A 52,612-nucleotide genomic window follows, 5' to 3' on the forward strand; every position below is an offset into this window, starting at 1 on the left:
CGGCCTGTTCAACATCGGCGGCGAAGGCCAGGCCTACATCGCCGGTCTCGGCGTCGGCCTTGTGGCGCTTGCCTTCGACAGCGTCCTGCCGTGGTGGCTGACCTTCCCGCTGGCGATCCTCGCCGCCGCCCTCGTCGGGGCGCTGTGGGCGCTGATCCCGGCTTATCTCCAGGCCAAGCGCGGCTCGCACATCGTCATCACCACCATCATGTTCAACTTCATCGCCGCCAGCGTCATGGTCTACATGCTGGTCAACGTGTTGAAGCCGGTCGGCTCGATGGCGCCGCAGACCCGCCAGTTCCTCGAAGGCGGGCAACTGCCCAAGCTCGGCTGGCTGCTGGCCGAGTTCGGCCTCAAGGTCCGGCCGTCGGCACCGCTCAACATCTCCTTCCTGCTGGCGCTGGTCATGGCCTTCCTGGTCTGGGTGCTGATCTGGCGCACCAAGCTCGGCTACGAGATCCGCACCATGGGCTTCAGCCCCAAGGCCGCGCGCTATGCCGGCATCTCGGAAGTGCGCATCATCATCGTCACCATGCTCATCTCCGGCGCGCTGGCCGGCATGATGGCGCTCAACCCGATCATGGGCGACCAGCACAACGTGCCGCTCGACTTCGTCAGCGGCGCCGGCTTCGTCGGCATCGCGGTGGCACTGATGGGCCGCTCGCACCCCGCGGGCATCGTGCCGGCGGCGATCCTGTTCGGCATGCTCTACCAGGGCGGCGCCGAACTCGCCTTCGAGATGCCCAACATTTCCCGCGACATGATCGTCATCATCCAGGGCCTGGTCATCCTGTTTGCCGGTGCGCTGGAAAACATGTTCCGCCCGACGATCCAGGGCATCTTCGCGAGCTTCAGCCCGCGATCCGTCGGCATATCGGCGACCAAAGGGGAGCGTGCCTGAGATGGAATTCATCGACACGCTCATCAACATCCTGAACTCGACGATCCGGGTCTCGGTGCCGCTGCTGCTCGCCTGCCTGGCCGGCCTCTATTCCGAACGCGCCGGCGTCTTCGACATCGGCCTCGAGGGCAAGATGCTGGCCGGCGCCTTCGCCGGTGCAGCAGCTGCCGCCGTCTTTGCCTCGGCATGGATCGGCCTGCTCGTCGCCATGCTGGTCTCCGTCGGCATGGCGCTGATCCACGGCTTTGCCTCGATCACCCACCGCGGCAACCAGATCGTGTCGGGCGTGGCGATCAATTTCATCGCCGCCGGCTCGACCATCATCCTCGGCCAGGCCTGGTTCCAGCAGGGCGGCCGCACGCCGTCGCTGCCGCCGGAAGGTCGCTTCGGCGCCATCACGCTGCCCGGCGCCGACGCGCTGCGCGACGTGCCTGTCATCGGCCAGCTCTATTCCGGCCTGCTGTCGGGCCACTCGCTGCTGACCTACGTCGCTTTCCTGGCCGTGCCGTTCACCTGGTGGGTGCTGTTCCGCACTCGCTTCGGCCTGCGCCTGCGTGCCGTCGGCGAAAATCCGGCGGCGGTCGACACCGCCGGCATCTCGGTGACCTGGCTGCGCTATCGCGCGGTCATCTGCACCGGCATCCTCACCGGCCTCGCCGGCTCCTACATGGCGCTCGCCCAGAACGCCGGCTTCGTCAAGGACATGACCGCCGGCCGCGGCTACATCGCGCTCGCAGCCCTGATCTTCGCCAAGTGGAAGCCGGTGCCGGCGATGTTCGCCTGCCTGCTGTTCGGCTTCCTCGATGCGCTGTCGATCCGCCTCCAGGGCACGCCGTTGCCCATCATCGGCAAGGTGCCGGTGCAACTGATGCAGGCGCTGCCCTACATCCTCACTGTCATCCTGCTCGCCGGCTTCATCGGCAAGGCCATCCCGCCGCGTGCCGGCGGCGTGCCCTATGTGAAGGAGCGGTGAAGGCCGAATGATCGAAACTCCAAGCCGCCCCTCATCCGCCTGCCGGCACCTTCTCCCCGTGAAGAACGGGGAGAAGGACGCTGCGACGTTGACGCCCCCCTCTCCCCGTCATTCACGGGGAGAGGGTAAGGGTGAGGGGCAGATTTCAGGATACCGCCATGTCTCATGATCTCTTCCAGGCGGCCCGCACCGCCATGGCCAAGGCCTACGCGCCTTATTCAAAATTCCCCGTCGGCGCGGCCCTGCGCACCGAGGACGGCCGCGTCTTTGCCGGCGCCAACATCGAGGTCGCGTCCTATCCCGAGGGCTGGTGCGCCGAGACCACGGCACTTGGCCACTACATCATGGCCGGCGGCGGCAAGATCACCGAGATCGCAGTTGTCGCCGAGCGCATGGCCCGCATCACGCCCTGCGGCGGCTGCCGCCAGCGCCTCGCCGAATTCACCAGCCCAGATACCAAATTGTATCTTTGCGACGATGCCGGCATCGTCGAAACGGTCACCATAGGCCAGATGTTGCCCTACGGGTTCCAGGGGGAAATCCTGAAATGAAGGAAGCCGTCGATCGCCTCGTCGAGCAGCTCGACGGTCTCGCGCCGGCAACGGCAATGGTGCTGGGTTCCGGCCTTGGCGGCCTCGTCGACGAGGTCGAAAACGCCGTCCGCATCCCTTATGCCGCCTTGCCCGGTTTTCCCAGGAGCGGCGTCACCGGCCATGCCGGCGAGCTGGTTGCCGGGCTGTTCGGTGGCCGGCCTGTCATCATGATGGCTGGCCGTGCGCACTACTATGAGCATGGCGACGCCTCGGTCATGCGCCCGGCGCTCGAGACGCTGGCCGGCATCGGCGTCACCAAGCTGGTGCTCACCAACGCCGCCGGCTCCGTCGATCCTGAAATGCTGCCCGGCTCGATCATGCTGATCGAGGACCACATCAATTTCGCCGGCGCCAATCCGCTGTTCGGAGAGCCCACCGACCGCCGCTTCGTCGGCCTGACCGAGGCCTATGACGGCCGCTTGCGCAAGGCCTTCGAATCCGCCGCCGATGCCGCCGCCATTGAGCTGCACAAGGGCGTCTACATGTGGTTCTCCGGCCCGTCCTTCGAGACCCCGGCCGAAATCCGCATGGCCCGCATGTTCGGCGCCCATGCGGTCGGCATGTCGACCGTGCCCGAGGCGATCATCGCCCGCTTCCTCGGCCTCAGGGTGCTGGCCTGCTCCGTCATCACCAACCTCGCCGCCGGCATGACCGGTGCCGAGCTGTCGCACCGCGAGACCAAGGACATGGCCCCCATCGGCGGCGCCCGTCTCGCCTCGGTGCTGCGCAAGGCCTTCGAGAAGGGCTCGTTCGATGAGTGAGGGCGCTCTTACCCTCCCCCTTGTGGGGAGGGTCGCCGAGCGCGCTTTGCAAGGCAAAGCGAGCGAGACGGGGTGGGGGTATGGCCGCCGCAGCCTCGTTGCTGTGAAAGCCTGCCTCTCGGCCCCCACCCCGCTCCGCTGCGCGGATCGACCCTCCCCACAAGGGGGAGGCCGCCGCAAGCGCGACGGCAAGGCGCTCGCACCTGCCGAGATCGCCGCCTTCGTCGCCGGCATCGCTTCGGGGACAGTCTCCGAAGGCCAGATCGCTGCCTTCGGCATGGCGGTCTTCTTCAACGGCATGAGCCGCGACGAGGCCGTGGCGCTGACCACGGCGATGCGCGATTCCGGTGACGTGCTCGACTGGTCCGACCTGCCCGGCCCCGTCACCGACAAGCATTCCACCGGCGGCGTCGGCGACAATGTCTCCTTGATGCTCGCCCCCATCGTCGCTGCCTGCGGCGCCTATGTGCCGATGATCTCCGGCCGTGGCCTCGGCCACACCGGCGGCACGCTCGACAAGATGGATTCGATCCCGGGTTATGTCAGCCAGCCCGACCTTGCGCTGTTCCGGCGCACGGTGCGCGAAGCCGGCTGCGCCATCATCGGCCAGACTTCTGATCTTGCCCCCGCCGACAAGCGTTTCTACGGTGTCCGCGACGTCACGGCGACGGTCGAATCGGTGCCGCTGATCACCGCCTCGATCCTGTCCAAGAAACTCGCCGCAGGCCTCGGCTCGCTGGTGCTCGACGTCAAGATCGGCAACGGCGCCTTCATGGAAAGCGCGCGTGACGCGTCTGCGCTGGCCACCAGCCTGGTCGAGGTCGCCAATGGCGCCGGCCTCAGGACCACGGCGCTCATCACCGGCATGAACGAGCCGCTGGCCTCCGCTGCCGGCAATGCCGTCGAGGTTCTCAACGCGGTCGATTTCCTCACCGGCCGCTTCCGCGACCCGCGTCTCGAAGAGGTCACGCTGGCGCTTGCCGCCGAGATGCTGGTCTCCGCCGGCCGTGCCGGCTCGCAACGCGACGGCCTCGCGCGGGCGCGCACCGCGCTCGACGACGGCACCGCCGCCGACATCTTCGGCCGCATGGTCTCGATCCTCGGCGGACCGTCCGACTTCGTGTCGAACCCGGTCAAGTATTTGCCAAAGGCAGAGGTGGAACTCGTGGTGAAGGCCCCGCACGGCGGCTTCGTATCAGCCATCGCCACCCGCGACATCGGCCTTGCCGTCGTCGCCCTCGGCGGCGGCCGCACCCGGCCCGAGGACAAGGTCGACCACGCGGTCGGCATCACCGCCCTGCTGCCGGTGGGCGCCGAGGTCGGCAAGGGGGAGCCGCTGGCGCTGGTCCACGCCCGCAACGCCGCCGATGCCGACGCAGCCGCAGCTTCGGTGCTTGCCGCCTACGCCATCGGCGAGGCGAAGCCTGCCCGTGCGAAGGTCGTGGTTCGGAAAATCGCGCCGCAGGATTGAGCGGCTTGCCGTGTCTGCACGTCAGCGGGAAGGCGAGCCTTGAAGGATGCGCTACTGCACCAGAAGCAGCGACCCGTCCTCGACCTGGTACTTCTTCAGCCGGGACAGGAAGCTCATGCCGATCAGCGTGCCTTCCAGCGCCTTGTCCTCGAGGACTACCACCGGCACGTCGTCGACGCTGATCCGCCCGATCTGCAGCCGGTCGATGCGCGCAATGGCGGCCTTGGCGATGCCGTTGGCGGTGTTGACCTCGCGGGTGAAGTCGCCGGCCGCGACCTTGACGCCGGCGCGGCGCGCCGTCGACAGGTTGATGGCAACCAGCGTCGCGCCGGTATCGACCATCGCGTCCACCTGCTTGCCGTTCAGCTTGAAGGTTGCGGTGAAATGGCCGCGCATGTCCTGGTCGATCACCACCCGGCGTCCGGCGGCCGAAGCGGTGGCGGCACTGACCTCGACCGGCCGTGGCGCATCCGCGCTGTTTTCGACAGCGGTCGAAAGCAACGATTGGCCGTGCTTCTCGTAAAGCGACGGCAGCGACGCCGATGCCGCGGCGAATACGCCGAAAATGATGATCTTGCGCAGCATGTGACGCCCTTTGTTCCGGGCGTCACGTTAGGCGGCGGATGGTGATCGCGGCTTTAACGGCCTCGGCCCAATGCCAAAGGCGGTAAACTGCCGGTTAAGCGCCTATTTCGTGCCGTACATGCGGTCGCCCGCGTCGCCCAGGCCGGGGATGATGTAGCCCTTGTCGTTGAGCTCGCGGTCGATCGAGGCGGTGAAGACGGGCACGTCGGGATGCGCCTTGGTAAAGCGCTCGATGCCCTCGGGCGAGGCCAGCAGGCACAGGAAGCGCAGATTGGTGGCGCCGCGACCCTTGAGCTTGTCGATGGCGGCAATCGCCGAATTGGCCGTCGCCAGCATCGGGTCGACGACGATCACCAGGCGATCGCCGAGATCGCTCGGCGCCTTGAAGAAATACTCCACCGCCTCCAACGTCTCGTGGTCGCGGTAGAGCCCGACATGGGCGACGCGCGCCGCCGGCACCAGGTCGAGCAGGCCTTCGAGCAGGCCGTTGCCGGCGCGCAGCACCGAGGCGAACACCAGCTTCTTGCCTTCCAGCGTCGGCGCTTCCATCGTCTCGATCGGCGTTTCGATCATCTTGGTGGTCAGTTCGAGGTCGCGCGTCACCTCATAGCCGAGCAGCAGCGAAATCTCGCGCAGCAGGCGGCGAAAGCCGGCGGTCGAGGTTTCCTTGTCGCGCATGATGGTCAGCTTGTGCTGGACAAGCGGATGGTCGACGACGGTAACGGTCATGGGTGTACGCTCCTGGAACTCGGGAAATTGACGCCATTCTATCGGCTGGCGCGCTGTCGACCAATGTCGCGCCAGCCTTGAACCACAGTTTTGTCGGTCGAAATTCAGCGTTTATGGCCGTCCAGCCGGGCCATCAGCGCCGATTTTGTCTTGCGGTCGACGAACGCCGCCTCGATCGCCGTGCGCGTCGTCGCCATCAGCGCCTTCTCGTCCATGCCGAAATGCTCGGCGGCGAGGTCGTATTCGCGCTTCAGGTTGGTCCAGAAATAGGGCGGATCGTCGGAGTTCAGCGTCACCTTGCAGCCGGCGTCGCGCAGCTTGCGGAACGGGTGCTCGCCAAAACTGTCGAAGACCTTCAGCGCGATGTTCGAGCCCGGGCAGATTTCGAGCACCACGCCCTCGTCGGCGATGCGCTTGACCAGGTCCGGGTTCTCGATGGCGCGCACGCCATGGCCGATGCGCGACGGGCGGATGTGGTCGAGCGCGGCCGCCACGCTTTCCCAGCCCAGCAGCTCACCGGCGTGGATGGTGATGCCCAGCCCTGCCTCGCGGGCGATCTCGAAGGCCCGCACATAGTCCTCGAAGTCGCCCATGCGCTCGTCGCCGGCCACACCGAAGCCGGTGACCAGCGGATGGTTGCACTTGGCCGCGAAGCGCGCCGCCGCCTCGATTGATTCGACGCCGACATGGCGCACGCCGGTGACGATCATGCGGCCTTCGATGCCGGTCTTGGCTTTTGCCCGTTCCATGCCTTCGCCGAGCGCATCGGTATAGGCCTTCGGCGACAGCCCGGCCTTGGTGGCGTGGTCGGGAGAGGTGAACACTTCCGAATAGATCGCGCCGTCGCGGGCGAGGCTCGTCAGATAGTGTTCCGACAGCCTGGCATAGTCCTCTTCGGTGCGGAAAAGGTCGGCGGCGAAGTCGTAGGCCGCAAGGAACGAGGTGAAGTCGTTCCAGACGAAGGCGCCGTTCTGGATGAAAGGTGAGACGTCCTTGCCGTATTTCTGCGCCTGGCGGATGACGAGTTCGGGTGCGGCCGCACCTTCTATGTGGCAGTGCAGCTCGGCTTTCAAAGGCATTCGTTGTTCCTTGTCTTGTCGGCGCGGGCGCGGCCTAAAACCGCGCCTCAAACAATAGCGCCGGCTGGTGTGATCGGCTATGGTCCCGCCGGATTTGATTGGACAACAAAATGTCAGAACAACGGACGACAGCCGTCGGCGGCATGGAAACTTCATACGGTTTCCGCAATGTCGGCGCGGGCGACAAGCAGGGCCTCGTCAACGAGGTCTTCCACAAGGTCGCCAACCGCTATGACGTGATGAACGACCTGATGTCGGGCGGGCTGCACCGGGTGTGGAAGGATGCCATGGTTGCCTGGCTCAATCCGCCGAAGCGCCCGGGCTGGAAGGTGCTCGACGTGGCCGGCGGCACCGGCGACGTTGCCTTCCGCATCATCGATGCCTCGCATGGCAATGCGCATGCCACCGTGCTCGACATCAATGGCTCGATGCTCGCCGTCGGCCGCGAGCGCGCCGAAAAGCGCGGCCTCGCCGGCAAGACCGATTTCGTCGAGGCCAACGCCGAAGAGCTGCCCTTCGCCGACGAGACCTTCGACGCCTACACGATCGCCTTCGGCATCCGCAACGTGCCGCGCATCGATGTCGCGCTGACGGAAGCCTGGCGCGTGCTGAAGCCGGGCGGCCGCCTGCTGGTCCTCGAATTCTCCGAAGTCGACATGCCGCTGCTCGACAAGGTCTATGAAGCCTGGTCGTTCAACGCCATTCCGCGCATCGGCCAGGCCGTCACCGGCGACGGCGAGCCCTACGCCTATCTCGTCGAGTCGATTCGCAAGTTTCCCAACCAGCAGAATTTTGCCGCGATGATCACCCGCGCCGGCTTCGATCGCGTCACCTTCCGCAATTACACCGGCGGCATCGCAGCGCTTCACTCGGGCTGGAAGCTTTGACGGACGCCGCGCGATGAGCAGTATCGGGGCGTCTTTCCGGCTCGCGCGCGCGGGCTGGGTTCTGGTGCGCGAAGGCGTGGTCGCGGCCTTGCCGGGCGACCAGCTGACCGGCCTGCCGAAATTCGGCTGGCGCGTCGCCAGGCTGCTGACCCGCCGGCGCGCGCTCAAGCGGGTGCGCAGCGATCGCCTCGCCAATGCCGTTGCCCGGCTTGGACCATCCTACGTCAAGCTCGGCCAGTTCCTGGCGACCCGCCCCGACGTCGTCGGCGACGACATCGCGCTCGACCTCGCTTTGCTTCAGGACAGCATGGCCACCTTCCCGATGTCGGAAGCCGTCGCCGCGATCGAGGACTCGCTCGGCCGCAAGGTCTCCGACCTCTATGTCAGCATCGACGCGCCGGTCGCCGCGGCTTCCATCGCCCAGGTCCACCCGGCCGAGGTCGCGACGCCCGACGGCCCGCGCAAGGTCGCGGTCAAGGTCATCCGCCCCGGCGTGCGCAAGCGCTTCTTCCAGGACCTCGAGAGCTACTTCCTCGCCGCCCGGCTGCAGGAGCGCTACGTCCCCTCGAGCCGTCGTCTGCGCCCGGTCGAGATCACCGAGACGATGGCCCAGACCACCAAGATCGAGATGGATTTCCGCCTCGAGGCCGCCGCCTATTCCGAGCTTGGCGAGAACACCCGCAACGATCCCGGCTTCCGCGTGCCAGCGGTCGACTGGGAGCGCACCGGCCGCGACGTGCTCACCATGGAGTGGATCGACGGCGTCAAGCTCAACGACATCGAAGGGCTTCGCGCCGCCGGCTACGACCTCAAGGCGATTGCCGCGACGCTCGTCCAGTCGTTCCTGCGCCACACTTTGCGCGACGGCTTCTTCCATGCCGACATGCACCCCGGCAACATGTTCGTCGACGCCAAGGGCGACATCGTTGCCGTCGATCTCGGCATTTCGGGCCGGCTCGGCAAGAAGGAACAGCGCTTCCTCGCCGAGATTCTCTACGGCTTCATCACCCGCAACTACATGCGTGTCGCCGAGGTGCATTTCGAGGCCGGTTACGTGCCGCGCCATCACAATGTCGCGGCCTTCGCCCAGGCGATCCGCGCCATCGGCGAGCCGATCCATGGCCAGCCGGCCGAAACGATCTCGATGGCCAAGCTTCTGACGCTGCTGTTCGAGGTCACCGAACTGTTCGACATGGAGACGCGGCCCGAGCTGGTGCTGCTGCAGAAGACTATGGTCGTGGTCGAGGGCGTCGCCCGCACGCTCGATCCGGCCTTCAACATGTGGAAGACCGCCGAGCCGGTCGTCGGTCACTGGATCGCCGGAAATCTCGGTCCGCAGGGGCTGCTGATCGACGCCCGCGACGGCCTCGGCGCGCTGATGTCGCTGGTCCGTCAGGCGCCCGATCTCGCCGCCCGCACCGAACGCCTGTCGCGCCAGATCGATGCCATGGCCGAAAACGGCCTGCGCTTCGACGAGGCGACCGCGCGCGCCATCGGCAAGGCCGAGGCGCGGCACACCCGCTCCGGCCGCATCGCGCTCTGGGTCATTGCGCTGACGCTGGTCTACATCGCCTGGGAATTGCTCTGAGCGGACCGGTGGTTTGACGCAAATGCTGTCAATGACTACATTGCTGTCAATGACAGCATGGAGGCGTACATGGCTACCCTCACCATCAGGAACGTGCCCGAAGATGTGAAGCAGGCCCTGCGCGTGAAGGCGGCGCAGAGCGGCAACTCGCTTGAGGAGGCGCTTCGCCAGATCCTGGCGGATGAGGTGGCAGCGCCACATGCGGCCGCATCCCGTATCAACGCCGAAGAGATCATGCGTCGCGCCGCAGAGCTAGAGTCCGACGAGCCGACCGACAGCCGTTACAAGTACTACTCGCAGAAGGAACTGAGCGATGCGATCAGTGGCGAGTATGAGGGCTTGTAATGGTCATTGACACGTCAGCTGTCGTGGCCATCGCTCGCCGCGAGCCCGAAGCTTTGGCATTCGCCAGCATGTTGGCGCAGACGCCGGGCAAGTTGATGGCAGTGCCCACTTATCTGGAATGCGTCTTCGTCCTTGCGGGCGTCGCGCCAACAAAAGGGCTGTCTTTTCTGCAAGGGCTGGTGTCCGACACGCTGATCACGCTGGTCCCATTCGGCGAGCAGGAACTGGAAGCTGCCATTGCGGCGCGGGTGAAGTTCAGCCGGGGTTCCGGGCACGCCGCGAAGCTCAATTTCGGCGACTGCTTCGCCTACGCGCTGGCAAAAACCCGAAACGTCCCGCTGCTGTTCAAGGGCGACGATTTCATCCATACCGACATCGAGCCGGCGCTGAAGCCGGCCTGAGGGCCAAGCATGTTCCTTTCCGGCAAGCGCATCCTGCTCATCATCGGCGGCGGCATCGCGGCCTACAAGTCGCTCGACCTGATCCGCCGCCTGCGCGAGCGTGGTGCCACGGTGCGGGCTGTCATGACCTCGGCCGCCCAGGAATTCGTAACCCCGCTGTCGGTCGGCGCGCTCACCGCAGATCATGTCTTCACCGACCTCTTCGACCGCCAGGACGAGCAGGATGTCGGTCACATCAGGCTGTCGCGCGAGGCCGACCTGATCGTCGTCGCTCCCGCCACCGCCGACCTCATGGCCAAGCTTGCCAACGGCCATGCCAACGACCTCGCCTCCGCCGTGCTGCTTGCCACCGACAAGAAGGTGCTCATGGCGCCGGCCATGAACCCGCGCATGTGGGCCAACCCGGCGACGCGCCGCAACCGCGCCACCCTGGAAAAGGACGGCATCCACTTCATCGGCCCGATGAAGGGCGAGATGGCAGAGAGCAACGAGGCCGGCGAAGGCCGCATGGCTGAGCCGCTGCAGATCGTCGGTGCGATCGAGGAATTGCTCGACGCCCGGCCGAAGCCGCTGTCGGGCCGCAAGATCATCGTCACCTCGGGCCCGACGCACGAGCCCATCGACCCGGTGCGCTACATCGCCAACCGCTCGTCGGGCAAGCAGGGCCATTCGCTTGCGGCGGCACTGGCAAGGCTCGGCGCCGACGTCCGCCTCGTCTCCGGCCCGGTCACGATTGCCGATCCCGCCGGGGTGAAGACCGTCCATGTCGAGAGCGCACGCGAGATGCGCGACGCGGTAGAACAGCTGCTTCCCGCCGATGCCGCCGTCTTCGTCGCCGCCGTCGCCGACTGGCGCACGGCCGCTTCCGCCGGCGAGAAAATCAAGAAGGTGGCGGGCGAGGGGCCGCCGGCTCTGCAGATGATCGAGAACCCCGACATCCTCGCCGGCGTCGGCCATCACGCCAGGCGCCCCTTTCTGGTCGTCGGTTTTGCTGCCGAAACACAGGACGTGCTCAAGAACGCCCAGGCCAAGCTCGCCAGGAAGGGCGCCGACTTCATCGTCGCCAACGATGTCAGCCACGAGGGCGGCGTCATGGGCGGCGACCGCAACCGCGTGAAGATCGTGAGCAAATCAGGCGTCGAGGAATGGCCTGACCTGCCCAAGGAAGAGGTCGCAGAGCGGCTTGCCCAGCTGATCGCCGAGAAGCTCCGGACGGTCACAGCCTGATCCCACATTCGCCGTCTCGCCGATGCGAACATAGTGTTCACTCCGCAGGGACTAGGCCGCCTCGCCCGCGCGTGCGAGGGGAGGGCCACCCACATTGGAGTTCCCTTCGACATGAAGCTTTTCTACATGCCCGGCGCCTGCTCGCTGGCCCCGCACATCGTCGCCAGCGAAGTCGGCATCGACCTCGAGCTCGTCAAGGTCGACGGCAAGACCAAGACCACCGAGGCCCAGCAGGACTTCCTCGCCACCAACCCCAACGGCTACGTGCCGGCGCTGGTCCTCGGCGACGGCGAGCTGATGACCGAATCCTCCGTCCTGGTGCAGTACCTCGCCGACCAGAAGCCCGAGAGCGGCCTGATGCCCAAGGCTGGCGACATGGCGCGTTACCGCGTCCAGCAGTGGCTGGCCTTCGTCGCCACCGAACTGCACAAGGTCTTCGGCGCCTTCTTCAAGCCCAACACGCCCGAGGCCACCAAGGAGATCAACCGCGACCTGCTCGCAAAGCGCCTCGCTTATGTCGACAGCAAGCTCGAAGGCCGCTCCTACCTGATGGGCGATGTCTTCACCGCCGCCGACGCCTATCTCTGGACCATCCTCGGCTGGGCAAAACATGTCGGCATCGACCTGTCCTCCTTCGCCAACATCCAGCGCTATCTCGGCACCGTGGCGGCCCGCCCGGCAGTGCAGAAGGCCCTGCGCGCCGAAGGCCTGGCCTGATCGCCGGCTAACTTACCGCTGCCTCGGCAGCCTTATATCTGACGACAAGACGGCCCTTCGGCACCCGCCCGAGGGCCGTTTTCTTTATGCAATTCCTATTTCTTTGCCCGGGCCGCTCTCTCGAACCTTAATGCGGTTCTGCCCCAGATTCCTCCCTGACATCGACAGTTCTGCCGACGACGCCCGCACCGCTGGCGTCGTCGTGTCGTGCATCGATCCAACGCCCGCCCCCCGGGACGATTTCAGGAAAGGACCACGGAGATGGACATCTTCGTACTCGCCATCGGCGCCGTCTTCTTCGCCATGTGCTTCGCCTACGTCAAAGCCTGCGACATCCTCTGAGCACCGGCCCGAAAATCGCAAACGATTTTCAGGAAGCACGATGCGCAAATTCAACAAATGAGAGCGTCCGATGTTGTTCGACTACATTCTCGCCGGCGGGGTTACCGTGTTCCTGCTCGCCTACCTGACCTACGCGCTCATCCGCCCCGAACGGTTCTGAAGACCGTCCCGCGCATGTTCGGAAAGCTATTCTCATGACCATCAATGGCTGGCTACAGATCCTCGTCTTTTGCGGGGTCATCGTTCTGCTCGTGAAGCCGCTCGGCGGCTACATGTACCGCGTATTCAGCGGCGAGCGCACCTTCCTCACCCCCGTCCTCGGCCCGGTCGAGCGCCTGCTCTACGGCCTCGCCGGCACCAGCGAGCGCGAGGACCAGCACTGGACCGCCTATGCCGCGGCCATGCTGGCCTTCAACATCGCCGGCTTCCTGCTGCTTTATGCGCTGCAGCGTTTCCAGGGCTCGCTGCCGTTCAACCCTGCCGGCATGTCCGCCGTGCCCGCCGAGCTGTCCTTCAACACCGCCGTCAGCTTCGTCGCCAACACCAACTGGCAGAATTATGGCGGCGAAAGCACCATGTCCTACCTGGTGCAGATGGCCGGCCTGACGGTGCAGAACTTCGTCTCCGCCGCCACTGGCATCGCCATCGGCATGGCGCTGATCCGCGGCTTCGCCCGCGCCTCGGGCAAGTCGATCGGCAATTTCTGGGTCGATCTCGTCAGGGCCACGCTCTACGTGCTCTTGCCGCTCTGCGTCGCACTCACGCTCGCTTATGTCTGGCTCGGCGTGCCGCAGACCATCGGCGCCTATGTCACCGCCACCACGGTCGAGGGTGCCGAGCAGACCATCGCGCTCGGGCCGGTCGCCTCGCAGCTCGCCATCAAGATGCTCGGCACCAATGGCGGCGGCTTCTTCAACGCCAACTCGGCGCATCCGTTCGAAAACCCCGACGCCATCTCCAACTTCCTCCAGATGGTCTCGATCTTCGCGCTGGGCGCTGCCTTCACCAACGTCTTCGGCCGCATGGTCGGCAACCAGCGTCAGGGCTGGGCGATCTTCGCCACCATGGGCATCCTGTTCGTCGCCGGCGTTGCCGTCACCTACTGGGCCGAGGCTGCCGGCAACCCGCTGGTTCATGCGCTCGGCATCGACGGCGGCAACATGGAAGGCAAGGAAGTCCGCTTCGGCATCGTCTTGTCGTCGCTCTTCGCCGTCGTCACCACCGCTGCCTCCTGTGGCGCCGTCAACGCCATGCACGGCTCGTTCACCGCACTTGGCGGCATGATCCCGCTCATCAACATGGAGCTCGGCGAAGTCATCGTCGGCGGCGTCGGCGCCGGCTTCTACGGCATCCTGATGTTCGTCGTCATCGCCATCTTCGTCGCCGGCCTGATGGTCGGCCGCACGCCCGAATATCTCGGCAAGAAGATCGAGGCCAAGGAGGTCAAGATGGCCGTGCTCGCCATCCTGTGCCTGCCGCTCGCCATGCTCGGCTTCACCGCCATCGCTGTGCTGATCCCGAGTGCGGTGGCATCCGTCGGCACGCCCGGCCCGCACGGCTTTTCGGAGATCCTCTATGCCTACACCTCGGGTGCCGCCAACAACGGCTCGGCCTTCGGCGGCCTCACCGGCAACACGCCCTGGTACAACATCACCATCGGCCTCGCCATGCTGATGGGCCGCTTCCTGGTCATCATCCCGGCGCTTGCCATCGCCGGCTCGCTGGTCACCAAGAAGACCGTCCCCGCCTCGGCCGGCACCTTCCCGACCGACAGTGCGCTGTTCGTCGGCCTGCTTGCCGGCGTCATCCTGATCGTCGGCGGCCTGACCTTCTTCCCGGCGCTCGCCGTCGGCCCGATCGTCGAGCACCTCGCCATGATCGTCGGCCAGACCTTCTGATGCGCAAACCGAAAGAACCGGAGTCTCTCGCATGAGTACCCACAAATCCGCGAGCCTGCTCGACGCTCGCATCCTTCTCCCGGCGATCGGCGATGCCTTCAGGAAGCTCGACCCGCGCAGCTTGGCCCGGAACCCCGTCATGTTCGTCGTCGCCGTCGTCACGGCGCTGACATCAGTGCTGTTCGTCAAGGACCTGATATCGGGGGCGGACGGCCTCGGCTTCTCGTTCCAGATCATCCTGTGGCTCTGGTTCACAGTACTGTTCGCCAACTTCGCCGAAGCCGTCGCCGAAGGTCGCGGCAAGGCCCAGGCCGACTCGCTGCGCAAGGCGCGCACCGAAACCCAGGCCAAGCTGCTCGACGGCGATGGACGCACCGCCTGGAAGCTGGTGCCCGGCACCAGCCTCAAGGTCGGCCAGGTCGTCCTCGTCGAGGCCGGCGACATCATCCCCTCCGATGGCGAGGTCATCGAGGGCGTCGCCTCGGTCAACGAGGCGGCCATCACCGGCGAATCAGCGCCCGTCATCCGCGAGTCCGGCGGCGACCGTTCGGCCGTCACCGGCGGCACCCAGGTGCTGTCCGACTGGATCCGCGTGCGCATCACCGCCGCTGCCGGCTCGACCTTCCTCGACCGCATGATCTCGCTGGTCGAGGGCGCCGAGCGCCAGAAGACGCCCAACGAGATCGCGCTCAACATCCTGCTCGCCGGCATGACGCTGATCTTCGTCCTTGCCGTCGCCACCATCCCGAGCTTCGCCACCTATGCAGGCGGCTACATCCCGGTCATCGTGCTGGTCGCGCTGTTCGTGACGCTGATCCCCACCACCATCGGCGCGCTGCTCTCGGCCATCGGCATAGCCGGCATGGACCGTCTCGTCCGCTTCAACGTGCTCGCCATGTCCGGCCGCGCCGTGGAAGCCGCCGGCGACGTCGACACTCTGCTGCTCGACAAGACCGGCACGATCACGCTCGGCAACCGCCAGGCGACCGAGTTCCGCCCGGTCAAGGGCGTGTCCGAGCAGGAACTGGCCGACGCTGCCCAGCTCGCTTCTCTCGCCGACGAGACGCCGGAAGGCCGCTCGATCGTCGTGCTTGCCAAGGAGCGCTACGGCATCCGCGCCCGCGACATGGGCTCGCTGCATGCCCACTTCGTGCCCTTCACCGCCCAGAGCCGGATGAGCGGCGTCGATTTCGACGGCTCCTCCATCCGCAAGGGCGCGGTCGATTCGGTGCTTGCCCATGTCCGGTCGATCGCCGCCTCCGCCTCGGGCACCCCAGCCGACAGCGAGGCCGTGCGCAGCATCCAGCAGATCTCCGACGAGATCGCCAAGCTCGGCGGCACCCCGCTGGCGGTTGTCCGCGACGCCCGCCTGCTCGGCGTCGTCTACCTCAAGGACATCGTTAAGGGCGGCATCAAGGAGCGCTTCACCGAGCTGCGCCGCATGGGCATCCGCACCGTCATGATCACCGGCGACAACCCGATGACGGCAGCCGCCATCGCGGCCGAAGCCGGCGTCGACGACTTCCTCGCCCAGGCGACGCCGGAGAACAAGCTGGCGCTGATCCGCGAGGAGCAGGCCAAGGGCAAGCTGGTGGCGATGTGCGGCGACGGCACCAACGACGCCCCCGCACTCGCCCAGGCCGATGTCGGCGTCGCCATGAACACCGGCACCGTCGCCGCCCGCGAGGCCGGCAACATGGTCGACCTCGACTCGGATCCCACCAAGCTCATCGAGATCGTCGAGATCGGCAAGCAATTGCTGATGACCCGCGGCGCGCTCACCACCTTCTCCATCGCCAACGACATCGCCAAGTATTTCGCCATCATCCCGGCGATGTTCCTCGCCTTCTACCCGCAGCTCGGCGCCCTCAACATCATGGGCCTTGCCACCCCGCAAAGCGCCATCCTGTCGGCCATCATCTTCAACGCGCTGATCATCGTGGCCCTCATCCCGCTGTCGCTGCGCGGCGTGAAGTATCGCGCTGTCGGTGCTGCCTCGCTGCTCCGCCGCAACATGCTGGTCTACGGCCTCGGCGGCATCGTCGTGCCCTTCATCGGCATCAAGGCCATCGACATGGCGATCACCGCCATCGGCCTCGCATAAGGACGACTTCCATGTTGAAGCAATTACGACCCGCACTCGTCATGATCGCAGCGCTCACCGTCATCACCGGCCTTGCCTATCCGCTTGGCATGACCGGCATCACCCAGGTGCTGTTCCCCAGGCAGGCCAATGGCAGCCTGGTCGAGAAGGACGGCAAGGTCATCGGCTCTGAGCTGATCGGCCAGGCCTTCACCGGCGACCGCTATTTCCACGGCCGCCCCTCGGCCGCCGGCGACGGCTACAACGCTGCAGCCTCCTCCGGCTCCAACCTCGGTCCGACCAGCGCCAAGCTGATCGACCGCATCAAGTCCGAGGCAGAATCCCTGAAGCAGACCGATCCCGGTGCACCGGTGCCGATGGAACTGGTCACCGCCTCTGGCAGCGGCCTCGACCCGCATCTGTCGCCCGAGGCCGCCTACTTCCAGGTCGCCCGCGTGGCCAAGGCGCGTGCCGCCGACGAGGCCTTTGTCCGCAAGCTCGTCGACAGCCACGTCGAGGCGCGCGAGCTCGGCTTCATGGGCGAGCCGGTGGTCAATGTGCTCAAGTTGAATTTGGCACTCGACGCTGCGATTGCACCCTGACAAGGTCGCGCCGGAGTTCTAACACCTGTCAGAACTCCGGCGCGCCGAGCGACACGAAGAACAGATGCCAGACGATCTCAGGGACAAGGAAGCCAGGCCTTCGCCGGACGCGCTGCTCGAAACCGCAGAGCGCGAGGGGCGTGGCCGCCTGAAGATCTTCCTCGGCGCAGCCCCCGGCGTCGGCAAGACCTACGAGATGCTGATGTCGGGCCGCGCCCGGCTCGCCGACGGCACCGACGTCGTCATCGGTGTGGTCGAGACCCATGGCCGCCGCGAGACCCAGGCGCTGGTCGAGGGTTTCGAGGTCGTCCCGCGCAAGGCGGTCGACTACAAGGGCCGCACGCTCGACGAGATGGACCTCGACGCCATCATCGCCCGCCGCCCCAAGCTGGTGCTGGTCGACGAACTGGCCCACACCAACGCCCCGGGCAGCCGCCACCCCAAGCGTTATCTCGACGTCCAGGAACTGCTGACCCAAGGCATCGACGTCTACACCACGCTCAACATCCAGCATGTCGAGAGCCTCAACGACATCGTTGCCCAGATCACGCGCATCACCGTGCGCGAGACGGTGCCGGACCTGATCATCGACCGCGCCGACGACGTCGAGATCATCGATCTCACGCCCGACGACCTGATCAAGCGCCTGCACGAAGGTAAGGTCTATGTGCCGACCACGGCGCGCCGCGCCATCGAGAACTACTTCTCGCCCGGCAACCTGACCGCACTTCGCGAGCTTGCCTTGCGCCGCACCGCCCAGCGTGTCGACGAGCAGCTGCTCACCCACATGCAGGCCCATGCCATCGAGGGGCCGTGGGCCGCCGGCGACCGGGTGCTGGTCGCCGTCGACGAGCATCCGCGCAGCGCCTCGCTGGTCCGCTTCGCCCGCCGCCAGGCCGATCGGCTGCGCTGCCCCTGGGCAGCACTCCATGTCGAGACCTCGCGCTCGGCCAATCTCGGCGACGCCGACAAGGACCGGCTCGCCGCCACCATGCGGCTGGCCGAACAGCTCGGCGGCGAGGCCGTCACCATTCCCGGCCAGGCGGTGGCCGAAGACATCGTTCGCCACGCCGGCACCCACAACTTCACCCACATCGTCGTCGGCAAGCCGTCCAAGTCGCGCTGGCGCGAGCTGTTCGAGGGCTCAGTCACCCACGACCTGATCCGCCAGGCCGGCAACATCTCGGTCCACGTCACCTCGGGCACCGAGCAGGATGCGGCACTGGCTTCGCAAGGCGTCAAGACCGCCGCCCAGCGTCGCCGCTTCGACCTGTGGCCCTATTTCACCGCCACGCTGCATGTCGTCGGCGCGCTCGCCGTCGGCTTCCTGCTCGACCAGTTCCTCGACGTCCGCTCCATCGCCCTCGTCTTCCTGATGGCGGTGCTGACGTCAGCGGTAACGCTCGGCCTGTGGCCGGCCCTGTTTGCCTCGCTGCTCAGTGCCGGCACCTACAATTTCTTCTTCCTGACGCCGCTCTACACGCTCGACATCTCCGATCCAGAGAGCGTCGTTGCGTTCCTGTTCTTCCTCGTCGTCGCGGTCATCGCCTCCAACCTCACCGGCCGCGTCCAGCGTCAGGCCGCCGCGGCGCGCGAGCGCGCCCGCATGACCGAGGACCTTTATCTGTTCGCCAAGAAGCTTGCCGGCACCGGCACGCTCGACGATGTGCTCTGGGCCACAGCCTTCCAGATCGCCTCGATGCTCAAGGTCCGTGTCGTGCTGCTCTTGCCTGAGGATGGCAGCATCGCCGTCAAGGCCGGCTATCCGCCCGACGACACGCTTGCCGACGCCGACATCGCCGCCGCCAAATGGGCCTGGGAGCACAACCGCGCCGCCGGCCGTGGCGCCGACACGCTGCCCGGCGCCCGGCGCCTCTATCTGCCGCTGCGCACCGGCCGCATGGCCGTCGGTGTCGTCGGTCTTGACAATGACCGCCAGGGACCGATCCTGACACCCGAGCAGCAGCGCCTCTTCGACGCGCTGGCCGACCAGGCGGCGGTCGCCATCGAACGCATCCAGCTCGTCGCCGACGTCGACCGTGCCAGGCTCGCCGTCGAGGCCGACCGGCTGCGCTCGGCGCTGCTCACCTCGATCTCTCACGACCTCAAGACGCCGCTCGCCGGCATCATGGGCGCGGCGGGCGCGTTGCGCGAATTCGGCGGTTCATTGCCGGAGGAGGGCAGAGTGGAGCTGGTCTCGACCGTGGTCGACGAGTCCGAGCGGCTCAACCGCTTCATCGCCAATCTGCTCGACATGACCAAGCTCGAATCGGGCGCGATGGAGCCCAACTACGCACTGCATTATGCCGGCGACTTCGTCGGCTCGGCCCTGCGTCGGGCCGCCAAGATCACTGCCCTTCATAGGACCGAAATCGACATGCCGGCCGACCTGCCGATGCTGAAGGTCGATCCCGTCCTGTTCGAGCAGGTGCTGTTCAACCTGCTCGACAACGCCGCCAAATACGCCCCCGAAGGCTCGCTGGTCCGCATCCGCGGCTGGCTCGACCACGGCTCGGTGGTGCTGCAGGTCATGGACGAAGGCCTTGGCATTCCGCAGGCCGATCTGGAACGGATCTTCGACACGTTCTATCGCGTGCGCAAGGGCGACCATGTCCGCGCCGGCACCGGCCTCGGCCTGTCGATCTGCCGTGGCTTCGTCGAGGCCATGGGCGGCACCATCGTCGCTTCCAACCGGACGGACCGGCCGGGCGCCGTGTTCACCATCACCATGCCGGTGCCGCCGGAGGCATCGAAACTTCAGGGATTGGCATGAGCACGTCAGCAGTGAAGATCCTCGTCGTCGACGACGAGCCGCCGATCCGCAAGCTCTTGCGCGTCGGCCTCGGCACCCAGGACTACACCGTCATCGAGGCACCGGCGGCGAAGCCGGCATTGGTCATTGCCAGGGCGGAAAAACCCGACCTGATCCTGCTCGACCTTGGCCTGCCCGACATGGGCGGCCACGACCTGCTCGCCGCCTGGCGGGAGGAAGGGCTTGCGGTGCCGGTCATCATCCTGTCCAGCCGCACCGACGAGGCCGGCATCGTCAAGGCTTTGGAGCTTGGCGCCGACGACTACGTGACCAAACCCTTCGGCATGAACGAGCTGATCGCCCGCATCCGCACCGCGCTCCGCCATCGCCTGCAGCAGCAGGGCGAAAAGCCGGTGTTCCAGACCGGCGAGCTGTCGGTCGACCTGGTCAAGCGCATCGTCAGGGTCGCCGGGCAGGAGGTGAAGCTGTCGCCCAAGGAATACGACATCCTGCGCGCCCTGGTGCAGCACGCCGGCAAGGTGCTCACCCACCGCTTCCTGCTCGAGCATGTCTGGGGCGGCTCGGCCGACGTGCAATATCTCCGCGTCTATGTCCGCCAGCTCCGCCAGAAGATCGAGAAGACCCCCGACGAGCCGCAATACATCACCACCGAAACCGGCGTCGGCTACCGCCTGCGAGAAGCCGATTAGAGCGGTCCCGCAGAGGCGCTGGCCGCCTCCGCGATTGCCTCAGAGCGAAGCGGAGCCCTGCACCTCGTCGGGCCGCAGCGTCAGCACGTCCACGCCCGAAGCCGTCACCGCGACCGTGTGCTCGAACTGCGCCGAAAGCGAGCCGTCCCGCGTCACCACGGTCCAGCCGTCGTCCTCGGTCCGCACGCTGCGCCGGCCGCGATTGAGCATCGGCTCGATGGTGAACACCATGCCTTCGCGCAGCATCAGCCCGGTGCCCGGCTTGCCATAGTGCAGGACCTCGGGCTCCTCGTGCATCTCGCGGCCGATGCCGTGGCCGCAAAAGTCGCGCACCACCGAATAGCCGTTGCGCTTGGCATGGCGCTCGATCGCCCAGCCGATGTCGCCCAGCGTGGCGCCCGGGCGAACCGCCCGGATGCCCTGCCACAGCGCTTCCTGCGTCGCCTCCACCAGCCTCCGGGCGGCAGGGTGCACCTCGCCGACGAGATAGGTCTTGCTGGAATCGGCGATGTAGCCGTTCTTCTCCAGCGTGATGTCGAGATTGACGATGTCGCCGTTCCTGAGCACGTCCGATGGCGAGGGAATGCCGTGACAGACCACCTCGTTGATCGACGAGTTCAGCACGAAGCCATAGCCGTACTGGCCCTTGCTCGCGGGCCGCGCCTGGAGCTCGTCGACGATGAAGCGCTCGACCATGTCGTTGATCTCGAGCGTCGACCTGCCTTCGAGCGGGGTTCTGTCGAGAAGCGTAAACACCGACGCCAGCAGCCTGCCGGACTCGGCCAGCAGCAGCAGTTCCTCGGGCTGCTTGGTCATGCCTGGATCGCTGCCAGCGACTGGGCCGAAACGCCCGCCGAACTCAGCTCGCGCTCCATGATCTCGTTGAAGCTCAGCGTCGGATTGGTCTCGCACAGCATGCCGACCTTGATCCAGAATGCCGCCTGCGCGTTGATCGAGCGGCACGATACCTTGCTCGCCCTGCGCAGTTGCTCGTGCAGTTCGTCGTCTATGTTCACAATGCCCATCGGGGTCTCCATATATGGTTCATATATAGAACGTATATGGAAAAGCCAACCCCGCAGGCTTTTTGCCCACGCAAACCCCAAAAACACAATCGCCCCCTCCGCTGGGCAAAGGGGGCGAAATGAACCAGAGCGGAAAAGGCCGCGGTCAGACGTCCAGGTTGGCGACGCTCAGCGCGTTCTCCTGGATGAAGTCGCGGCGCGGCTCGACCTCGTCGCCCATCAGGCGGGCAAACAGCGAGTCGGCGTCGGTGGCGTCCGTCACCTGCACCTTGAGCAGCGAGCGCACGTTCGGGTCCAGCGTGGTCTCCCACAGCTGTTCGGCGTTCATCTCGCCCAGGCCCTTGTAGCGCTGCATGGTCAGGCCCTTGCGGCCCGAAGCGAACACCGCGTGCAGCAGCGCCAGCGGCCCGGCGATCGATTCCGAGTTCTCCTTGCGTCGCAGCACCGGCGGCTGGCCGTAGATCTCGCCCAGGCGGGCGGCAAAGCGGTCGAGCGCGCGCGCGTCGGCCGAGTTGATCAGCGCCATGTCGAGATGCACATGTTCGGTCACGCCGCGCAGCGTGCGCTCGAAGACATAGCCGCCGGAACCGTCGTTCGAGGTCGAAACCTTGCCGCTCCAGCCGCGCTCGATGTCTTCCGAGATCAGGTCGAGTCGCTCGGCGATGGCTTCGGCCATGGCGTTGGCGCGGCCGAGATCGTTGAAGATGTCGGGGTTGAGCGCGCCGGCGATTGCCGCCTGCTCGACCACCGGGCGCGAGTAGCGCGTGTGCAGCCCGTCCATCAAAGTGCGCACGCCGAGCGCGTCGGCCACCGCCGCGCGCAGGTCCTGGCCGACGCGCACTTCGCCGCCGGCCAGCGTCAGCGACGCCTCGTCCAGCCCGACATCGACGAGATATTCCTCGAAGGCGCTTTCGTCCTTCAGGTACTGCGAGCTCTTGCCGCGCGTCACCTTGTAGAGCGGCGGCTGGGCGATGTAGAGGTGCCCGCGCTCGATCAGCTCCGGCATCTGCCGGAAGAAGAACGTCAAGAGCAGCGTGCGGATGTGGGCGCCGTCGACGTCGGCGTCGGTCATGATGATGATCTTGTGGTAGCGCAGCTTGTCGGCGTTGAACTCGTCCTTGCCGATCGAGGTGCCGAGCGCGGTGATCAGCGTCCCGATCATGTCAGACGACAGCATGCGGTCGAAGCGCGCGCGCTCGACGTTCAGGATCTTGCCGCGCAGCGGCAGGATCGCCTGGTTCTGGCGCGACCGGCCGCTCTTGGCCGAGCCGCCTGCCGAGTCGCCCTCGACGATGAAGATTTCGGATTTCGCCGGGTCGCGTTCCTGGCAGTCGGCCAGCTTGCCGGGCAGCGAGGTGATGTCGAGCACGCCCTTGCGGCGGGTAAGCTCACGCGCCTTGCGCGCCGCTTCGCGGGCGGCGGCGGCTTCCACCACCTTGGCGATCAGCGTCTTGGCCTCTGTCGGGTGTTCCTCGAACCAGGTGCCGAGCGCCTCGTTGACCAGGCTCTCCACCACCGGGCGGACTTCCGACGACACCAGCTTGTCCTTGGTCTGCGACGAGAACTTCGGATCGGGAACCTTGACCGAAAGCACCGCCGTCAGGCCCTCGCGGGTGTCGTCGGCGATGATCGAGACCTTTTCCTTCTTCGAGATGCCCGAGGTCTCGGCATAGCCGGTCACCTGGCGCGTCAAGGCTCCGCGGAAGCCGGCGAGATGGGTGCCGCCATCGCGCTGCGGGATGTTGTTGGTGAAGGCCAGCACGTTCTCGTGGTAGCTGTCGTTCCACCACATCGCCACCTCGACGGTGATGCCGTCGCGCTCCGCCCGGATGGCGATCGGAGCGCCGATCAACGGCTTCTTGGCCCGGTCGAGATACTTCACGAACTCGATCAGGCCGCCGTCATAGAGCAGTTCCTGGCTCTTGATGTCGGCATGGCGCTTGTCCGACAGCAGGATGCGCACGCCCGAATTCAGGAAGGCGAGCTCGCGCAGCCGGTGCTCCAGCGTGCCGTAGTCGAAGTTGGTCATGGTGAACGTTTCGGGCGAGGGCAGGAACGTCACCTCGGTGCCGGTTTCGTCGCCGGCATCGCCCGTCACCTTCAGCGGCGCAACGGCGTTGCCGTGATTGAAGGTCATCTCGTGGATCTGGCCCTTGCGGCGGATCTTGAGCTTCAGCCACACCGACAGCGCGTTGACGACGGACACGCCGACGCCGTGCAGGCCGCCCGAAACCTTGTAGGAATTCTGGTCGAACTTACCGCCGGCATGCAGCTGCGTCATGATGACCTCAGCCGCCGAAATGCCTTCGCCGGTATGAATATCGGTCGGAATGCCGCGGCCGTTGTCTGTGACCGTGACGGAGCCATCGGGATTGAGCGACACCGTCACCAGCGTCGCATGGCCGGCCAGCGCCTCGTCGATGGCGTTGTCGACGACCTCGTAGACCATGTGGTGCAGGCCCGAGCCGTCGTCAGTGTCGCCGATATACATGCCCGGGCGCTTGCGGACGGCGTCCAACCCCTTCAAAACCTTGATGGAATCTGCGCCGTACTCGGCCTCGGCGCCGGGAAGGTTCTCGGACTGGTCGCTCATGAAAAACTTTCGTCTGGCTGCCGCAGGAGGACGCGGCAAAATCGGCCCCGAATCGCACGTCGATTGATCCCCAGATATAGGGGTTAAGTGTGGTTTTTCCAAGTTTTACGGGCCTGTTCGGCGTGGATAACGGCGCTCGCCGCGGCATGGGCGGCATGCCCGTGAAGCGATCGTCTTGCGCCTCGAATTGCCGCCGGTTTGGAACTTCTCGCCGCCACGGCTGTTGATGTCGGCCGTATTGTGATCCTTACTGCCGGTCGTCCCTTGTTTTCGTAGGACGGCCTCGATTTTTTAACTGGGAATTGCGCTCGCTTATGCCCACAACCCTGCCGTCCGGAGCCGATCCCGCGGGTCTTCATCCCACCCTCGAGGGCGAGATGAACGGCCGCATCGCCGCAATGGATTGGGCGGCCACCCCGCTCGGCCCGATCAGCTCGTGGCCGTTGGTCATCCGCATGAGCGTCCGCATCATGCTGTCGTCGGCGGTGCCGATGTGCCTGATGATCGGGCGCCAAGGCATCATGATCTACAACGACGCCTACATTCCGATCGCCGCCGGCCGCCATCCCGCCTGTTTCGGCAGTTCCGTCTTCGACAGTTGGCCCGAGGTCGCCGACTTCAACCGCACCATCGTGACCAAGGTGCTCGAAGGCGATACCGTCACCTTCGAGGATCAGGAGTTCGTGTTCCGTCGCAACGGCCTGCCCGAGCGCGTCTGGCTCGACCTTGACTACAGTCCGCTGCTCGATGACGACGGCAGGGCGGTGGCGGCATTCGCCATCCTCGCCGAGACGACCAAGCGTGTCCGCGCCGAAAAGGCGCTTGCCCGCAGCGAGGAGCGCTTGTCGCTGGCGCTGGCCGCCTCGGGCATCGTCGGCGCCTGGGACATGGACGTCTCCAGCCGTTGGGTCACTGCCGATGCACGTTTCGCCCAGATGTTCGACCTCGACGCCGCCGATGCCGAGCGCGGCATTCCGCAGGCACGCTTCCTCGATCGGATCCACGAGGCCGACCGCGACCTGGTGCTGAACGCCCTCGAACAGGCGATTGCCGAACGCGGCGACCTGCGCGTCGAATATCGCCTGCCGGGTGCCGATGGCACGCTGCGCTGGATATTGGCCACCGGCCGGGTGGTCGGCGACGCCGAGGGCGGCGAGCGTCTGCCCGGCGTCGTCATCGACATCACCGAGCGCAAGGCATTCGAGGCGGCGCTCGCGGCCAGCGAGGCCGGCTTCCGCACGCTCGCCGACACCATGCCGCAGATGGTCTGGTCGACCCGCGCCGACGGCCACCACGACTACTACAACGCCCGCTGGTACGAGTTCACCGGCATGGCGGAAGGCACCACCGACGGTGCCGGCTGGAACGGCATGTTCCATCCCGACGACCAGCAGCGCGCCTGGGAGCTCTGGCATCGTTGCCTGGCCACGGGCGAGCCCTACCAGATCGAATACCGCCTGCGGCACCACAGCGGCGAGTACCGCTGGACGCTCGGCCGCGCCTTGCCGATCCGCAACAAGGCCGGCGACATCATCCGCTGGTTCGGCACCTGCACCGACATCCACGAGACCAAGCTGGTCGCCGAGGAGCGCGAGGTGGTGGCCCACGAGCTCAGCCACCGCATCAAGAACATCTTCTCGGTCCTCAACGGCATCATCGGCCTGTCGGCGCGCTCCTATCCCGATCTCAAGCCGCTGGCCGACGAACTGCGCCAGCGTATCGTCGCGATGGGCAAGGCGCATGATTTCGTCAGGCCGCACAGCGCCGCCTCGCGTCCGGCCGACAACAATTCGTCGCTGCAAGCGCTGGTCACGCTTCTGCTCGCACCGCATGTCGGTGGCGACAGTGGCCGCTTCGTCTTCGAGGGCGACGATGCCGTCATCGACGATGCGGCGGCCACGCCGCTGGCCCTTCTCATCCACGAACTCGCCACCAACGCGGCCAAATACGGCGCGCTCGCCAGCCCCGGCGGCAGGGTCGTGCTGAGTTCGGCAAGGTCCGGCGACGATTACCGCCTGGTCTGGAAGGAGACCGGCGGGCGGCCGCTCGAAGGCGAGCCGCAGGCCGAAGGCTTCGGCAGCCGCCTGGTCAAGCTCAGCGTCGAAGGCCAGCTCGGCGGCAGGCTGGAGCGCAGCTGGCAGGCTGAGGGCCTCGAAGTGTCGATCGTCGTGCCGAAGACGCAGCTCAGCCGGTCGTCGACCTTGCGGCGCTGATCCGGGCGACCCGCACAGCTGTCAGGATTTGTCGGCGTGCTCGTTGGAATTGTCGGCGAAGAGCTTCAGCCGCACCGGCGGCTCTGCCTCGACGCGATGGCGCCGCGCCGCCGCATAGGCGATGGCCTGCCGCAACTCCTCGTCCATGACGGGCTTCGGCATCACCCCGAGCGTCCCGGGAATGCCGTCGGCCAGTTGCGAGGGATTGGCGGTCATGTACAGCACCGTCACCCCGAACTGCTCGGCCAGGACATGTCCGAGATGCGAGCCCGTCGGCCCGTCGCGCAGGTTGAGGTCGACAAGCGCGATCTCGGCCATGTGCGCGAGTTCGAGCGCCGTCGCGGCGTCCATTGCGATGCCGACGGGGTGGTGCCCCAGTTCCTCGAGTACGCTTTCGATTTCGGTGGCGACGAAAATCTCGTCCTCGACCACCATCACCTTGCAGTTCGTCATGTGCCTACACGCCGGTTCCCTGTTGCCTTTCAACCTGGGTGCCAACGACCCTGGCTGCAATAGGTTGCAATCTGGTTGCAGGATTCTGGCGCAGCGGCGGTTTGTCGCCCGCCTGTCTGTCGGGCGACAAGGGGTCGATCAGCCCGCGCGCAGCGGCTTCAGCGCCTCGCTCCAGCGGTGCAGTTCGTCGAGCATGGAGTTGGCGCTGTCCTTGACCAGTTCGTTGGCCTTGAACTCGCCGTCCTCGTCGAGGTGCTGGGCAAAGGCCGGAATGGCGATGGCTTCCGGGATCGGCATGATCTTCAGCGTCGTCAGCAGCATCTTTTCAGCCTGCACGGCGCGCAGGCCGGCCGACACGCCGCCATAGCTCAGGAAGCCGGCCGGCTTGTAGTTCCACTCACGCGCCAGATAGTTCACGGCGTTCACCAGTGCCGGTGCGGCGAAGAAATTGTACTCCGGCGTCACGAACACGTAGGCGTCGCCGGCCTTGATCGCCTCGGACCATTTCTTGGTGTGCTCGTTCTCGTACTGGCCGAGGCGCGGATGCCTGGGTTCGTCGAAGATCGGCAGGCCGAAGGCCTCGATGTCGGTGATGACGGGTTCGAATTTGCCGTGCTCGCGCGCATAGGCATCGAGCCAGCGGGCGAAAACGGGTCCGACGCGGCCGGGGCGGGTGCTGGCCACGACGATGTTCAGCTGGTGTTTCAAGATTTCAGTCCTTGGGAAGGTATCAAATGGTGACCGGCGGGAAATAGGCGCCCAAACCCTCCGGTGGCAAGAAGGCACCTTTTGGTGACCTATGCATGACCCCGAAAAATCGGAACCGATTTTCGGAAAGGATCATGCATGGATACCAGGTGGACGGCGCCCTTGGCGCGTCCGAGCGGCCGCGCGGCGCTGTATGTCACATCTGGTTCATCACGCGGTTCGGTCGCATGGACGCATGCCTTCGCCGCGCCTACATTCCGGGGGCGATGCAGGAACATCTGATGGACACCAGGCCCGAACCCTTCGTCCCGCCGGCGCCGATACCGCGCACCCGGCCGCCGTCGACGCTGGAGATGATGCGCATCGTCTACCGCAACCCGCTCGAGCTGTGGGGCGAGCCGTCCTACAACGAGCCGTGGATTTCGGTTTCCGGTATCGGCGGCCCGCTGGTCATCGCCAACGATCCTGGCCTCATCCGCCACGTGCTGGTCGACAATGCGAAGAACTACAAGATGGCGACCGTCCGCCAGATGATCCTGCGCCCGATCCTGCGCGATGGGCTGCTGACCGCCGAGGGCGATGTCTGGAAGCGCTCGCGCAAGGCCATGGCGCCGGTCTTTACCCCGCGCCACATCTTCGGCTTCGCCCAGCCGATGCTGGCCCGCACCCTCGACTTCGTCAAACGCTACGACGATGCGTCGGCCCCGGTCGACGTCGCCCAGGACATGACCATGCTGACCTACGAGATCTTGGCCGAGACGCTGTTTTCCGGCGAGATCGCCGGCGAGGCCGGCAGCTTCGCCCATGAGATCGACCGGCTGTTCGAGACCATGGGCCGTGTCGACCCGCTCGACCTGCTGCGCGCGCCCGAATGGCTGCCGCGCATCACCCGCATCCGCGGCCGCAAGACCATGGCCTATTTCCGCAAGATCGTCACCGACACGGTTGCGATGCGCAGCGACAGGCTGGCTCGCGATCCGCAGGGCGTGCCCGAGGATTTCCTGACCCTGCTTCTGCGCGCGGAAGGCCCCGACGGGCTGTCGCGCCAGGAGATCGAGGACAACATCATCACCTTCATCGGCGCCGGCCACGAGACCACGGCCCGTGCGCTCGGCTGGACCATCTACTGCCTGGCGGAGGCGACATGGGAGCGCGACAAGGTTGAACAGGAGATCGACGCGGTGCTGGCCCGCGAGCCCGACCCGGTGAAGTGGCTCGACGCCATGCCGTTCACCCGCGCCGCCTTCGAGGAGGCGCTCAGGCTCTATCCGCCGGCGCCCTCGATCAACCGCGAGCCCATCGCCGACGACGACTACAAGGGCCTGAAGATCCCGCGCAAGGCGCAGGTGCTGGTCATGCCCTGGACGGTCCATCGCCACCGCAAGCTGTGGGACAAGCCCGAGGCTTTCATGCCCGAGCGCTTCCATCCCGAAAACAGGGACAGCATCGACCGCTACCAGTACCTGCCCTTCGGCGCCGGCCCGCGCGTCTGCATCGGCATGAGCTTCGCCATGCAGGAAGCCATCATCGCGCTCGCCATCCTGCTCTCCCGCTTCCGCTTCGACACCGTCGCCGAAACAAAACCCTGGCCGGTGCAGAAACTCACCACCCAGCCCCAGGGCGGCCTGCCGATGCGGGTAACGCGGCGCTGAAGCAGCTTTCCTTCTCCCCGCCCGCGGGGAGAAGGTGCCGGCAGGCGGATGAGGGGCAGCGCGACGGTAACGGAGATCGCTTCTTCTGACCCGACTTGCGCGACCCTCATCCTGAGCCTGTCGAAGGATGGGGAACTCGACGTCCCCTCCCCCTTGTGGGGAGGGATAAAGGGTGGGGGTATTACGGGGCACGGGGCTGCAAGTGGCACCCCCACCCCTAACTCCTCCCCACAAGGGGGAGGGGAATCCTCGCGCGCCACAGGGAGGTTGAGATGAACCACCGTGCCGTTCTCGTCCGCATCTCCGGCCGCGTCCAGGGCGTCAGCTATCGCGTCTGGACACAGCGCGAGGCAAGGCGTCTCGACCTGAATGGCTGGGTCCGCAACGAGCGCGACGGCTCCGTCACCGCCTTGATCTCAGGTACTGAAGAGGCGGTCGCCTCGATGCTCGAGGCATGCTGGCAGGGACCGCCCGGTGCCGAAGTTCGCAGCGTCGTTCAGGAGGTGGCTGATCCGACCGGCGTACCGGCAGGTTTCGACATCACCGGCTGACCGGCTGCCCTTTCCTCTCCCTCGGGCAGCGGGAGAGGTGGTTCGCGCAGCGAACCGGAGTGGGGGTGCTTGGCGCCCGTACTACGTAGCCGGCCTCACGGCTTCGCGAACGGCTCCACCGTGCCCTTGAGCTTGATGGTAATCGGCTCGCCGAAGCGATCCTTCGACTTGCCGGCCGGCACGCGGATCCAGCCTTCGCTCACGCAATACTCGCTGACGTCCTGGCGCTCCTTGCCGTTGAACATGATGCCGACGCCCGCTTGCAGCGCCTCGGCGTTGAAAAAGGGGCTGCGCGGGTCGTTGCTCAGGCGGTCGGGAAGGGACATTGCCATCTCCAGTAACTCGGGCGCCTTCGGGCGCGAACCTCGATTGCCCGCAACGCGGGCCTTGCGTGGCCTGTTAGTGGCATTGGCCGCCGAGGTAAAGACGTAGCCGCGTCGGCCAGAAGCCCGGAAACGATTTTCGGAGCGCGGCTGGAGGTCAATTCCGTCCCTGGAATGCGTTCTCGACATGCACCGGCCAGCGCCGCGGCAGCACCGCCACCATGTCGAACCGCACCGACAGCCTGCCATAGTCCGGCTGCCGCGAAAGCCACAGGTCGGCGGCCCCTTCGATGCGCCGCTCCGAGCCGTAGGCCACCGCCTCCATCGCCTCGATCAGCGTTTTCCTAGCCTTCACCTCGACGATCAGCACCAGGTCGCCGCGCCGCGCGATCAGGTCGATCTCGCCGAGCTTGGTCTTGTAGCGCCGGGCGACGATCCGGAACCCCTTGAGCATCAATGCCAGGGCCGCGAGCCATTCGCCGCGATGTCCACGGCCCAGTGCCTTCTGCCGTGCGAGCCGGTCAGTCACCGGCCCCTTCCTTGAGTTCCAGCAGCCGGCGGTAGAGCGCCGGCTTCTGTTGGCCGGTCATCCGTGCCGCTTCCGCCGCCGCCTTCGACGCCGGCATTTCTCTGGCCAGCGAAACCAGCAGCCTGTCGATGTCTTCCACGGTCTCGGCCCGCTCCTCCGGCGGCGCCACGCAGATGACGATCTCGCCCTTGGGCGTGTCGGCACTGGCATAATGTGCGGCGAGCTCGGCCAGCGTGCCGGTGCGGATTTCCTCGAAGGCCTTGGTCAGTTCGCGCCCGATCGCCGCCCTCCGGTCGCCCAGCACCTCGGCCATCGCTTCCAGCGTGTCGGCCAGCCGGCGTGGTGATTCGAACAGGATCAGCGTGCCGGGCACGGCCTTGACCTCGCCAAGCCGGGTCCGCTTCTGCCCGTCCTTCACAGGCAGGAAGCCGGCAAAGAAGAACGCATCGGACGGCAATCCCGAGGCGGTCAGCGCCGCCAGAACCGCCGATGCGCCGGGGATCGGCACCACGCGGATGCCGTGCGCCTGCGCCTGCTCGACCAGCCGGAAGCCGGGGTCGGAGACCAGCGGCGTGCCGGCATCCGACACCAGCGCCACGCTGCGGCCGTTCTCCAGCGCCTCGATCAGCCGCGGCCCGGCCTCCGAGGCATTGTGTTCGTGATAGGCGCTCGGCCGCTGGCGGATGCCGTAGCGGTCGAGCAGCACCCGGGTGACGCGCGTGTCCTCGCAAGCGACATGGTCGGCCGCAGCCAGCGTCTCCAGCGCGCGCAGCGTGATGTCGCCCAGATTGCCGATCGGCGTCGCCACCAGATACAGCGCCGGATCGAGCGGCCGCGCCGCGATCTCGGTCTGCCCGATCACAAAAACCCGCTTGGTGTCGCCTGTCTGCACTCAACCCCGCTCGCCGCCCGGTTCGCGATTGGGCGGCTTTCGCCCTGTTTGGCACGCCGCGCTCCGGCTTGCAAAACATGTGATCGATTCTGCCTTGGCTTTGCCACAGTGCGGGAAGCAAATCCGGCCGCGGATCGAACCACAGGGATTCGCGGACAACGGCCAAAGCACTCGCCATGCCCCATCGCTTCGACGCCTTCATCTCCCGCCTCGACGCCGCCACCAAGGCAGCTCCGCCGTCACGCCCTGTAGGCGACCAGAACCGCGCCCGCCGCGATCAGCGCGACGCCGAGCCAGTTCGCCGTGCTAAGTCGCTCGCCAAGGAAAATGACGCCAAACACCGCGACAAGAACGACGCTTAGCTTGTCGATCGGCGCCACCTGCGCCGCATTTCCCAGCTTCAGCGCCCGGAAATAGCACAGCCACGACGCCCCGGTCGCCAGGCCCGACAGGATCAGGAACGTGTAGGTCTTGCCCGAAATCGTGCCCAGCGCCTGCGCCTGGCCGGTGGCGGTGACGATGCCCGCCAGCACCAGCAGGATCACCACGGTGCGGATCAGCGTGGCGAAATCCGAGTTGACGTTCTCGATCCCGACCTTGGCGAAGATCGCCGTCAGCGCGGCGAAAACGGCGGAAAGTATCGCCCAGAATTGCCAGGTGGAAAATGCCGCAGTCATGTCTGGCTCCGTGAATGTGATCTGTTGGCTGCTGGAAAGTTGCTTGCGCCTCTTGTAGCAGTCGCCGGACTTTCGAAAGTCCCAAAAAAGCAGCAGGCAAGATGAAGAACGCCCGGATCCAGAATTATTCCATCTCCGACCTGCGCGACAGACCGGAATTCGCCGCCGACGTCGCCGACCGCATCTGGAACGCCTGGTGGCGCGACGAAGGGCATGAACTCGCCTTCATCGCGGGCCTGGTGGACGAGAACTTCGCCTCCACCGGCCTGCCGCAGGCGCTCGTAGCCCATGACGGCGACACCTTCCTCGGCACCGCCCACCTGATCGACAACGATCTCGAATCCCGCCCGCAATATTCGCCCTGGGTGGCGGCCGTCTGGGTCGACGAAGCCGCCAGGAAATCCGGCATCGGCGCAGCCCTCGTGCAGGCCGGCGCGGAAGCCGCGTTCAGGCAGGGTTTCGACACAGCCTACCTCTGCGCCAAGCCGGCGGTGTCTGCCTTCTACGAACAGATGGGCTGGCAGCGCATCGAGGACGACGTCGACGGCCTCGTCGTCTTTGCGATGAAGCGCAAGGCTTGACGGTCGTGTCGGCGCCGTCCGCCGGCATGACGCCGGCGTCTGTTTGCGCGGCCTGGAGAGCAACTTGAACCGTTTGGGCCGGCCGTTCGATCACGGCATGCAACGAGACCAAAAACACTTCGCATGAACACAGTTGCCATGCCGTGACGTCGAAACCGGCGCCGCGGTCAAATGCTACCGTGCCAGGTCGTGACGATAGCTGCTGCCGCGATCGTGCGCGCCGCAGGAGCTGTTGCCGAGGTTAGAGCAAAGAGCGGCAGCCTACCGCGCCAGATCCGCCACCACCGCGTCGAGCACGATCATGCCCTCGGGCGTGGCGCGCAGGCGCGAATTGCCGATCGGGGCCACCAGCCCTTCGCCCTGCAGGATCGACAGCCGCGCCGAAGACAGCGACTTGCCCGACAGCTGTTCGTAGCGGGCGAGGTCGATGCCCTCGACCAGCCTCAGGCCCATCAGCAGGAACTCGTCGGCCTCTTCCGAGCGGTTGAGCGTCTCGCCGCCGGTGACGCCGTGGCCGTGCTGCTCCACCAGTTCGGCCCAGCGCTCCGGCACCTTCTCTGCGATGGTGACGACACGCGTGCCGTGCTCCAGGAAGCGTCCATGCGCGCCGGGGCCGACGCCGACATATTCGCCGTAGCGCCAGTAGGTCAAATTGTGCCGGCTCTCGGCGCCGGGCCTGGCGTGGTTGGAAATCTCGTAGGCCGGCAGCCCGTTGGCCGCCGTCACGTCTTGCGTGATCGCATAGAGCTCGGCCGCATGCTCGCCGTCGGGAATTTCGAACTTGCCGGCATTGTAGAGCTGGAAGAAGCGCGTGCCCTCCTCGATGGTCAGCTGGTACAGCGACAAATGGTCGACGGCATAGCCGATCGCCTGCTTCAGCTCCGCCGCCCAGGCATCCGGCTTCTGGCCCGGCCGCGCGTAGATCAGGTCGAACGACAGCCGCGGAAAAATCTCGCGCGCAAGGCCGATGGCGTGCAGCGCCTCCTCGACATTGTGCAGCCGCCCGAGGAAGCGCAAATCGGCGTCGTTCAGCGCCTGCACGCCCAGCGACACCCGGTTGACGCCGGCGGCGCGATAGCCGCGAAAGCGTTCGGCCTCGACCGACGACGGGTTCGCCTCCAGCGTCACCTCGGCGTTGCCGGAAATCGTCCAGTTCTTGGCGATCGCCTCCAGCACTGCGCTCACCGTCTCGGGCTTCATCAGTGACGGCGTGCCGCCGCCGAGGAACACGCTCGTCACCTCGCGCGGCCCGGTTCGCGCCCGCATGGTCGCAAGCTCGGTGGCAAAGGCGCGCGCAAAGCGCTCCTGGTCCACCGGCTGATGGCGGACATGGCTGTTGAAGTCGCAATAAGGGCATTTGGCCGCGCAGAACGGCCAATGCACGTAGACGCCGAAGCCTGGCGAACGGTCGAGCATCATCGGGCGATCCTCGAAGCCTGATGCTGCCCCTCATCCGGCTGCCGCCACCTTCTCCCCGTGAACGGGGAGAAGGACGATGCGGCGACGTCGCGGTCAGCCCCCTTCTCCCCGCCCGCGGGGAGAAGGTCCCGGCAGGGGGATAAGGGGCAGCGCAAACGGTGGAAAGTCAAAGACATCTAATCAGGCCGACCCAAGCTTGGCGCGGGCAAATTTCTGGAAGGCGCGCGCCCGGTGCGACAGCGCATCTGCCTGGCCCGGCTTCCAGCCGTGCTTTTCCGCGGCGCTCATCTCGCCGAAGGTCTTGTCGAAGCCTTGCGGCAAGAACACCGGGTCGTAGCCGAAGCCGTCATTGCCACGCGGCGGCCACACCAGCGTGCCTTCGGCCTCGCCGCGGAAATATTCGGCGTGCCCGTCCGGCCAGGCCAGGCAGATCACGGCGACGAAGCGGCCGCTGCGCTGGTCTGCTGCCACGGCACCGCGCTCCTGCATGGCGTCCTCGGTGCGCTGCATCGCCATGGCGAAGTCGCGCGTGCCGTCTTCCTTTTCGGCCCAGTTGGCGGTGTAGACGCCGGGTGCGCCGTCGAGCGCGTCGACCACCAGGCCGGAATCGTCCGACAGTGCCGGCAGCTTGGTCGCCTCTGCCGCGGCCAGCGCCTTGATGTAGGCATTCTGCTCGAAGGTGGTGCCGGTCTCGTCGGGTTCGGGCAGGCCATATTCCCTGGCCGACTTCGCCTCGAAGCCGAACGGCGCCATCAGGTCGGCAAATTCGCGCAGCTTGCCGGCATTGTGGCTGGCGATCACGATCTTCTTGTCGGCGAGTTCACGCATCAGATACCCCATATCCTCGGCTCGGCAAACTCGAGCGAATTGCCCGAGGGGTCGCGGAAATAGATGGAGCGGCCACCTCCTGAGCTATTGCCGAAGGGCGGCCACTCGAAATCGGCCTCGATGGCAATGCCCGCGCCTTCGAGCCTTGTCTTCCAGTCTTCGATCTCTTCCGCCGTGCCGGCAAAGCAAAGATGCCCCTGGCCGGTCGTGCCATGCGGCGGCACCGGCAGCCTCGCACCAGGCTTGGGCGGCTGCCGCGTCGCATCGGCGTTGAACAGCAGCAGCACGCCCTGGCCGCAGCGGAAGAACACATGCCGCCCGTCCACCTTGGCGATCCGCGTCAGCCCCATCACCTCGCCGTAGAATGTTTCCGCCGCATCGAGGTCGGAAACGTAGAGGGCGGATTCGAGGATGGCGGAGGGCTGCATCTAGGCACCCCCCTCTGAGCATGCCGAGGGGCCGGCCATCTCCCCCTCGAGGGGGAGATGGCCGGCAGGCCGGAGGGGGGCAACGTCGAGCGCGAACATATCCTTGCGGCGGCTTACGCCACCGCCATCTGCTGCAGGCTGACCAGGCGCGAGATGCCTTTGCGGGCGAGGCCCATCAGCTGCTGGAACTCTTCCTCCGAGAACGGCACGCCCTCGGCGGTGCCCTGGATCTCGACGATGCCGCCCTTGCCGGTCATCACGAAATTGGCGTCGGTGCCGGCAGCGGAGTCCTCGAGATAGTCGAGGTCGAGCACCGGCTGGCCGTCATGGATGCCGCAGGAGATCGCCGCGATGTGATCCTTCAGCACCTTCTCGACGCTGACCATCTGGCGCGCTTCCATCCAGCGCAGGCAGTCGTGCAGCGCAATCCAGGCGCCGGTGATCGAGGCCGTGCGGGTGCCGCCGTCAGCCTGGATCACGTCGCAGTCGACGGTGATCTGGCGTTCGCCCAGCGCCTGCATGTCGACCACGGCGCGCAACGAGCGGCCGATCAGCCGCTGGATTTCCTGTGTGCGGCCGCCCTGCTTGCCTGCGGAAGCCTCGCGGCGCATGCGCTCGCCGGTCGAGCGCGGCAGCATGCCGTATTCGGCCGTCACCCAGCCCTTGCCGGAGTTGCGCATCCAGCCCGGCACCTTCTCTTCCAGGCTCGCCGTGCACAGCACATGGGTGTCGCCGAACTTGACCAGGCACGAACCTTCGGCGTGCTTGGAGACGTTACGCTCGAAGGAAACGGCGCGCATTTCGTCGAATTGGCGTTTGGAGGGGCGCATTCGGGTACTTTCTATGGCGAAATCGGAATTGTTGCCGGCTTGTAGCCCCATGCCGGTTGGAGCGCAAAGGAAAACAGGGGGCAGGCCCATGACCCGGGGGCCGACGGTTGTGTTCGCGCCGCCGCTGTCTATATCATTTGAGGCGGAGACCACGAACAGACATGACCAAAGCGGTTACCGACCCCAGCCTGCAATCCCTCGACATGCGCTCGCGTGACATCTTCCGGCGTATCGTCGATTCTTACCTGCGCGACGGCGAGCCGGTGGGCTCGCGCAACCTGTCGCGCATGCTGCCATCGTCGCTGTCGCCGGCCACCGTGCGCAACGTCATGAGCGACCTCGAACAGCTCGGGCTGGTCTACGCACCCCACATTTCCGCCGGCCGCCTGCCGACGCAGAAGGGCCTGCGCTTCTTCGTCGACGCCTTCATGGAGCTCGGCGACCTTTCCGACGACGAGCGCCGCGTCATCGAGGCCCAGGTCAAGGCGTCGGGCGAGGGCGCCACGCTCGAGCACATGCTGACCGAGGCGAGCCAGATGCTGTCGGGCATGTCGCGCGGCGCCGGCCTCGTGCTCGCCGCCAAGAACGAGGTCGCGCTCAAGCACATCGAGTTCATCCAGCTCGAACCGACCAAGGCGCTGGCCGTGCTGGTGTCGCAGAACGGCGATGTCGAGAACCGCGTCGTCGAGCTGCCGATGGGCGTCACCGTTTCGCAGCTCCACGAAGCCTCCAACTTCCTCAACGCCCATATCCGCGGCCGCACTCTGGCCGAGGCCCGGCTCGAAATCGCCCGCATCAAGGACGAGACCAAGGCCGCCCTCGATACGCTGTCCCAGGACCTCGTCGAAAAGGGTCTCGCCGTCTGGGCCGGCGCCGACAGCGGCCTGCCGGCGCGCCTCATCGTCCGTGGCCGCGCCAACCTGCTCGAAAACGTCACCGCCCAGGCCGACATCGAGCTGCTCAAGCACCTGTTCGAGGACATGGAAACCCAGGACGGGTTGATCCAGCTGCTCGACCTCGCCGAGGAAGGCTCGGGCGTGCGCATCTTCATCGGCTCGGAGAACCGGTTGTTCTCGCTGTCGGGCTCGTCGCTGGTCGTCGCCCCCTATCGCGACAAGGATGCCCGCGTCGTCGGCGCGCTTGGCGTCATCGGCCCGACCCGGCTCAACTATGCCCGCATCGTGCCGATGGTCGACTATACGGCGCAGCTTATTTCGCGCATGCTGCGGTAGCCGCGCAGCTCCAGGAGGCCCACATGGCGCTCGAACAGATCAAGGCCCAGATAGCCGTCCTGTTTCAGGAGATGGTCAACCAACCCGAGGACGCGCATGAGCTGCAGGAGCAGATCCGCGAAAAGCTCGCCGAGCTGCGCGCCCAGGGCCTGCCGCTGCCCAGGGACCTGGTCGAGCTCGAAAAGCGCCTTGACGAGGACTTCACCGACCCGGACGCCTGAGCGGCAGCGCCCTTATCCCCCCTTCGCAACCTTTTCCTCTTCGCCCCAGGTCACCTGCCTGTAGTCGAAGCCATATTCCAGCGTCGGCTTGACGATGCGGAAGTAGGGCGACAGGTCGAAGTCGCGCGGCGTGTACAGCGAGTGGTGGCGGATGTGCATGATCTCCTGGCGCATGTAGCTCGACTGCGCCGAGGCGCGGCCGGGCGCACGGGTGATTTCCGGCAGGATCGGATAGCGGATCTCGCCATAGGCCTGGGCGATCATCGTCGAGCAGATGGCGCGCGTCGGGTCGCCCGAGCCGAAGGCCAGCATGCGGCGGCGCCAGCGCACCGGCACCGGCGGCCTGGGGATGAAATAGCGCAGCATGTCGGTGATGTTCTTGAGGTCGTATTTCAGCCCCAGGCGCTGGATCATGAACCTGACGACATGGTCGCGGTCCTCCGGCGACAGCCCGTTGGCGCGGCAGATGCGGGTGTTGTAGGTGCGATACTTCGACAGCGGCACGGCCACGCAGCCTTCGCCGAGATTGACCTCGATCAGCCGCGGTCGCTCCGAGCCGTCGGCGGGCTCGGGCAAGGCGTCGCCGACATAGAGTGCCGAATGCGACCAGGTCGACTGGGTCAGGTACTTGATGACGGCCGAAATCCGCTGGTTGCCCTCGATCAGCAGGATGTCGCCGGGCTCCAGCGTCCGGCGCAGCGTCTCCGGGTCGGACGGCGTGTAGGGTTCGTAGCCGGAGGATTCGACCTGCAGCCGGGATGCGAGCCAGCGGCCGATGCGGTCGAGCAATGTATCGGTCTTTTGCGTCATGACGCACAGGACGTAACATGAGGCGCCCCGGGGTGGCCAGCCGCCGCCTCAGTCCGCTTCGCTCTCCGCCATGCCGTCGTTCAGGTCCTCGCGGGCCTTCCTGGCGAGCTTGCGCGCGGCCCGTCTGGGCTTGTCCTCGAACAGCTTGGCGGCGTCGGCAAGGCAGAGCTTGCGCAACGCCTTCTCGGCCCGCCTGAGCAGCCGCACCAGCTGTTTCGGCTCAGGGCCGCCGAAGGGCGCTTGGCGTGCCTCGATCAGCGCGCGCATGACGAATACGTCGTGCAGTTCGCCCAGGCTCTCGCCCAGTTCTTCGGCCCGTTCGCGCCGCGGCTTGACCGGCGCCGGCCAGAGCTTGCGCAGCAGCGACAGATGCGCGGCATGCGTCTTCACCGCCTTGCGCAGGTCGTGGAAATCGTTGGGCTCGCCGCGTTCGCGCGCTTGCTGCAGCGCCTTGCGTGCAAATCGCAGCGTTGCCAGCGCCCCGTCGGCAAGCACGTCGGCCGCTTCCTCCGCATGGTCGGGAAGAACGAGCATGTTGATCGCCGCCATGCCGGCCCGGCATTCGGCGACGGCATGGTCGAGCACCGCGCCGAGCCCGGCTTCGCCATGGACGCCTTCGCTGCGGTGGCGCGCCAGCATGGCGCGAATGCCGGCAAGGCCGGCGGCATCGGCATGCTCGGGAAAATCGGCGATCAGCCTGTCGATGGTCTCGATCAGCGCCGTCGCCTGGCGCGCGCCGGCGATCGACAGCGCGATGTTCCGGTAACGGTCGTTTTCGGCGCGGCAGAAGGCGTCGTCGCCGGGCCGCACGAGGCGCAGCAGCGCGCGCAACGCCTTGATGCGCTTGCGGGCGCTGTGCAGCGATCTTTCCGGGTTGTCGCGGGCGGCGTTCAGATGCGCGACGATCTTGTCGATCTCCCCGCCGGCAATCCGGCGAACCTCTGCGGTCAGCGCCAGCCGGGGATCGATGCGAAAGCTCATGCAACGGCTTCCGGAACGTCGCTCAGGGCCAGGGACGCGTTGTAGTAACGCGCGTCGCCGGTTACCTCCTGGCCGAGCCAGGCCGGCAGTTCGGATGCCGGCACGTCCTCCGGCGTTTCCAGTTCCGCAATCACCAGTCCGCTCAGCTCCCCGCCGAATACGTCGATCTCGTAGAGACGCCCGCGATGGCTAACATGGTGGCGTGTCTTCTCGATGACACGGCCGATGGCGAACTCCGCCATCTCCTCGGCCTCGGCCAGCGGCACCTGGTACTCGAACTCGTCGCGCTCGCGGCCGCGCGAGCCGAACTTCAGCGTCAGCGTCGCCATTTCGCCGTTGGCGATGCGCAGCCGCACCGAGCGGCCGGTGTTCGCCGCGAGGTAGAACTGCCGGATCCGGATCCTGTCTTCGACAAGGCTCCGCCACTCCGGTCCCTTCACCAGGAATTTGCGTTCGATTTCCTTTGCCATGGCGCCAATAAAGCGCGGCACGGCACGCCGCGCAACAATTCACTTGACTTTAATCAATCGATTGATTAAATAACTGGCATGAGCAAGACACAGACCCCGCAGACGACCACCGCAGCCGACGCCACCCGCATGGCGCTGGTGATGGCGGCGCTTCAACTGTTCGGCCGCCAGGGCTTCGACGGTACCTCGACCCGCGAGATCGCCGCCGCCGCCAATGCCAACATAGGCTCCATCGCCTATCACTTCGGCGGCAAGGAGGGGCTCCGCCTCGCCGCCGCCGACTACATCGTCGAGACGATCCAGGCCATTGCCGCCCAGGCCTTCGGCAGCGCCGCACCGGCATTGCCGACAGGCGCCGAGCAGGCCGAGGCGCTGCTCGACGCCACCGTCGAGCGCATGGTCGGCTTCATCGTCGCGCGTCCCGAGGCTGGCGAGATCGTCCAGTTCGTGCTGCGCGAGCTATCGACCCCCACCGACGCGCTCGACCGCATCTACAGCGGCGTCTTCGAGCCGGTTCACCGCAGGCTGTGCCACCTCTGGGCGACCGCCACCGGCGAGGATGCCGACAGCGAAAAGACGCGCATCAGCGTGTTCATGATGATCGGCCAGGTCGTCTATTTCCGCATCGCCCGTGCCGCCGTCATGCGGCGCATGGACTGGACCGACATCGGCCCCGCCGAAGCCGCCAAGGTCATCGGCATAGCCAAGGAAAACGTCGCGGCCATCATCGCCGCGCGAAAGGCAGGAAAGCCATGAGCATCCTTTGTTCGATACCTTTCGCAGCATCGCTGTTTTCGGCCTGCGCCGCTCCCGCGCCGCTCGCTGTCGGCTATGTCGAGGGCGACTATGTCCTGCTCGCCCCCATCGAGGTGGCGCAGGTCGAGACGGTGGCCGTCCGCCGCGGCGACCGCGTCCAGGCCGGCAGGCCGATCGCTACGCTAGAAAGCGGCGACGCCAGGATCGCGGTCACCCAGGCCGAGGCGGCACTTGCCCAGGCAAGGGCCGAACTCGCCGACCTCAAGGTCGGCAAGCGCCCGGAAGAGATCGCCGCACTCGAGGCGACCGTGCGCTCCGCCAGGTCCCAGGCCGAGGAAGCGAGCCGCGTCCGGGCACGCACCGAGGATCTTTTGAAGCGCGGCATCGCCACCCAGGCCCAGATGGACGAGGCGAGGACCCAGGTCGAGGTCTCCGAGGCCGCCATAGGCCTCGCCGAAGCCAACCTGAAGGTCGCCGGGCTGCCCGCCCGCGAAGACGCGATCAGGGCGGCGGAGAAGAAGGTCGAGCAGGCCGAATCGACCCTCGGCCAGGCCCGCTGGCGGCTGTCCAAGCGCGCGCTCACCGCGCCCGCCGACGGTCGCGTCGACGACGTCATCCGCAATGCCGGCGACACCGCCGGCCCGTCGTCCCCGGTGGTCTCGGTGCTGCCCGACGGTGCGGTCAAGCTGACGCTGTTCATCCCCGAGACCGCCTTCTCCTCGGTCCGGGTCGGCACCCGCTTGGCGGTGCGCTGCGACGGCTGCGCCGAAGGGCTGACGGCCAAAATCAGCTACGTCTCGCCCGATCCCGAATTCACCCCGCCGGTCATCTACTCGCTCGAGAACCGGCAGAAGCTCGTCTACCTCGTCGAGGCCCGGCCCGAAGACGCCAATTCGGCGCTACAGCCGGGACAGATCGTCGATGTGGCGCTGGAAGAGAGCGAATAGCGAATAGCGAATAGGGAGTAGCGAATAGCGAATAGCGAATAGGGCAGTATCCGCGCGCTACTCACTACTCACTACTCACTACTCACTATTCGCTATTCGCTATTCGCTATTCCCTATTCGCTCTTTATACCCGAGGCAGCCGCAATGAACGCCATCGAAGTCACCAATCTCGTCAAGCGCTTCGGCGACAAGACCGTCGTCGACCACGTCACCATGACCGTCGCCGAGGGCGAGATCGTCGGTTTCCTCGGGCCCAACGGCTCGGGCAAGACCACCACCATCCGCATCATGTGCGGACTGCTCACCCCCGACGAGGGCGAGGGCCAGGTGCTCGGCCACGACCTGCGCACCGACGGTCTCAAGATCAAGCGCGAAGTCGGCTACATGACGCAGAAGTTCTCCTTCTACGAGGACCTGACGATCGGCGAGAACCTCGAATTCGTCGCCCGCCTCTACAAGCTCCGGCCGGTCGAGGAACATGTCGCCAGGACCCTCGACGAGCTCGGCCTGACCAGCCGCCGCGACCAGCTCGCCGGCACCCTGTCGGGCGGCTGGAAGCAGCGCCTGGCGCTTGCCGCCTGCATCATGCACAAGCCCAAGCTGCTGCTGCTCGACGAGCCCACCGCCGGCGTCGATCCCAAGGCGCGGCGCGAGTTCTGGGACGAGATCCACCGGCTGGCGCGCGGCGGGCTCACCGTGCTCGTCTCGACCCACTACATGGACGAGGCCGAGCGCTGCCACCGCATCAGCTACATCTCCTATGGCAAGATGCTGGCCTCGGGCACCGTCGCGGAGGTGGTGCGCAATGCCGGGCTGACCACCTTCGTCGTTTCGGGCCCGCGCCTCGACCAGATCGCCGAGGCACTCGAGGGCCGCCCCGGCGTCGAGCAGGTCGCGCCGTTCGGCGCCACGCTCCACGTCGTCGGCTCCGACCGCAACAAGCTCGAAGCGGCACTTGCCGACATCCGCGGCCGCAAGGACGTCACCGTCGAACCGGGCGAGACCAGCCTGGAAGACGTGTTCATCCAGTTCATGGCCGGCTCCAGGGACAACATGTCATGAAAAACGTCACCAACGGGCTGTTCTCCTTCGCCCGGCTCGGCGCCTTGCTGACCAAGGAGTTCATCCAGATGCGGCGCGACCGCATCACCTTCGCCATGATGCTGGGCGTACCGCTGATGCAGCTCGTGCTGTTCGGCTTTGCCATCAACAGCGATCCCAAGAGCCTGCCGGCGGCGCTCGTCGCCACCAGCAACGACCCGTACACCCGCGCCATGGTCTCCGCGCTGCAGAACACCAACTACTACCGCTTCGACCACATCGCCGAGACCGCCGCCGAGGCCGAGCAGCTGATGGCCAGCGGCGAGGTCGCCTTCGTCGTCACCATCCCCGCCGATTTCGGCCGCCGGGTGGCGGCCGGCGAAGCGCCCCAGATCCTGATCGAGGCCGACGCCACCGACCCGTCGGCGTCCAGCGGGGCGGTGTCGACGCTCGGCACCGTCGCCAGCAAGGCGCTGCTGCGCGCCCAGGGCATGGAAGCGGCATCCGCCGAGCAGGCGAAGGGCCAGCTCGAGGTCGTCGTCCACCGCCGCTACAATCCCGAGGGCATCTCGCAATACAACATCGTGCCTGGCCTGCTCGGCGTCATCCTGCAGATGACCATGGTGATGATGACCTCGATGGCGCTGACCCGCGAGACCGAGCGCGGCACCATGGAAAACCTGCTTGCCATGCCGGCGAGCCCGGCCGAGATCATGCTCGGCAAGGTGCTGCCCTATCTCGTCGTCGGCGCCGTCCAGGTAACCGTCGTGCTGGTCGCCTCCAAGCTCCTGTTTGCCATCCCCTTCATCGGCTCGCTGTTGCTGCTGCTGTCGGCGATCCTGGTCTTCGTGCTGGCGCTGGTGCTGCTCGGCTACACCATCTCGACCATCGCCCGCACCCAGATGCAGGCGATGCAGCTGACCTTCTTCTTCTTCCTGCCGTCGATCCTGCTGTCGGGCTTCATGTTCCCCTATCGCGGCATGCCCGGCTGGGCTCAGGCGCTGGGCGAAGTCCTGCCGTTGACGCATTTCCTGCGCATCATCCGCGCCGTCATGCTGAAGGGCGCCGAGTTCCCCGCCATTGCCGTCGAGGTCGGCGTGCTCGGCCTGTTCGTCGCGCTCTTCGCCGGCCTGGCGCTGTTCCGCTTCCGCCGCACGCTGGACTGATGCCGCCGGGCGTTGCCCTGCTTGCTCCGGGGCCCGGGCGGAGGGGGCAGGTGCATGCGGGTCTGGCTTCGCGGCTCGATCTGGCCCGGTGAAAATACCTCCTGGCGGGCCATCCCGGCGCTTGAGAAGCACGTCTGGCAATGGCAAATCTCTGCCGACAGGGGGGACTACGGAATGTACCAGCTCTACACACGCGCCGGCAGCGGCGGCTTCGTCGTCGAGGCGGCGCTCGAACTGGCCGGCGTGCCATTCGAATGCATCAATGTCGTCAAGGGCACGGACCCCGACGACAGGTTCCGCACCATCAGCCCGCTTGGCCAGGTGCCGGTGCTGGTGCTGCCCGATGGCGGCGCGATGACCGAGTCGGCGGCGATGTGCCAGCTGGTCGCCGAGCGCCATCCCCAGGCCGGGCTTGCGCCGGCATCGGATGCGTCCGGCCGGGCCGACTTCCTGCGCTGGCTCACCTTCCAGTCGTCGGTGATGTATCCGGCGCTGCTGCGCTACTACTACGCGCAGCGCTACACGGCCGACCCGCAGGGCATCGAGGCGGTGAAGGTCGCCGCCGTCGCCGAAAGCGATCGCGGCTTCGGCATCATCGACGCCGCGTTGCGGGGGCGCAGCTGGCTTGCCGGCGACCGCATGTCGATCGCCGATGTCTATCTGCTGATGCTGGCATATTGGCACCCTCAGGCCGGCAAGGTCGCTGCGACGTGGCCGGAGATCGAGCGCATCTGCGCGATGCTGCGCGACGTGCCTGTCATCAAGGACCTGAACGTCCGCCACGAATTGTGGTGAGGCCGGGCGGGGCGCTCGACCTCTGTGCATGGAACTGTGGGGCGTGAAGCAGCCGGGCTTGCGCCGCCGGCGGGCGTAGCCGCGCCTAGAGGCGGGTCGAGACGATCGCCCGGCGTTCGCCGCGCAATGTGGTGGTGCGGTGATCGCTGGTTGGCCGGGCGATGCGGCTTTCGTGGCGTCCGATGACGGTCATGTCAGTGGAACGTCACGCGCGACTGGAGCGTGTTGCTGCGGCGGGCGCAGGCAGGTCCCGGGCCGCGCATGTAGTGGCGCTCGGGGCGGTAGGTCGGGGCGATGAATTCGCGAAGCGCCGATGCGGCGTGAGTGATTTGGTTCCAGATAGCCATTGTTCTTATCCCTGTCCCTTCGGGGCTCGTCCCGAACGTGGAAGCGACCATAGCCGGCGGGTGTGAATCTTCGGTGAACGCGATGTTAATCTTCGTGTGAAAATGCGCCCGATCGGGGCCGAATTGCGTTCTTTTCTAGGCATTTAGGCCGGATCGGGCGGCATTGGTTAAGATGTGTCTTTTGCGCCACGGATGTATCCGCAATTTGCCGTGCGGCTATCCACAGGTTTCAGTCCGCCGTTACATCGAAGCACGGTGTTGGGCAGGCCTGGCACTGGATTTCGGCCTCAGGCGAGGAAGGCTTTCTCGAAGGCGCGCTTGCCCGGGGGCGTGAATTCGACCACCCGGCTGCCGGCCGGCCGGCGTGCCCATTTCTCGGCGATGATCTTGTCGAGGATGGCGGTGCCCAGCGATCCCGCCAGATGCGCGCGGCGCACGCTCCAGTCGAGGCAGGCGCGGCACATCGGCCGGCGCGCAGCGCCGAGCCCGGACGTGTCGATGCCTCTGGCGGCAAAGAAGCCCGCGCCCGCCGGGCCGAGCCGAACCGTGTCGTCGTTCTGGACGATGATCTCTTCGGCCACGAAACGGTCGAACATCGCCACCGCATGATCGCCGGCAAGGTGATCGTAGCAGACGCGGGCTTCGCGCATCGACTTGTCGCGCGGGCCCGGCCGGGCCCGCTGGGGGCCGGAGTGGGCGGCCACGCCGCCGATCGCCTCGATCATCGCCGCGACCTCGGTCCCGGCCAGCGCGTAGTAGCGATGCCGGCCCTGGCTCGCCACGGTCAGCAGCCTGCCGTCCATCAGCTTGGCGAGGTGCGAGCTTGCCGTGGGCAGGCTGACGCCGGCCTCGAGCGCCAGTTCGCTGGCCGTCAGCGCACCGCCATCCATCAGCGCGGTCAGCATGTTGGCGCGTGCGGGATCGCCGACGAGGCTGGCGATACGGGCGATGTCTGGGCCTTCTTTCATGGCAGGCTACCTCCATGGTTCGATGGTAATCGAAGCGTTCTCGTCAGGCAATGCGTATTCTGCGTCCATGGAAAGGAGCAATGCCATGACGCCGAACACCCGATCCGCCACCGCGCCAGGACGCTTGCCGCTCGCTGCATTCGGCCGGGTGCTGGCCTTCCTTGCCCGCGGCTATGACCGGCACCTGCAACGGCTCGACCTTTCCGAACTGACCGACGCCCAGCTCGACGACATCGGCCTCAGCCGCCGCGACGTGACGCGTGAAGTCGCAAGACCCTTCTGGCGCTAGCACGCCGGTTCGGCCGCACGCTTCGATGCAGGTCGAACCATTCCCGCCGCTCATGGAGACGACAATGACCATCACCTGCTTCATCCGCTACCGGATCGACCCTTCGGCAAGGCGGCATTCGAGCAATATGCCCGCAACTGGGATCAGGCGATCCCGCGCTGCGGCGCCGACCTGGTCGGCTGTTTCGCGCCGCATGAAGGCTCGGCGACGACCGAATGTGGCGTCTACGACATCGAAAGCCTGGCCGCCTGCGAGGCCTACCGGGCGCGGCTGACGGCAGACCCGCTCGGCCGCGAGAACTGTTCTCGAAGCGGGAACGGCTCATCCTGAAGGAGGACCGCATCTTCCTGAAGCTGGCATCGGGGCCGCATGCTTGTGGCGGTCGCTAGCGGCTGGCAGCACCGGACGAAAAGGGCCTTTGCCGATGCCATTCGCGCGGCATCCGTCGTGGACGGCGATGTCCGCCCGCTGTCGCAATCGGAGGCGCTGACGCTGATGTGGTGCCCAGGACTTCATCGCGTCGGGTCCGCGCGCGCCACAGCCCGGAGCGCCCTACACCTATGTGACGACCAAAACCTTCCTGTCGGAGTTCGGCTTCGAGACGCTGCAGGACCTGCCCGACTTCGCGGCGCTGGTGGAAATCTGACCGGGGACGCGTGCGGTCGCCCCTGAATACGAAGATACGTTTTGGGAGGCCGGTTGAAGAATCTCTCTACGTCAGATGCCTTGCCCAGCGCCACGCATGATGCCGGGAGTATTGTTGTGAGCAAGGCTCTTTCCAAGCGTAGCGAGAAGGTCGGTCTGCGAAATCACACCAACGACATGGTAGGCCCGGTCGACCACGATCACCGCATGGGCAACGCCATCGGTGAGGCGCGGAAGTAATCCTACGGCCGGCTCGTCGGGGCCTGCCGTAACCGCTTCCGAGATTGGAAGCAGTTCCGACGTCTGCCCGTTTGCCAGTTCGCGCAGACCGACCGTTCCCAGCAGGCGCTTCTCGCTGTCGATGACAGGGAGCGTGCGAATGTCGTGTTCCAACAGGAGTGCTTTCGCCTGCATCGGGCTGGCGTCCTCGGAAACCGACACGACATCGCTGGACATGATGTCGGCGCAGGTCAGTTCTCCGTGCACACGAAGCAAGGCTCGCTGCTCGACGTGCCGCAGAAGGGTGTCTATGTCTGCACGGCTAACATCGAGAGTCTCGTTCAGATCCGAAATGGCTGCCTCGATGTCTGTTTCGTTGAATCCGACACGGATGGCCGCAGGAGGGTCCGATGTCTTGTGAGTATTGACGGTCGCTATGGTCTGTCGATGCGGATATTGGCGACCGGCCAATCGATGAAAGATCGTGCCGAGCACAACCAGGAGCACCGAGTTGATTGCGACCGGCACCAAAGGAAAAAGGAAACCGGCGCGTGAAACGGCCACGCCGCCTATGACAGCGGTCAACGCGGCGGCGCCTCCAGGCGGATGCAGTGAGCGTGTTAGCGACATTGCCAGTATCGCGAGCGATACTGCCAGACCGATTGCGATCATTGGGTCCTTGATGAAGTAGACTACCGTCACCCCGACAAGGGCTGAGATCGTGTTGCCGCCGACAATCGACCAGGGTTGCGCCAGCGGGCTTGCCGGGACCGCAAATAGCAATACCGCTGACGCGCCGACCGGTGCCACGATCAGCGGGAGTTGGGGATGGTCGCCGAAAACCAGGCCGCAGACGAACCCCGTAACGCATATGCCGACCAGAGCACCGATACAGCCGAGAACTCGGTCTTTCAGCGTTGCGCCGGCAAGGATCGGAGAAAATACCTTGAAGGTAAGCTTTTTGCCCAAAAAATCGATCTCTTCGCTGTCGTGGGATCCGGTTCAGCGCCTGGTTTGCAACTCGCGCTTGGCTGCTTGATGCCTTTATGTGCAATATTTTACACCGAGGCAATATTCTTTCATAAGGATAATCGCATCGAGACGGCTTTTCGAGAAGCCCGACTGAGGTTGGTAACGGGATAGGGCTGACTATGGATCGTCTGGTTGAAGTGCTGGCAACCATCACAGCGATCGCCTTCAGCTGGCCCGATTTTACCCGGATGTTGGAAGTCAAGATCGAACAGACTCCTTCGACCCTCATGTCTGTTTGTGTGGCAGCGGCGGTCCATCTTGGAGTTATCGGGTATGCCTTCAAGCATATAGGCGCTGGACTTGGCCTCGCAGCTTGGACCGCAGGCATGGTGACTGCGTTGTCATTCCGCGTACATCGGGTTCCCATCGCCGCAAGGCTTCTTCTGGCTTGCTTGGCCTTTGCAGTGGTTCAAGCCAGTGCTGAAATTCCGCCCATCTAGGAGCCCATTGGCGGTGGAATGGGCAGCGATCTGGTAGGTGAATTGTTGGCACTGAGAGGCCGGAAATCTGGATCTGATTTGCTTCACCTCACTGAAAGCTAGGTAGTTCAGGCAAGCGTTTGGCCGAGAGGCAAAAATATGAGTTTTCGCGCTGGCGCTTTTTTCAACGCGGTTCCCGCCTCGAAGCCAAAGTCGTCAGTATGGTGACCAGATCCGGGGACATGGAACTGATTTCGTCGAGGTGCACCTGGGAAAGAGCACGCAGTCGCAACTCGCTTTCTTCAGTTAGAGTTAGCAGTACACGACGTCCGTCCTCCGGGTCATGATTGCGATGTACCAGTCCCGCATCCTCGAGGCGTTTTGCGAGTTCGGCTGCGCTGTGATGGCGCACCAGCAGGCGTGACGCCAGATCACCGACGGAGAGCCCGCGGTCTTCGCCAAATCCTTTGATCGTTAACAGTGCCTGGTGCTGCTGGGCAGTTAGTCCCGCTTCTGAGGCAGCCGTTTCACTGAACCCTAGAAATTTCCTGATGGCATAACGAAACTCCGCAAGCCGACGATAGTCGACCGGCGAGGCATGTCCTTGAGCGCCTGCTGCACTTTTTTTCACCACGGCCATTTTCAATCCTGCTATTATATCGTAATGCGATATAAATTCCTCAAGCTGCCCCGATACCATGCCTATATCGACACAGACCAGTAAGCCAGTCGACGCCATGCTGGGGGGCCGCCATTCATCCCAGCCGCGCGTTGCAGATTTTACTGCTGATGCCCGCGTGCTGATGCTCATGGCAATCGCAGCGTTGGTGGGCGCTGTGGCCGTCGGGGCCGCCTGGGTCCTTCTTCGACTTATCGCGCTCTGCACCAACCTTGCCTATTTTGGGCGGGTTTCCTTCGAAGACGTGGTCATTGCGAATTCACCCTTGGGCTGGTGGATGGTCCCAGTGCCTGTGATCGGCTGTCTCATCATCGGGTTGATGGCACGTTTCGGTTCGGAGAAAATCCGGGGTCACGGCATCCCGGAAGCCATAGAAGCGATCCTCATCGGCAAAAGCCGCATAAGCGCCAAAGTGGCGATCCTGAAGCCTCTGTCCTCAGCGGTCTCGATCGGAACGGGTGGTCCCTTTGGTGCCGAGGGTCCGATTATCATGACCGGGGGTGCCATCGGGTCGCTGATTGCGCAAACAGTCCATCTCAGTTCTGTCGAACGTAAGGCGCTGCTTGTCGCAGGCGCTGCCGCTGGCATGACCTCAATCTTCGGCACCCCATTGGCGGCGGTGCTGCTGGCGGTTGAGCTGCTGCTTTTTGAGTGGAAGCCCCGTAGTTTCCTGCCTGTGGTCATCGCTGTCGCTGTAGCCGCATCGGCTCGCACCTTGTTGCTGGATCCAGCGCCGCTGTTTGCGTATGCCGGACAAATGGGGCCATCGCTCGGCAATTTTTTGTCCTGGGCAGCAGTGGGAGTGATCTCGGGTCTGGCGTCTGGCTTGTTGACTGCGATGGTCTACGGTTCAGAGGATCTGTTTCAGAAGCTGCCGATCCATTGGATGTGGTGGCCCATGATAGGGGGCCTCGTAGTAGGCCTCGGAGGTTTGATGGAGCCAGCGGCTCTTGGCGTTGGTTATGACAACATCCGCCATTTCCTGACGGGCGATCTCAACTTCAACGCCTCTCTGATGTTGCTTGTGGTCAAGGCTGTCATCTGGGCCGTCGCGCTTGGTTCCGGCACATCCGGCGGCGTACTCGCGCCCCTTTTGATCTTCGGCGGCGCCATTGGCGCCTTGCTCACTCCGGTTTTGCCAAGCGCAGACACTGGCTTCTGGTCGCTTCTGGGCATGGCAGCGATGATGGGCGGAACCATGCGTTCACCGCTGACGGCCACCCTCTTTGCAATTGAACTTACCGGGGACCAGCATGCATTGCTGCCGCTGCTCGTTGCCTGCACGATCGCCTATGCCACGACCGTGCTTCTCCTCAAACGTTCGATACTGACCGAAAAGATCGCCCGCCGCGGCCTCCACATCACCCGCGAGTACCAGGCCGATCCCTTCGAGCAGTCCTGGGTTCGGGACGTAATGGTCAAGGAACCGGATGCCATAGACACGTCGTGGACGATCGGTCGAACCATCGACCATTTCATGAGTTTGGAGCATCGCCATAAGAGCTATCCGGTCGTTGACGCCAGCAAGATTGTGGTTGGCATGGTGTCACGCGGGGACGTGCTCGAGTGGATGAGTGACTCCGATGGCCCAGATCGCGAGAGCACGCTCGCACAGGCTATTGCGCCCGATCTCTTGTTGGGACGGCCGGATGAGCTTGTCAGTCACCTCGCGGATCGGATGACTGCATCTGGAATAGGACGCGTCCCCATTGTTGATGCCGAAGGACGACTGGTCGGGCTTGTAGCCCGCAAGGATCTCCTCTCCGCAAGGGCGAGGCGCACTGCGGAAGAGCGTGACCACGCGAGGCTTCTGGGCCCGAAAGCCCAGCCTTAGCGAAATCTGGGAAGGTGGTCGCCGCACCTACCGGGCGCGATCGTCACCATCGAACTCGCGACCATGCAGGGATTGGCATTCGCGGCGGTTCAAATCCTGGCAATCGTTACCGAGGGATCGCTTCCGGATTGGCAGCCGGCCTTTCCCGCATGAGATCGCGCGACGTGGATTGGTTCCTGACCACTGTCCGCCGAAGTTACCGTCGAGGCCATGACAGACAACTTCTCATGACGCGAACGATCAAGGTCGCGACGGTTGTGTTGGTTAACAACACAGCTCGCATAGTGTGGGCATTGATGACCGGCGGTGCGCATCACAGGGTTTCCGCACCGATGAAAAATTCTAAGTCATTGTCTTTGTATTGAAAAATGCCAATGAGAAGAGAATAAAAAATATTTTCAAAAAAATTGCATAAAGGGTACAGCTGACGTTAGCCTTAGTCAGCAAGGAGACCTCGCGAATGAGCAGCCAGAACCCGATTTTCATTCCCGGCCCGACAAACATCCCGGATGTGTTGCGCAAGGCCGTGGACATGCCGANCAGCAAGGAGACCTCGCGAATGAGCAGCCAGAACCCGATTTTCATTCCCGGCCCGACAAACATCCCGGATGTGTTGCGCAAGGCCGTGGACATGCCGACCATCGATCACCGCAGCCCGMTTTTCGGAAAGATCCTTCAYCCYGCCCTGGACGGKGTGAAGAAGGTGCTGAAGACGACGCAGGCAGAGGTTTTCGCATTCCCGTCGACGGGAACGGGCGGCTGGGAAACGGCTATTTCAAATACCCTTTCGGCCGGGGACAAGGTTCTCGCCACGCGCAACGGCATGTTCAGCCATCGCTGGATCGACATGTGCCAGCGTCACGGCCTCGATGTCGCGGTCGTTACCCAGAACTGGGGCGAAGGCATTCCGGCGAACATCTTCGAGGAAATGCTCGTGGCYGACAAGGCGCACGAGATCAARGCGGTCCTGGCCACGCACAACGAAACGGCCACGGGCGTTCGTTCGGAYATCGCTGCAGTTCGCCGTGCCCTTGATGCGGCCGGCCACCCAGCCCTGCTTTTCGTCGACGGCGTCAGCTCGATCGGTTGCATGGATTTCCGGATGGACGAATGGCGGGTAGACGTCGCCGTTGCCGGCAGCCAGAAGGGGTTCATGCTGCCGCCGGGCCTCGCGATCGTTGCCTGTTCGCCGCGCGCACTTGCWGCCGCCGAAACCGCAGGCTTGCACCGGACRTTCTTCGACTTGCGCGACATGGCCAAGGGCTATGCCAACAGCGGCTACCCCTACACGCCGCCRGTCGGACTGYTGAAYGGACTGAAGCTCTCGACCGAGATGCTCCTGGAAGAGGGAATRGARAACGTGTTCGCGCGACACCACCGCATCGCCAGTGGCGTGCGGGCGGCCGTGGCGGCCT

55 protein-coding genes and 2 pseudogenes (1 of these 57 only partly in view) are annotated in these 52,612 nt (G+C 65.5%); 34 read left to right on the forward strand and 23 right to left on the reverse strand.

Going from position 1 to position 52,612, the window contains the following annotated elements; translation table 11 throughout:
* From ASC75_RS23745 to deoA, 5 genes are all read left to right on the forward strand, one after another.
* Positions 1–901, forward strand: partial view of an ABC transporter permease gene (locus tag ASC75_RS23745; RefSeq protein ID WP_055981517.1) — the 3' portion only. The gene continues 242 nt to the left of window position 1, outside the view; only the last 901 of its 1,143 coding nucleotides appear in the window; its start codon lies off the left edge, out of view; the stop codon is at positions 899–901.
* 1 nt (position 902) lies between these two features.
* Positions 903–1,874, forward strand: a complete 972-nt coding sequence (locus ASC75_RS23750; RefSeq protein ID WP_055981521.1) for an ABC transporter permease — start codon at positions 903–905, stop codon at positions 1,872–1,874.
* Positions 1,875–2,032: 158 nt separating this feature from the next.
* The gene (gene cdd / locus ASC75_RS23755; RefSeq protein ID WP_055981524.1) at positions 2,033–2,425 is read left to right on the forward strand and encodes a cytidine deaminase; all 393 of its coding nucleotides are present in this window, start codon (positions 2,033–2,035) and stop codon (positions 2,423–2,425) included.
* Complete coding sequence (locus ASC75_RS23760) at positions 2,422–3,228, forward strand: purine-nucleoside phosphorylase (protein WP_055981527.1); 807 nt, start codon at positions 2,422–2,424, stop codon at positions 3,226–3,228. The genes cdd and ASC75_RS23760 overlap by 4 nt, the downstream gene beginning before the upstream one ends.
* 103 nt (positions 3,229–3,331) lie before the next feature.
* Positions 3,332–4,699, forward strand: coding sequence for a thymidine phosphorylase (gene deoA, locus ASC75_RS23765; protein ID WP_055981530.1), 1,368 nt, complete (start codon positions 3,332–3,334; stop codon positions 4,697–4,699).
* 51 nt (positions 4,700–4,750) lie between these two features.
* Here deoA and ASC75_RS23770 read toward each other — a convergent pair whose 3' ends face one another.
* From ASC75_RS23770 to ASC75_RS23780, 3 genes are all read right to left on the reverse strand, one after another.
* Positions 4,751–5,284, reverse strand: coding sequence for a TIGR02281 family clan AA aspartic protease (locus ASC75_RS23770; protein ID WP_055981533.1), 534 nt, complete (start codon positions 5,282–5,284; stop codon positions 4,751–4,753).
* 102 nt (positions 5,285–5,386) lie between these two features.
* A complete protein-coding gene (upp, locus tag ASC75_RS23775) occupies positions 5,387–6,013 on the reverse strand; it encodes a uracil phosphoribosyltransferase (protein WP_055981536.1) in 627 nt (208 codons plus the stop codon).
* Positions 6,014–6,117: 104 nt separating this feature from the next.
* Entirely contained in the window at positions 6,118–7,092 is a 975-nt protein-coding gene (locus ASC75_RS23780; RefSeq protein ID WP_055981539.1) for an adenosine deaminase, read from the reverse strand.
* Positions 7,093–7,202: 110 nt separating this feature from the next.
* On the opposite strand from ASC75_RS23780, the gene ubiE reads away from it, so the two are divergent.
* From ubiE to ASC75_RS23840, 12 genes are all read left to right on the forward strand, one after another.
* The gene (ubiE, locus tag ASC75_RS23785; protein WP_055981730.1) at positions 7,203–7,979 is read left to right on the forward strand and encodes a bifunctional demethylmenaquinone methyltransferase/2-methoxy-6-polyprenyl-1,4-benzoquinol methylase UbiE; all 777 of its coding nucleotides are present in this window, start codon (positions 7,203–7,205) and stop codon (positions 7,977–7,979) included.
* 13 nt (positions 7,980–7,992) lie between these two features.
* A complete protein-coding gene (gene ubiB, locus ASC75_RS23790; protein WP_055981541.1) occupies positions 7,993–9,567 on the forward strand; it encodes a 2-polyprenylphenol 6-hydroxylase in 1,575 nt (524 codons plus the stop codon).
* 69 nt (positions 9,568–9,636) lie between these two features.
* Positions 9,637–9,912 (forward strand): hypothetical protein, encoded by a 276-nt coding sequence (locus tag ASC75_RS23795; protein WP_156381377.1) that lies wholly within the window; start codon positions 9,637–9,639, stop codon positions 9,910–9,912.
* Positions 9,912–10,313, forward strand: a complete 402-nt coding sequence (locus tag ASC75_RS23800) for a type II toxin-antitoxin system VapC family toxin (RefSeq protein ID WP_055981547.1) — start codon at positions 9,912–9,914, stop codon at positions 10,311–10,313. The genes ASC75_RS23795 and ASC75_RS23800 overlap by 1 nt, the downstream gene beginning before the upstream one ends.
* Positions 10,314–10,322: 9 nt before the next feature.
* Positions 10,323–11,540 (forward strand): bifunctional phosphopantothenoylcysteine decarboxylase/phosphopantothenate--cysteine ligase CoaBC, encoded by a 1,218-nt coding sequence (coaBC, locus tag ASC75_RS23805; RefSeq protein ID WP_055981550.1) that lies wholly within the window; start codon positions 10,323–10,325, stop codon positions 11,538–11,540.
* 111 nt (positions 11,541–11,651) lie between these two features.
* A complete protein-coding gene (gstA, locus tag ASC75_RS23810; RefSeq protein ID WP_055981553.1) occupies positions 11,652–12,257 on the forward strand; it encodes a glutathione transferase GstA in 606 nt (201 codons plus the stop codon).
* Between the two features lie 412 nt (positions 12,258–12,669).
* On the forward strand, positions 12,670–12,759 hold the full coding sequence (gene kdpF, locus ASC75_RS23815; RefSeq protein ID WP_055981556.1) for a K(+)-transporting ATPase subunit F: 90 nt from the start codon (positions 12,670–12,672) through the stop codon (positions 12,757–12,759).
* Between the two features lie 34 nt (positions 12,760–12,793).
* Positions 12,794–14,497, forward strand: a complete 1,704-nt coding sequence (kdpA, locus tag ASC75_RS23820) for a potassium-transporting ATPase subunit KdpA (RefSeq protein ID WP_055981559.1) — start codon at positions 12,794–12,796, stop codon at positions 14,495–14,497.
* A gap of 31 nt (positions 14,498–14,528) precedes the next feature.
* The gene (kdpB, locus tag ASC75_RS23825) at positions 14,529–16,601 is read left to right on the forward strand and encodes a potassium-transporting ATPase subunit KdpB (RefSeq protein ID WP_055981562.1); all 2,073 of its coding nucleotides are present in this window, start codon (positions 14,529–14,531) and stop codon (positions 16,599–16,601) included.
* A gap of 11 nt (positions 16,602–16,612) precedes the next feature.
* Positions 16,613–17,182 carry a potassium-transporting ATPase subunit KdpC gene (gene kdpC / locus ASC75_RS23830; RefSeq protein ID WP_055981565.1) on the forward strand — a complete coding sequence of 190 codons (570 nt, stop codon included), beginning with the start codon at positions 16,613–16,615 and terminating at the stop codon, positions 17,180–17,182.
* Positions 17,183–17,246: 64 nt separating this feature from the next.
* Positions 17,247–19,955 carry a sensor histidine kinase KdpD gene (locus ASC75_RS23835; RefSeq protein ID WP_055981568.1) on the forward strand — a complete coding sequence of 903 codons (2,709 nt, stop codon included), beginning with the start codon at positions 17,247–17,249 and terminating at the stop codon, positions 19,953–19,955.
* A complete protein-coding gene (locus tag ASC75_RS23840; RefSeq protein WP_055981571.1) occupies positions 19,952–20,644 on the forward strand; it encodes a response regulator transcription factor in 693 nt (230 codons plus the stop codon). The genes ASC75_RS23835 and ASC75_RS23840 overlap by 4 nt, the downstream gene beginning before the upstream one ends.
* Positions 20,645–20,683: 39 nt before the next feature.
* Here the strand turns inward: ASC75_RS23840 and map are convergent, their stop codons facing one another.
* From map to gyrB, 3 genes are all read right to left on the reverse strand, one after another.
* Entirely contained in the window at positions 20,684–21,460 is a 777-nt protein-coding gene (gene map / locus ASC75_RS23845; protein ID WP_055981574.1) for a type I methionyl aminopeptidase, read from the reverse strand.
* On the reverse strand, positions 21,457–21,669 hold the full coding sequence (locus tag ASC75_RS23850; protein ID WP_055981733.1) for a ParD-like family protein: 213 nt from the start codon (positions 21,667–21,669) through the stop codon (positions 21,457–21,459). Before ASC75_RS23850 ends, map begins: the two co-directional genes overlap by 4 nt.
* Before the next feature lie 145 nt (positions 21,670–21,814).
* Positions 21,815–24,262 carry a DNA topoisomerase (ATP-hydrolyzing) subunit B gene (gyrB, locus tag ASC75_RS23855; protein WP_055981577.1) on the reverse strand — a complete coding sequence of 816 codons (2,448 nt, stop codon included), beginning with the start codon at positions 24,260–24,262 and terminating at the stop codon, positions 21,815–21,817.
* A gap of 377 nt (positions 24,263–24,639) precedes the next feature.
* Here gyrB and ASC75_RS23860 point away from each other — a divergent pair, with 377 nt between their 5' ends.
* On the forward strand, positions 24,640–26,475 hold the full coding sequence (locus ASC75_RS23860) for a PAS domain-containing protein (RefSeq protein WP_162244953.1): 1,836 nt from the start codon (positions 24,640–24,642) through the stop codon (positions 26,473–26,475).
* 21 nt (positions 26,476–26,496) lie between these two features.
* On the opposite strand, the gene ASC75_RS23865 is transcribed toward ASC75_RS23860, so the two are convergent.
* Complete coding sequence (locus ASC75_RS23865) at positions 26,497–26,928, reverse strand: response regulator (protein WP_055981583.1); 432 nt, start codon at positions 26,926–26,928, stop codon at positions 26,497–26,499.
* A 138-nt stretch (positions 26,929–27,066) separates the two neighbouring features.
* On the reverse strand, positions 27,067–27,636 hold the full coding sequence (locus ASC75_RS23870; RefSeq protein WP_055981586.1) for an NADPH-dependent FMN reductase: 570 nt from the start codon (positions 27,634–27,636) through the stop codon (positions 27,067–27,069).
* Between the two features lie 281 nt (positions 27,637–27,917).
* Here ASC75_RS23870 and ASC75_RS23875 point away from each other — a divergent pair, with 281 nt between their 5' ends.
* Together ASC75_RS23875 and ASC75_RS23880 are read left to right on the forward strand one after the other, a co-directional pair.
* The gene (locus ASC75_RS23875; RefSeq protein WP_055981737.1) at positions 27,918–29,288 is read left to right on the forward strand and encodes a cytochrome P450; all 1,371 of its coding nucleotides are present in this window, start codon (positions 27,918–27,920) and stop codon (positions 29,286–29,288) included.
* 272 nt (positions 29,289–29,560) lie between these two features.
* The gene (locus tag ASC75_RS23880; RefSeq protein ID WP_055981589.1) at positions 29,561–29,839 is read left to right on the forward strand and encodes an acylphosphatase; all 279 of its coding nucleotides are present in this window, start codon (positions 29,561–29,563) and stop codon (positions 29,837–29,839) included.
* A 95-nt stretch (positions 29,840–29,934) separates the two neighbouring features.
* On the opposite strand, the gene ASC75_RS23885 is transcribed toward ASC75_RS23880, so the two are convergent.
* The 4 genes from ASC75_RS23885 to ASC75_RS23900 all read right to left on the reverse strand — a co-directional run bounded on the left by ASC75_RS23885 (position 29,935) and on the right by ASC75_RS23900 (position 32,260).
* The gene (locus tag ASC75_RS23885) at positions 29,935–30,165 is read right to left on the reverse strand and encodes a DUF3297 family protein (RefSeq protein ID WP_055981592.1); all 231 of its coding nucleotides are present in this window, start codon (positions 30,163–30,165) and stop codon (positions 29,935–29,937) included.
* A gap of 154 nt (positions 30,166–30,319) precedes the next feature.
* A complete protein-coding gene (locus ASC75_RS23890) occupies positions 30,320–30,691 on the reverse strand; it encodes a YraN family protein (protein WP_055981595.1) in 372 nt (123 codons plus the stop codon).
* A complete protein-coding gene (gene rsmI / locus ASC75_RS23895; RefSeq protein ID WP_055981598.1) occupies positions 30,684–31,583 on the reverse strand; it encodes a 16S rRNA (cytidine(1402)-2'-O)-methyltransferase in 900 nt (299 codons plus the stop codon). Before rsmI ends, ASC75_RS23890 begins: the two co-directional genes overlap by 8 nt.
* Positions 31,584–31,822: 239 nt before the next feature.
* Entirely contained in the window at positions 31,823–32,260 is a 438-nt protein-coding gene (locus ASC75_RS23900) for an EamA family transporter (RefSeq protein WP_055981601.1), read from the reverse strand.
* 101 nt (positions 32,261–32,361) lie between these two features.
* On the opposite strand from ASC75_RS23900, the gene ASC75_RS23905 reads away from it, so the two are divergent.
* Positions 32,362–32,841 carry a GNAT family N-acetyltransferase gene (locus tag ASC75_RS23905; RefSeq protein WP_055981605.1) on the forward strand — a complete coding sequence of 160 codons (480 nt, stop codon included), beginning with the start codon at positions 32,362–32,364 and terminating at the stop codon, positions 32,839–32,841.
* 261 nt (positions 32,842–33,102) lie between these two features.
* Here ASC75_RS23905 and hemW read toward each other — a convergent pair whose 3' ends face one another.
* The 4 genes from hemW to rph form a co-directional block, all read right to left on the reverse strand.
* Positions 33,103–34,260, reverse strand: a complete 1,158-nt coding sequence (gene hemW / locus ASC75_RS23910) for a radical SAM family heme chaperone HemW (RefSeq protein ID WP_184117412.1) — start codon at positions 34,258–34,260, stop codon at positions 33,103–33,105.
* Positions 34,261–34,440: 180 nt separating this feature from the next.
* Positions 34,441–35,088 carry an RdgB/HAM1 family non-canonical purine NTP pyrophosphatase gene (rdgB, locus tag ASC75_RS23915; RefSeq protein WP_055981607.1) on the reverse strand — a complete coding sequence of 216 codons (648 nt, stop codon included), beginning with the start codon at positions 35,086–35,088 and terminating at the stop codon, positions 34,441–34,443.
* Positions 35,088–35,516 (reverse strand): VOC family protein, encoded by a 429-nt coding sequence (locus tag ASC75_RS23920; RefSeq protein ID WP_055981610.1) that lies wholly within the window; start codon positions 35,514–35,516, stop codon positions 35,088–35,090. The genes rdgB and ASC75_RS23920 overlap by 1 nt, the downstream gene beginning before the upstream one ends.
* 113 nt (positions 35,517–35,629) lie before the next feature.
* Positions 35,630–36,346 (reverse strand): ribonuclease PH, encoded by a 717-nt coding sequence (gene rph, locus ASC75_RS23925; protein WP_055981613.1) that lies wholly within the window; start codon positions 36,344–36,346, stop codon positions 35,630–35,632.
* Positions 36,347–36,507: 161 nt separating this feature from the next.
* Between rph and hrcA the strand changes: the two genes are divergently transcribed.
* Positions 36,508–37,578 carry a heat-inducible transcriptional repressor HrcA gene (gene hrcA / locus ASC75_RS23930; RefSeq protein ID WP_055981615.1) on the forward strand — a complete coding sequence of 357 codons (1,071 nt, stop codon included), beginning with the start codon at positions 36,508–36,510 and terminating at the stop codon, positions 37,576–37,578.
* A gap of 23 nt (positions 37,579–37,601) precedes the next feature.
* Positions 37,602–37,799, forward strand: a complete 198-nt coding sequence (locus ASC75_RS23935) for a hypothetical protein (RefSeq protein ID WP_055981618.1) — start codon at positions 37,602–37,604, stop codon at positions 37,797–37,799.
* 12 nt (positions 37,800–37,811) lie between these two features.
* On the opposite strand, the gene ASC75_RS23940 is transcribed toward ASC75_RS23935, so the two are convergent.
* From ASC75_RS23940 to ASC75_RS23950, 3 genes are read right to left on the reverse strand one after another with little or no spacing between them, the layout of a single operon-like run.
* On the reverse strand, positions 37,812–38,609 hold the full coding sequence (locus ASC75_RS23940) for a YiiX/YebB-like N1pC/P60 family cysteine hydrolase (RefSeq protein WP_055981622.1): 798 nt from the start codon (positions 38,607–38,609) through the stop codon (positions 37,812–37,814).
* 48 nt (positions 38,610–38,657) lie between these two features.
* Complete coding sequence (locus tag ASC75_RS23945; RefSeq protein WP_055981625.1) at positions 38,658–39,590, reverse strand: CHAD domain-containing protein; 933 nt, start codon at positions 39,588–39,590, stop codon at positions 38,658–38,660.
* Entirely contained in the window at positions 39,587–40,060 is a 474-nt protein-coding gene (locus tag ASC75_RS23950; protein WP_055981743.1) for a CYTH domain-containing protein, read from the reverse strand. Before ASC75_RS23950 ends, ASC75_RS23945 begins: the two co-directional genes overlap by 4 nt.
* A gap of 78 nt (positions 40,061–40,138) precedes the next feature.
* Between ASC75_RS23950 and ASC75_RS23955 the strand changes: the two genes are divergently transcribed.
* The 5 genes from ASC75_RS23955 to ASC75_RS23975 all read left to right on the forward strand — a co-directional run bounded on the left by ASC75_RS23955 (position 40,139) and on the right by ASC75_RS23975 (position 44,765).
* A complete protein-coding gene (locus ASC75_RS23955) occupies positions 40,139–40,816 on the forward strand; it encodes a DUF1956 domain-containing protein (RefSeq protein ID WP_055981628.1) in 678 nt (225 codons plus the stop codon).
* A complete protein-coding gene (locus tag ASC75_RS23960) occupies positions 40,813–41,763 on the forward strand; it encodes an HlyD family efflux transporter periplasmic adaptor subunit (protein ID WP_055981630.1) in 951 nt (316 codons plus the stop codon). The genes ASC75_RS23955 and ASC75_RS23960 overlap by 4 nt, the downstream gene beginning before the upstream one ends.
* A gap of 144 nt (positions 41,764–41,907) precedes the next feature.
* Entirely contained in the window at positions 41,908–42,825 is a 918-nt protein-coding gene (locus ASC75_RS23965; protein ID WP_055981633.1) for an ABC transporter ATP-binding protein, read from the forward strand.
* Positions 42,822–43,970, forward strand: coding sequence for an ABC transporter permease (locus ASC75_RS23970; protein ID WP_055981636.1), 1,149 nt, complete (start codon positions 42,822–42,824; stop codon positions 43,968–43,970). The genes ASC75_RS23965 and ASC75_RS23970 overlap by 4 nt, the downstream gene beginning before the upstream one ends.
* 174 nt (positions 43,971–44,144) lie before the next feature.
* A complete protein-coding gene (locus ASC75_RS23975; RefSeq protein WP_055981639.1) occupies positions 44,145–44,765 on the forward strand; it encodes a glutathione S-transferase family protein in 621 nt (206 codons plus the stop codon).
* 194 nt (positions 44,766–44,959) lie between these two features.
* Here ASC75_RS23975 and ASC75_RS26535 read toward each other — a convergent pair whose 3' ends face one another.
* The gene (locus ASC75_RS26535; RefSeq protein WP_184117413.1) at positions 44,960–45,112 is read right to left on the reverse strand and encodes a hypothetical protein; all 153 of its coding nucleotides are present in this window, start codon (positions 45,110–45,112) and stop codon (positions 44,960–44,962) included.
* Between the two features lie 287 nt (positions 45,113–45,399).
* Complete coding sequence (locus ASC75_RS23980; protein WP_055981643.1) at positions 45,400–46,080, reverse strand: winged helix-turn-helix domain-containing protein; 681 nt, start codon at positions 46,078–46,080, stop codon at positions 45,400–45,402.
* Positions 46,081–46,165: 85 nt separating this feature from the next.
* Between ASC75_RS23980 and ASC75_RS23985 the strand changes: the two genes are divergently transcribed.
* The 3 genes and pseudogenes from ASC75_RS23985 to ASC75_RS26830 all read left to right on the forward strand — a co-directional run.
* A complete protein-coding gene (locus ASC75_RS23985) occupies positions 46,166–46,369 on the forward strand; it encodes a DUF1127 domain-containing protein (protein ID WP_082496739.1) in 204 nt (67 codons plus the stop codon).
* Between the two features lie 64 nt (positions 46,370–46,433).
* Positions 46,434–46,758 (forward strand): annotated as a pseudogene (locus tag ASC75_RS25745) (NIPSNAP family protein).
* Positions 46,730–47,003: pseudogene (locus tag ASC75_RS26830) on the forward strand (SMC-Scp complex subunit ScpB); the annotation flags it as partial. The pseudogenes ASC75_RS25745 and ASC75_RS26830, both read left to right, overlap by 29 nt.
* Before the next feature lie 83 nt (positions 47,004–47,086).
* On the opposite strand, the gene ASC75_RS23990 reads toward ASC75_RS26830, so the two are convergent.
* Positions 47,087–48,202: an HPP family protein gene (locus ASC75_RS23990; RefSeq protein ID WP_210309510.1), complete on the reverse strand. Its 1,116-nt coding sequence runs from the start codon at positions 48,200–48,202 to the stop codon at positions 47,087–47,089.
* A gap of 182 nt (positions 48,203–48,384) precedes the next feature.
* On the opposite strand from ASC75_RS23990, the gene ASC75_RS23995 reads away from it, so the two are divergent.
* Positions 48,385–48,705, forward strand: a complete 321-nt coding sequence (locus ASC75_RS23995; RefSeq protein ID WP_055981654.1) for a hypothetical protein — start codon at positions 48,385–48,387, stop codon at positions 48,703–48,705.
* 163 nt (positions 48,706–48,868) lie between these two features.
* Here ASC75_RS23995 and ASC75_RS25755 read toward each other — a convergent pair whose 3' ends face one another.
* Entirely contained in the window at positions 48,869–49,495 is a 627-nt protein-coding gene (locus ASC75_RS25755; RefSeq protein ID WP_348271307.1) for a MarR family transcriptional regulator, read from the reverse strand.
* On the opposite strand from ASC75_RS25755, the gene ASC75_RS24000 reads away from it, so the two are divergent.
* Positions 49,488–51,197, forward strand: coding sequence for a chloride channel protein (locus ASC75_RS24000; protein ID WP_348271308.1), 1,710 nt, complete (start codon positions 49,488–49,490; stop codon positions 51,195–51,197). The genes ASC75_RS25755 and ASC75_RS24000 overlap by 8 nt on opposite strands.
* Positions 51,198–51,756: 559 nt before the next feature.
* Positions 51,757–52,612: aminotransferase class V-fold PLP-dependent enzyme (locus ASC75_RS24010; RefSeq protein ID WP_055981749.1), on the forward strand; the 856-nt coding region annotated here is incomplete at its 3' end.

Source organism: Aminobacter sp. DSM 101952 (assembly GCF_001424795.1).
GTDB classification, from domain to species: Bacteria; Pseudomonadota; Alphaproteobacteria; order Rhizobiales; family Rhizobiaceae; genus Aminobacter; species Aminobacter aganoensis.

What these genes read in the sequence shown, in the direction of transcription:
- ASC75_RS26535 (WP_184117413.1), bottom strand. Translation starts at nt 45,112, where the DNA reads ATGGCTATCTGGAACCAAATCACTCACGCCGCATCGGCGCTTCGCGAA.
- ASC75_RS23860 (WP_162244953.1), top strand. Translation starts at nt 24,640, where the DNA reads ATGAACGGCCGCATCGCCGCAATGGATTGGGCGGCCACCCCGCTCGGC.
- rdgB (WP_055981607.1), bottom strand. Translation starts at nt 35,088, where the DNA reads ATGCGTGAACTCGCCGACAAGAAGATCGTGATCGCCAGCCACAATGCC.
- ASC75_RS25755 (WP_348271307.1), bottom strand. Translation starts at nt 49,495, where the DNA reads ATGAGCATCAGCACGCGGGCATCAGCAGTAAAATCTGCAACGCGCGGC.
- ASC75_RS23800 (WP_055981547.1), top strand. Translation starts at nt 9,912, where the DNA reads ATGGTCATTGACACGTCAGCTGTCGTGGCCATCGCTCGCCGCGAGCCC.
- ASC75_RS23875 (WP_055981737.1), top strand. Translation starts at nt 27,918, where the DNA reads ATGGACACCAGGCCCGAACCCTTCGTCCCGCCGGCGCCGATACCGCGC.
- ASC75_RS24000 (WP_348271308.1), top strand. Translation starts at nt 49,488, where the DNA reads ATGCTCATGGCAATCGCAGCGTTGGTGGGCGCTGTGGCCGTCGGGGCC.
- ASC75_RS23935 (WP_055981618.1), top strand. Translation starts at nt 37,602, where the DNA reads ATGGCGCTCGAACAGATCAAGGCCCAGATAGCCGTCCTGTTTCAGGAG.
- ASC75_RS23945 (WP_055981625.1), bottom strand. Translation starts at nt 39,590, where the DNA reads ATGAGCTTTCGCATCGATCCCCGGCTGGCGCTGACCGCAGAGGTTCGC.
- ASC75_RS23905 (WP_055981605.1), top strand. Translation starts at nt 32,362, where the DNA reads ATGAAGAACGCCCGGATCCAGAATTATTCCATCTCCGACCTGCGCGAC.
- ASC75_RS23865 (WP_055981583.1), bottom strand. Translation starts at nt 26,928, where the DNA reads ATGACGAACTGCAAGGTGATGGTGGTCGAGGACGAGATTTTCGTCGCC.
- ASC75_RS23950 (WP_055981743.1), bottom strand. Translation starts at nt 40,060, where the DNA reads ATGGCAAAGGAAATCGAACGCAAATTCCTGGTGAAGGGACCGGAGTGG.
- ASC75_RS23760 (WP_055981527.1), top strand. Translation starts at nt 2,422, where the DNA reads ATGAAGGAAGCCGTCGATCGCCTCGTCGAGCAGCTCGACGGTCTCGCG.
- ASC75_RS23920 (WP_055981610.1), bottom strand. Translation starts at nt 35,516, where the DNA reads ATGCAGCCCTCCGCCATCCTCGAATCCGCCCTCTACGTTTCCGACCTC.
- upp (WP_055981536.1), bottom strand. Translation starts at nt 6,013, where the DNA reads ATGACCGTTACCGTCGTCGACCATCCGCTTGTCCAGCACAAGCTGACC.
- ASC75_RS23985 (WP_082496739.1), top strand. Translation starts at nt 46,166, where the DNA reads ATGACGCCGAACACCCGATCCGCCACCGCGCCAGGACGCTTGCCGCTC.
- gstA (WP_055981553.1), top strand. Translation starts at nt 11,652, where the DNA reads ATGAAGCTTTTCTACATGCCCGGCGCCTGCTCGCTGGCCCCGCACATC.
- ASC75_RS23965 (WP_055981633.1), top strand. Translation starts at nt 41,908, where the DNA reads ATGAACGCCATCGAAGTCACCAATCTCGTCAAGCGCTTCGGCGACAAG.
- coaBC (WP_055981550.1), top strand. Translation starts at nt 10,323, where the DNA reads ATGTTCCTTTCCGGCAAGCGCATCCTGCTCATCATCGGCGGCGGCATC.
- ASC75_RS23940 (WP_055981622.1), bottom strand. Translation starts at nt 38,609, where the DNA reads ATGACGCAAAAGACCGATACATTGCTCGACCGCATCGGCCGCTGGCTC.
- ASC75_RS23780 (WP_055981539.1), bottom strand. Translation starts at nt 7,092, where the DNA reads ATGCCTTTGAAAGCCGAGCTGCACTGCCACATAGAAGGTGCGGCCGCA.
- ASC75_RS23960 (WP_055981630.1), top strand. Translation starts at nt 40,813, where the DNA reads ATGAGCATCCTTTGTTCGATACCTTTCGCAGCATCGCTGTTTTCGGCC.
- ubiE (WP_055981730.1), top strand. Translation starts at nt 7,203, where the DNA reads ATGTCAGAACAACGGACGACAGCCGTCGGCGGCATGGAAACTTCATAC.
- ASC75_RS23995 (WP_055981654.1), top strand. Translation starts at nt 48,385, where the DNA reads ATGGATCGTCTGGTTGAAGTGCTGGCAACCATCACAGCGATCGCCTTC.
- cdd (WP_055981524.1), top strand. Translation starts at nt 2,033, where the DNA reads ATGTCTCATGATCTCTTCCAGGCGGCCCGCACCGCCATGGCCAAGGCC.
- ASC75_RS23980 (WP_055981643.1), bottom strand. Translation starts at nt 46,080, where the DNA reads ATGAAAGAAGGCCCAGACATCGCCCGTATCGCCAGCCTCGTCGGCGAT.
- ubiB (WP_055981541.1), top strand. Translation starts at nt 7,993, where the DNA reads ATGAGCAGTATCGGGGCGTCTTTCCGGCTCGCGCGCGCGGGCTGGGTT.
- hrcA (WP_055981615.1), top strand. Translation starts at nt 36,508, where the DNA reads ATGACCAAAGCGGTTACCGACCCCAGCCTGCAATCCCTCGACATGCGC.
- kdpB (WP_055981562.1), top strand. Translation starts at nt 14,529, where the DNA reads ATGAGTACCCACAAATCCGCGAGCCTGCTCGACGCTCGCATCCTTCTC.
- ASC75_RS23900 (WP_055981601.1), bottom strand. Translation starts at nt 32,260, where the DNA reads ATGACTGCGGCATTTTCCACCTGGCAATTCTGGGCGATACTTTCCGCC.
- ASC75_RS23840 (WP_055981571.1), top strand. Translation starts at nt 19,952, where the DNA reads ATGAGCACGTCAGCAGTGAAGATCCTCGTCGTCGACGACGAGCCGCCG.
- ASC75_RS23770 (WP_055981533.1), bottom strand. Translation starts at nt 5,284, where the DNA reads ATGCTGCGCAAGATCATCATTTTCGGCGTATTCGCCGCGGCATCGGCG.
- hemW (WP_184117412.1), bottom strand. Translation starts at nt 34,260, where the DNA reads ATGATGCTCGACCGTTCGCCAGGCTTCGGCGTCTACGTGCATTGGCCG.
- gyrB (WP_055981577.1), bottom strand. Translation starts at nt 24,262, where the DNA reads ATGAGCGACCAGTCCGAGAACCTTCCCGGCGCCGAGGCCGAGTACGGC.
- ASC75_RS23850 (WP_055981733.1), bottom strand. Translation starts at nt 21,669, where the DNA reads ATGGGCATTGTGAACATAGACGACGAACTGCACGAGCAACTGCGCAGG.
- ASC75_RS23750 (WP_055981521.1), top strand. Translation starts at nt 903, where the DNA reads ATGGAATTCATCGACACGCTCATCAACATCCTGAACTCGACGATCCGG.
- ASC75_RS23975 (WP_055981639.1), top strand. Translation starts at nt 44,145, where the DNA reads ATGTACCAGCTCTACACACGCGCCGGCAGCGGCGGCTTCGTCGTCGAG.
- kdpF (WP_055981556.1), top strand. Translation starts at nt 12,670, where the DNA reads ATGTTGTTCGACTACATTCTCGCCGGCGGGGTTACCGTGTTCCTGCTC.
- ASC75_RS23880 (WP_055981589.1), top strand. Translation starts at nt 29,561, where the DNA reads ATGAACCACCGTGCCGTTCTCGTCCGCATCTCCGGCCGCGTCCAGGGC.
- kdpC (WP_055981565.1), top strand. Translation starts at nt 16,613, where the DNA reads ATGTTGAAGCAATTACGACCCGCACTCGTCATGATCGCAGCGCTCACC.
- map (WP_055981574.1), bottom strand. Translation starts at nt 21,460, where the DNA reads ATGACCAAGCAGCCCGAGGAACTGCTGCTGCTGGCCGAGTCCGGCAGG.
- rph (WP_055981613.1), bottom strand. Translation starts at nt 36,346, where the DNA reads ATGCGCCCCTCCAAACGCCAATTCGACGAAATGCGCGCCGTTTCCTTC.
- kdpA (WP_055981559.1), top strand. Translation starts at nt 12,794, where the DNA reads ATGACCATCAATGGCTGGCTACAGATCCTCGTCTTTTGCGGGGTCATC.
- ASC75_RS23835 (WP_055981568.1), top strand. Translation starts at nt 17,247, where the DNA reads ATGCCAGACGATCTCAGGGACAAGGAAGCCAGGCCTTCGCCGGACGCG.
- ASC75_RS23970 (WP_055981636.1), top strand. Translation starts at nt 42,822, where the DNA reads ATGAAAAACGTCACCAACGGGCTGTTCTCCTTCGCCCGGCTCGGCGCC.
- ASC75_RS23795 (WP_156381377.1), top strand. Translation starts at nt 9,637, where the DNA reads ATGGCTACCCTCACCATCAGGAACGTGCCCGAAGATGTGAAGCAGGCC.
- ASC75_RS23955 (WP_055981628.1), top strand. Translation starts at nt 40,139, where the DNA reads ATGAGCAAGACACAGACCCCGCAGACGACCACCGCAGCCGACGCCACC.
- ASC75_RS23885 (WP_055981592.1), bottom strand. Translation starts at nt 30,165, where the DNA reads ATGTCCCTTCCCGACCGCCTGAGCAACGACCCGCGCAGCCCCTTTTTC.